Annotated in this window: 34 protein-coding genes and 1 pseudogene (2 of these 35 cut by a window edge); 24 read left to right on the top strand and 11 right to left on the bottom strand. The window is 45.5% G+C overall.

Annotated features, from left to right (window positions below):
* Together rimO and A3EU_RS0115620 are read right to left on the bottom strand one after the other, a co-directional pair.
* On the bottom strand, positions 1-871 hold the 5' portion of the coding sequence (rimO, locus tag A3EU_RS0115625; RefSeq protein WP_026211419.1) for a 30S ribosomal protein S12 methylthiotransferase RimO. Its footprint begins 443 nt before the window's first position; 871 of the gene's 1314 nt are visible here — the first part of the coding sequence; the start codon lies at positions 869-871; the stop codon falls past the left edge of the window.
* Positions 872-908: 37 nt separating this feature from the next.
* Positions 909-1448, bottom strand: a complete 540-nt coding sequence (locus tag A3EU_RS0115620) for a 3'-5' exonuclease (protein ID WP_020537125.1) — start codon at positions 1446-1448, stop codon at positions 909-911.
* A 319-nt stretch (positions 1449-1767) separates the two neighbouring features.
* Here A3EU_RS0115620 and A3EU_RS0115615 point away from each other — a divergent pair, with 319 nt between their 5' ends.
* Together A3EU_RS0115615 and A3EU_RS0115610 are read left to right on the top strand one after the other, a co-directional pair.
* Entirely contained in the window at positions 1768-2457 is a 690-nt protein-coding gene (locus tag A3EU_RS0115615; protein WP_020537124.1) for a hypothetical protein, read from the top strand.
* Between the two features lie 330 nt (positions 2458-2787).
* Positions 2788-3906: a DUF4407 domain-containing protein gene (locus A3EU_RS0115610; protein ID WP_020537123.1), complete on the top strand. Its 1119-nt coding sequence runs from the start codon at positions 2788-2790 to the stop codon at positions 3904-3906.
* Between the two features lie 120 nt (positions 3907-4026).
* Here the strand turns inward: A3EU_RS0115610 and ypfJ are convergent, their stop codons facing one another.
* Positions 4027-4908 (bottom strand): KPN_02809 family neutral zinc metallopeptidase, encoded by an 882-nt coding sequence (gene ypfJ, locus A3EU_RS0115605; protein WP_020537122.1) that lies wholly within the window; start codon positions 4906-4908, stop codon positions 4027-4029.
* A gap of 393 nt (positions 4909-5301) precedes the next feature.
* On the opposite strand from ypfJ, the gene ilvD reads away from it, so the two are divergent.
* The 3 genes from ilvD to ilvN all read left to right on the top strand — a co-directional run bounded on the left by ilvD (position 5302) and on the right by ilvN (position 9686).
* Positions 5302-7002 carry a dihydroxy-acid dehydratase gene (gene ilvD, locus A3EU_RS0115600; protein WP_020537121.1) on the top strand — a complete coding sequence of 567 codons (1701 nt, stop codon included), beginning with the start codon at positions 5302-5304 and terminating at the stop codon, positions 7000-7002.
* A 231-nt stretch (positions 7003-7233) separates the two neighbouring features.
* On the top strand, positions 7234-8994 hold the full coding sequence (gene ilvB / locus A3EU_RS0115595) for a biosynthetic-type acetolactate synthase large subunit (protein ID WP_020537120.1): 1761 nt from the start codon (positions 7234-7236) through the stop codon (positions 8992-8994).
* 149 nt (positions 8995-9143) lie between these two features.
* Positions 9144-9686, top strand: coding sequence for an acetolactate synthase small subunit (gene ilvN / locus A3EU_RS0115590; protein WP_020537119.1), 543 nt, complete (start codon positions 9144-9146; stop codon positions 9684-9686).
* Position 9687: 1 nt separating this feature from the next.
* Here the strand turns inward: ilvN and A3EU_RS0115585 are convergent, their stop codons facing one another.
* Positions 9688-10695 carry a helix-turn-helix domain-containing protein gene (locus A3EU_RS0115585; protein WP_245569361.1) on the bottom strand — a complete coding sequence of 336 codons (1008 nt, stop codon included), beginning with the start codon at positions 10693-10695 and terminating at the stop codon, positions 9688-9690.
* A gap of 81 nt (positions 10696-10776) precedes the next feature.
* Here A3EU_RS0115585 and A3EU_RS0115580 point away from each other — a divergent pair, with 81 nt between their 5' ends.
* Positions 10777-11592 carry an SDR family NAD(P)-dependent oxidoreductase gene (locus A3EU_RS0115580; RefSeq protein ID WP_026211417.1) on the top strand — a complete coding sequence of 272 codons (816 nt, stop codon included), beginning with the start codon at positions 10777-10779 and terminating at the stop codon, positions 11590-11592.
* Positions 11593-11596: 4 nt separating this feature from the next.
* Here A3EU_RS0115580 and A3EU_RS0115575 read toward each other — a convergent pair whose 3' ends face one another.
* On the bottom strand, positions 11597-12484 hold the full coding sequence (locus A3EU_RS0115575; RefSeq protein WP_020537116.1) for a hypothetical protein: 888 nt from the start codon (positions 12482-12484) through the stop codon (positions 11597-11599).
* A gap of 348 nt (positions 12485-12832) precedes the next feature.
* On the opposite strand from A3EU_RS0115575, the gene A3EU_RS32930 reads away from it, so the two are divergent.
* From A3EU_RS32930 to A3EU_RS0115555, 4 genes are all read left to right on the top strand, one after another.
* Entirely contained in the window at positions 12833-14458 is a 1626-nt protein-coding gene (locus A3EU_RS32930) for a DUF6089 family protein (RefSeq protein ID WP_169433361.1), read from the top strand.
* 169 nt (positions 14459-14627) lie between these two features.
* Positions 14628-18509 (top strand): PKD domain-containing protein, encoded by a 3882-nt coding sequence (locus A3EU_RS0115565; RefSeq protein WP_020537114.1) that lies wholly within the window; start codon positions 14628-14630, stop codon positions 18507-18509.
* Between the two features lie 128 nt (positions 18510-18637).
* Positions 18638-19360: a T9SS type A sorting domain-containing protein gene (locus tag A3EU_RS0115560; RefSeq protein ID WP_020537113.1), complete on the top strand. Its 723-nt coding sequence runs from the start codon at positions 18638-18640 to the stop codon at positions 19358-19360.
* A gap of 198 nt (positions 19361-19558) precedes the next feature.
* On the top strand, positions 19559-20062 hold the full coding sequence (locus A3EU_RS0115555) for a hypothetical protein (protein ID WP_020537112.1): 504 nt from the start codon (positions 19559-19561) through the stop codon (positions 20060-20062).
* 234 nt (positions 20063-20296) lie between these two features.
* Here A3EU_RS0115555 and A3EU_RS0115550 read toward each other — a convergent pair whose 3' ends face one another.
* The 3 genes and pseudogenes from A3EU_RS0115550 to ilvC form a co-directional block, all read right to left on the bottom strand.
* Positions 20297-21025 carry a head GIN domain-containing protein gene (locus A3EU_RS0115550; protein WP_020537111.1) on the bottom strand — a complete coding sequence of 243 codons (729 nt, stop codon included), beginning with the start codon at positions 21023-21025 and terminating at the stop codon, positions 20297-20299.
* Between the two features lie 305 nt (positions 21026-21330).
* Positions 21331-22602, bottom strand: coding sequence for a threonine ammonia-lyase (ilvA, locus tag A3EU_RS0115545; protein ID WP_020537110.1), 1272 nt, complete (start codon positions 22600-22602; stop codon positions 21331-21333).
* A gap of 463 nt (positions 22603-23065) precedes the next feature.
* Positions 23066-24049, bottom strand: a pseudogene (gene ilvC / locus A3EU_RS0115540) (ketol-acid reductoisomerase); the annotation flags it as partial.
* 17 nt (positions 24050-24066) lie between these two features.
* Between ilvC and A3EU_RS35540 the strand changes: the two are divergent.
* Positions 24067-24141 (top strand): hypothetical protein, encoded by a 75-nt coding sequence (locus A3EU_RS35540; RefSeq protein ID WP_425412696.1) that lies wholly within the window; start codon positions 24067-24069, stop codon positions 24139-24141.
* A 294-nt stretch (positions 24142-24435) separates the two neighbouring features.
* Here the strand turns inward: A3EU_RS35540 and A3EU_RS0115535 are convergent, their stop codons facing one another.
* Positions 24436-30864, bottom strand: coding sequence for a T9SS type A sorting domain-containing protein (locus A3EU_RS0115535; protein ID WP_020537108.1), 6429 nt, complete (start codon positions 30862-30864; stop codon positions 24436-24438).
* A gap of 561 nt (positions 30865-31425) precedes the next feature.
* On the opposite strand from A3EU_RS0115535, the gene A3EU_RS32925 reads away from it, so the two are divergent.
* The 3 genes from A3EU_RS32925 to A3EU_RS0115520 all read left to right on the top strand — a co-directional run bounded on the left by A3EU_RS32925 (position 31426) and on the right by A3EU_RS0115520 (position 36075).
* The gene (locus A3EU_RS32925) at positions 31426-34065 is read left to right on the top strand and encodes a choice-of-anchor L domain-containing protein (RefSeq protein ID WP_020537107.1); all 2640 of its coding nucleotides are present in this window, start codon (positions 31426-31428) and stop codon (positions 34063-34065) included.
* A gap of 48 nt (positions 34066-34113) precedes the next feature.
* Entirely contained in the window at positions 34114-35028 is a 915-nt protein-coding gene (locus A3EU_RS0115525) for a hypothetical protein (protein ID WP_020537106.1), read from the top strand.
* Positions 35029-35109: 81 nt separating this feature from the next.
* Positions 35110-36075: a toxin-antitoxin system YwqK family antitoxin gene (locus tag A3EU_RS0115520; protein WP_020537105.1), complete on the top strand. Its 966-nt coding sequence runs from the start codon at positions 35110-35112 to the stop codon at positions 36073-36075.
* A 28-nt stretch (positions 36076-36103) separates the two neighbouring features.
* On the opposite strand, the gene A3EU_RS0115515 is transcribed toward A3EU_RS0115520, so the two are convergent.
* A complete protein-coding gene (locus A3EU_RS0115515) occupies positions 36104-37081 on the bottom strand; it encodes a helix-turn-helix transcriptional regulator (protein ID WP_020537104.1) in 978 nt (325 codons plus the stop codon).
* Positions 37082-37263: 182 nt separating this feature from the next.
* Between A3EU_RS0115515 and A3EU_RS0115505 the strand changes: the two genes are divergently transcribed.
* From A3EU_RS0115505 to A3EU_RS0115460, 10 genes are all read left to right on the top strand, one after another.
* Positions 37264-40419, top strand: coding sequence for a SusC/RagA family TonB-linked outer membrane protein (locus A3EU_RS0115505; protein ID WP_245569360.1), 3156 nt, complete (start codon positions 37264-37266; stop codon positions 40417-40419).
* 15 nt (positions 40420-40434) lie between these two features.
* Positions 40435-41859, top strand: a complete 1425-nt coding sequence (locus A3EU_RS0115500) for a RagB/SusD family nutrient uptake outer membrane protein (RefSeq protein ID WP_020537101.1) — start codon at positions 40435-40437, stop codon at positions 41857-41859.
* Positions 41860-42044: 185 nt separating this feature from the next.
* On the top strand, positions 42045-45152 hold the full coding sequence (locus A3EU_RS0115495) for a LamG-like jellyroll fold domain-containing protein (protein WP_169433360.1): 3108 nt from the start codon (positions 42045-42047) through the stop codon (positions 45150-45152).
* 152 nt (positions 45153-45304) lie between these two features.
* On the top strand, positions 45305-49396 hold the full coding sequence (locus A3EU_RS32920; RefSeq protein ID WP_083937437.1) for a LamG-like jellyroll fold domain-containing protein: 4092 nt from the start codon (positions 45305-45307) through the stop codon (positions 49394-49396).
* A 315-nt stretch (positions 49397-49711) separates the two neighbouring features.
* On the top strand, positions 49712-50764 hold the full coding sequence (locus A3EU_RS0115485; protein ID WP_020537099.1) for a glycoside hydrolase family 130 protein: 1053 nt from the start codon (positions 49712-49714) through the stop codon (positions 50762-50764).
* A gap of 149 nt (positions 50765-50913) precedes the next feature.
* Positions 50914-51783 carry a carbohydrate ABC transporter permease gene (locus A3EU_RS0115480; protein WP_020537098.1) on the top strand — a complete coding sequence of 290 codons (870 nt, stop codon included), beginning with the start codon at positions 50914-50916 and terminating at the stop codon, positions 51781-51783.
* A 10-nt stretch (positions 51784-51793) separates the two neighbouring features.
* Complete coding sequence (locus tag A3EU_RS0115475; protein WP_020537097.1) at positions 51794-52609, top strand: carbohydrate ABC transporter permease; 816 nt, start codon at positions 51794-51796, stop codon at positions 52607-52609.
* Positions 52610-52625: 16 nt separating this feature from the next.
* Positions 52626-54056 (top strand): glycoside hydrolase family 130 protein, encoded by a 1431-nt coding sequence (locus A3EU_RS0115470; RefSeq protein WP_020537096.1) that lies wholly within the window; start codon positions 52626-52628, stop codon positions 54054-54056.
* Positions 54057-55373 (top strand): hypothetical protein, encoded by a 1317-nt coding sequence (locus tag A3EU_RS33935; protein ID WP_020537095.1) that lies wholly within the window; start codon positions 54057-54059, stop codon positions 55371-55373.
* Positions 55374-55517: 144 nt separating this feature from the next.
* On the top strand, positions 55518-56627 hold the full coding sequence (locus A3EU_RS0115460) for an ABC transporter ATP-binding protein (protein ID WP_020537094.1): 1110 nt from the start codon (positions 55518-55520) through the stop codon (positions 56625-56627).
* 146 nt (positions 56628-56773) lie between these two features.
* Here the strand turns inward: A3EU_RS0115460 and A3EU_RS0115455 are convergent, their stop codons facing one another.
* A protein-coding gene (locus A3EU_RS0115455) for an extracellular solute-binding protein (protein ID WP_169433359.1) crosses the window boundary here: on the bottom strand, positions 56774-57671 show its 3' portion. Its footprint extends 428 nt past the window's final position; only the last 898 of its 1326 coding nucleotides appear in the window; the start codon falls outside the window, past its right edge — the gene reads right to left on this strand; the stop codon is at positions 56774-56776.

The raw sequence follows: 57671 nt of genomic DNA, 5'->3' as shown, positions 1-57671 counted from the left end.
CGGGGACCCTTTGGCGAGCTTCGGCGATCAGTTCGCGGGTTTCTGCTTGCGTGATCTGGCGGCGCATACGCTCCAAGACCGTATCGCTAGCGTGTTGAAGAGGAATGTCCAGGTAGTTGCATACCTGTGGTAATTCCGCCATAGCGGTAAAAATATCCAGCGGAAACTTGCTAGGGTAGGCGTAGTGAAGGCGAATCCATTCAATGCCTTCTACAGCAGCTAGTGCGTGCAAAAGCTGGGGAAGCTGGCGTTCTTTGTAAATATCAAGGCCGTAATAGGTAAGCTCTTGCGCAATGAGCATCAGTTCCTTGACGCCCATGCGAGCGAGGTTCTCTGCTTCTTTTACGAGGGCTTCTATAGTCTTACTCACGTGTTTGCCCCGCATCAGCGGAATGGCGCAAAAAGAGCAAGTTCGGTTACATCCTTCACTGATCTTGAGGTAGGCAAAGTGCTGAGGCGTGGTAAGCACCCGCTCGCCGATGAGTTCGTGCTTATAATCAGCATTCAGTTTGGCCAGAAGGCCAGGAAGCTCAAGGGTACCGAAGTAGGCATCCACTTCCGGGATTTCTTTTTCGAGGTCGTCTTTGTAGCGTTGCGATAAGCAGCCTGTTACATACAGTTTGTCAATACCTCCTTGCTTTTTAACATCAGCATATTGAAGGATAGTGTTGACAGATTCTTCTTTGGCCAAGTCAATAAAGCCACAGGTATTGACAATAATGACATTGGCATCTTCCTCATTGCTATCATGAACTACCTCGTAGTCATTGGCTTGCAATTGGGTGATCAAATCCTCAGAATCCACTAGGTTTTTAGAACACCCGAGGGTGATCACATTTACCTTATCTTGTCGTAACGTTCTTGTCTTCATCAGGCAGCCTCGATTTAAGGCTGCAAAGATAAGTCGATTATAACAGCTGTCGCAATATCTTGGCAATATTCCGCGCATCATCAATGCCTCGGTGATGAGTGCCCTCCAATGGAATTTCTAATTGTTTCAATGCTGTATCCATACCAACCGGATGAGAAAGGTGATGGCGCAAAGCAAAAAGTGCTTTCACATTAAGGTGCTGGGCACTTAACGGGAAGGGTACTTTTTCTCTTAAGCATTGCCGTTTCAACTGATTCATATCATAAGCACCGTAACTTGCCCAAGGGTGGCGGTTGGCTTGGTATTTATCTTTTAAATACTGGGAAGCATCCGAAAAGGAAGGAGCATCGGCGACCATGTCCGGAGTGATGGTAGTAAGCTCCGTGCAAAAATCACTGACAGTGGAAGTAGTTGGTTTGACTAAGATCCCTTCGTTTGCAAGGATATTGCCACTTGCTACTTCTAGAACGGCCACACCGTATTCAATGACATCATGGTGTACGCCTTTGGGCGTTTTGCCAGACCAACAAGTGGCCTCCAGGTCGATAATGATGATTTTGGTAAAATCGAGTGCCATGTTTTTTCTTTTAAAAAAAGTGATTGGTATAGAACCACATGAGATAGGATAAAGTTTCGAGAGATGTATTGAACGAATACCTATTAGAGGTGTATAGGGTTTAAGGTATAGAAATAATACTCAAAATAAAACGTTAGTTCATCATATTAGGGAGTTCGCAAAAAATAATCTACACACTTTCCTACAAATTTTCCTTTATCCATCATCAGATTTTCCTTGCGTAGCCCGCTATGCTGCGAAAAACCCGATTTGTCTAAAGAAAAATTTACTACGTCCTTTGCGTAGGTTATTTATTTTCTCATCCCTTAAAACCAGCCTTATGCACCGCAGTATTTATCTCGCACTGTTTTTCATGCTTTCCATTTCCCTTCATGCACAATTTGGTTTATCTGGCCATTACCTTAGTGGTCAGGCTGAAAAGTGGGAGTATACGCCTTTGAGTACCAATGAAGAATCGATAGACCTACCAGGGACTGGCTGGCAAGCAGGATTGGATTACTGGTTTCGGTTGCCCAATGCTCGTATCGAATTTTTACCAATGATTGCCTACAGTACCCAAGAGCAAACAGTCGCAGGTGAATTCACTTCACTCGATACCCGTGCGCAGGCTTTCCATTTCTTCTTTAATACCAATATCTATTTTCTTGACTTGGAAGGGGATTGTGACTGTCCTACCTTTTCTAAGCAAGGGCCAGGTTTTCAAAAAGGCGTTTTTCTACAGCTATCCCCTGGCTACAGTGTTTTTGATTTTAGTGTCAACAATGATGCAATAGGGGAGGAGTACACCGCTGATGACGCTGGTTTTAGTATCGGTTTAGCGCTGGGGATTGATCTTGGTATCGCAGATTTGTTAACCATAACACCTATGGTTGGAGCACGTTACTATCCATCCTTGACTTGGTCAACCTTGGGGCAAGAAGCTGGCTTGGGGCTTCCTGAAAAAGTGGAATCAGAAAGCAGTTTATTGCAATACCATGCAGGTATCCGTTTAGGCTTTCGCTTTGATTAGTAGATTTTTAACTCATTTTATCTTAATTCCATCCAGCTTAATCTAATTTTCTTACTCAAATCCCCCATACAGCCTTTATTTGGAGAAAGTTCTACGACTATTTACGTTAACCGTATTCTTAATCACTAGTGCCTCGGAAATTAAGTTACTGATAGTTAAGTTGAAGTTATTTTGTCGCTAATTAAGGTGGAGGTTCCTGCGCATAGCCTAAGCAAAGTAAGGGGTTCTCCAACGAAGAGTAGCGGCAAAAGAACGAAACTTGGACTGTCAAGAGTTTAGTTTCCGAGGCACTACAGTTGCACGCTTGTGCTTCTCCAAAATGCCCGGCTTATGAACGATTTGAAGCAGTTCTTCCTGTTTTGTGCAGGTATTGATCAGCAAATACTAAAGCAGTGCCCCTCAGATGAAAACAAATATCTGGGGATTGGTGCTACCGTTTTCTTTACAGGTGTATTGGCCTTCTTTTCTTCGGCTTATGCCTTGTTTACCGTTTTTGATAGTTGGCTGGCAGCGGTGCTTTTTGGTACCGTATGGGGCTTGATGATTTTCAATCTCGACCGTTATATTGTTTCCAGTATGAAAAGCAAGCGAGGTTTTTTTGGCAACCTGGGAATGGCCTTGCCACGCTTGGCGCTGGCGATACTTCTGGCACTTGTAATTTCCAAGCCGCTGGAGTTGAAGATTTTTGAAAAGGAGATCAACTCCGAGGTGTTGATCATGGAGCAGGAGAAATACAAAGAGCAGGAAGACCGTATACAAGAACGTTATGCCCCACAGATAGCAGTTTACGAAGCAGATGTCTTACGCCTTCAGGCAGAAATAGATGCGAAGACCAGCGCTCGTGACGCAAAAGCTTTGGCTGCCTTACAGGAAGCTGATGGTAGTGGTGGGTCAGAAATACGGAACATGGGTCCTATTTATCGGGCAAAAAAAGCTGATGCAGATCAGGCACAGCAAGAATTGGATCAAACCCTGGCGCTTAATCAACCTCTAATTGTAGAAAAAACGACTGCGATTACCACTTTGCAAACGCAAGTAGCAACGGATATTTCAACCCTTGAGCGTGGCGCCTTTGGTGGCTTGGCAGCCCGTACCGAAGCTTTGGCACGCTTGGCCCAGCAGAGTGAAGCGATCCATTGGGCCAGCTTATTCGTGATGTTGTTATTTGTTGCCGTGGAAACGGCCCCTATCTTGGTGAAGTTGATTTCTCCACGTAGCCCTTATGACTATCTCTTGGCCGAACACGAGCAGCAGTTTGAATTGGCTGCCAAGGAAAGCATGGATGTCCGAAAAAGTGAGGTGCTGAACCGGGTAAGAGAAAAAACAGAGGTGGGTCTCCATCAAACGAAATCCGATATCAAATTGCGGAAAGCAGAAATTGATGCGGAAATCCAACAGCAATTGGATCGATTGCGTAATGGTGGTTGGAAATACGAATCAAACTCATAAATCTTCCAAGGCAAATTCCCATTTAGGGCAAATTCATGAATTTGCCCTAAATGGGAATTTGCCCTAAAAAAGACCATCGCCCCGAATAGCCTTACCAGGGCCTAAGCGAAAACCCTTGAATTACAGCGGATTCGCTGCAAAAGTATCCCCTTGGCCTAAGTCTCCGGTTTTCAATCCTTTAGCAAACCAACGCTGACGTTGTTCTGTTGTGCCGTGGGTGAAAGATTCTGGAACAACATAGCCTTGAGACTGCATTTGAATGTTATCATCTCCTACGGCTCCTGCCGCACGAATAGCTTCTTCGATATCTCCTTCTTCAAGGAAATTGCGCTTCTTTTGGCCGTGATGGGCCCAAACACCAGCGAAGAAATCAGCCATTAACTCCAAGCGTACAGATTTGTCATTGTATTCCGCTTTAGAAACATTTCCACGCAAGCGATCTACTTGTTGGGTTATACCTAATAAATACTGCACATGATGTCCTACTTCGTGTGCGAGTACATAAGCCATGGCAAAATCGCCAGGAGCTTTAAAGCGATTCTTAAGCGTATTATAGAAACTCAGGTCAATATAGAGTTTTTGATCTCCCGGGCAGTAGAAGGGGCCGGTACCTGCGTTTGCACGCCCACAACCAGAAACGGTCTCTCCCGTGAATAGCACCAGTGTTGGTTTTTGGTAGGGTTTACCAAAATGCTTGGGAAAGAGGTCAGTCCAAACATCTTCTGTATCCGCAAGTACAGTAGAGACGAAATCAGCCAACTCATCTTCGGCGGCATTGCCTGTGGTTACAGGGCCATTAGTGTTTTCTGTAGGAGCGGAAGCCATGCCACCACCATTGAATATTTGTAATAAGTCTGCTGGGTTTTTACCCATGATAAGTGCAAAGATGACGATCAGAATAGTACCTATTCCAAAACTTCCACCCACTTTACGACCCGTAGAACTGCCACCTCCGCGACGGTCTTCTACGTTCGTACTTTTTTTTCTGCCTTGCCAACGCATAGTATGATTTTTTAAGTGATGATTGACTAATCGGTTTTTTAGACTTGCAACGCGTGATTCGGTCACGACAATTTGTGATAGCTAAAATTAAGACATACAGCCGATTGGCCGCCCTAAAGGTAGGAAAACCATTGTTTGCCAGCACTTATTTTTATTTCTAATTAGGCTTTGAGCCGTAAGTAAAGTCTATTTTGTTTTCTGATTTTCAGTGAGTTGTGTGGTGTTTTGGCCCTATGCTAGATCGTAGCAGTTGGCTTTATTCATTCTTTTAAGGAAGATAGAGGTTATAATTTTGATAGGTAAGCGTGTGTTAGGGATTTTATCATGTTGGAGGTGTTTCTTCTAAACAAAAAACCTCAAGACGCGCCAGGATATATAAAAGTCAGGAACTAGATGAAAGGATTGAATAAATACAGCCGGGTGATTACCCAGGATCCTACCCAGCCTGCTGCTCAGGCGATGTTGCATGGTATTGGTTTAACGAAAGAAGACCTAACCAAAGCTCAGATAGGGATTGTGAGTACGGGATGGGAAGGCAACACCTGTAATATGCACCTGAATGATTTGGCCAAGGTGGTAAAGGCGGGCGTAAATAAAGCAGATTTGATTGGTCTGATTTTTCATACTATCGGTGTATCTGATGGTATGAGTATGGGGACTGATGGCATGCGTTATAGTTTACCTAGTAGGGATCTTATTGCGGATAGTATTGAAACAGTTGTAGGTGCTCAATGGTATGATGGAGTGGCAGCAGTAGTAGGTTGCGACAAAAATATGCCTGGTGCTATGATTGCCTTGGCTCGCCTCAATCGCCCTGCTATTTTAATTTATGGAGGTACTATCAGTCCTGGTTGTTACGCGGGCAAGAAGTTGGATATTGTTTCTGCTTTTGAAGCATTGGGCCATCGAATCGCCGGAGAGATGGATGATGATACCTATCAAGGGGTTATTCAAAATGCTTGTCCGGGCGCCGGAGCATGTGGCGGAATGTATACGGCCAATACCATGGCTTCAGCTATTGAAGCGATGGGCATGAGCTTGCCCTACAATTCCAGCTATCCAGCAAATACAGACGATAAAGAAGGAGATTGCCTACGTGTAGGTAAGGCACTGCGCCATCTACTCGAACAAGATATCAAGCCTCTGGATATATTAACCAAGAAGGCGTTTGAAAATGCGATTACGGTCATTACGGTACTAGGCGGCTCTACAAATGCGGTGTTACACTTGGTCGCGATGGCAAAGGCAGCGAATGTAGACCTTACCATTGATGATTTTCAGCGCATAGCTGATAAAACACCCTATCTGGCGGATTTGAAGCCTAGCGGGAAATACGTGATGGAAGACTTGTCGATAGTAGGTGGTGTGCCTGGTGTGATGAAAATGCTACTAGAAGCTGGTTATTTGCATGGCGATTGTATGACGGTAACGGGTAAAACGATTGCTGAGAATCTAGCAGAATTACCTGGTTTGAAAGAAGGGCAAGATGTTATCTACCCGATAGACCAGCCCATTAAAGAAAGTGGCCACCTCCGGATCTTATACGGCAATTTGGCCGAAGGAGGAGCTGTTGCTAAAATTACAGGCAAAGAAGGAACCTTGTTTAATGGCCCTGCGCGGGTTTTTGATGGGGAAGCTGCTACCAATGCTGCCATTACCAATAAAGAAATAAAAGCAGGAGAGGTTATTGTTATTCGCTATTGTGGTCCCAAAGGTGGTCCTGGCATGCCCGAGATGCTTAAACCCACGAGTGCTATTATGGGAGAAGGCTTGGGCAAAGAAGTGGCACTCATTACCGATGGCCGTTTTTCTGGGGGTACGCATGGTTTCGTTGTCGGTCATATCACTCCTGAGGCACAGGTAGGTGGGGTGATTGGATTATTAAAGAATGGCGATATGATAACCATTGATGCGGTAGCTAATTCACTGACAGTAGATTTGACGAAAGAAGAAATTGCCGCCCGTAAGCAAGCCTGGAGCCCACGGCCATTGGCGGCAACATCTGGTGCTTTGCGCAAATATGCTCAACTGGTGAGCAGTGCAAGTGAAGGTTGTGTAACCGATGAATATGTGCCTGGTAACGGCCATACTTAGGAACAGAGATTAATAATAATTCGAGTGCGTTAAAAGATGGTATATACTGCTGAAAAGGTTCTTTGTCCTTCAGGCCGAATAGGCCGTATCTGCCATAAATGACAGGGAACCAGGTATATAGACCGCTAATTTGTAGCACACTCGAATAATTTAGCAAGAAACAGTGTAGGACCTTGTGTCGACTGTCCATGTAATAAGGGCGCTGACGACACCATCCAAAAAATAAAGTGTATGAAACAGGAAACGGAAACCGTTGGCGAAGCACCGACTCTAGTCCGGGAAAGAATGACTGGGGCAGAGGCAATTCTTCGTTGTTTGCTAGCAGAAGGTGTAAATACTATTTTTGGCTACCCAGGTGGAGCTATTATGCCCGTTTATGATGCGCTGTATCATTATGAAGACCGACTTACCCACGTTTTGCCGCGCCATGAGCAAGGAGCTATCCATGCTGCCGAAGGCTATGCACGAGTGACGCGCAAGACGGGCGTGTGTATGGCAACTTCCGGCCCTGGTGCACTAAACTTATTTACCGGATTGGGTGATGCTTTATTGGATTCTACCCCGCTGGTTTGTATCACTGGTCAGGTGGCTAGTCATTTGTTAGGAACAGATGCTTTTCAGGAAACGGATGTAGTTAATAGCACTATTCCGCTGACAAAGTGGAATTATCAGATTACAAAAGCAGAAGAGATTCCTTACGTTTTTGCCAAAGCATTTTATATCGCCAATTCGGGGAAGCCTGGCCCTGTCGTAATCGATATTACTAAGGATGCACAGTTGAGCGAAATGGATTTTTCGTACCAGCGACAGCCACGGATTCGTTCCTATAATCCTTTACCTGCACTGCGAGAAGAACAAGTCAATGCCGCGGCAAAAGCTATTAACGAGGCAAAAAAGCCACTGATTCTGGCAGGCCACGGTATCCAGATTGCTGGTGCGCAAGAGGTTTTTCAGGAGTTTGTTGAAAAAACGGGTATCCCCTTGGCTTGTACAATTCATGGCCTGTCGAGTATTTCCTCAGAACACCCCTTGCATATGGGTATGTTAGGGATGCACGGGAATTACGGGCCAAACATGAAGCAAAATGAATGTGATGTATTGATCGCCATAGGAATGCGTTTCGATGATCGCGTGACGGGCCGTCTAAGTGGGTACGCAAGGCAAGCTAAAGTTATTCATATTGAAATTGATCCTTCGGAAATAGACAAGAATGTCCCAGCTGATTATCCTGTGCTGGGAGACGCCAAACAGGTTTTAGAGGCGCTTTTACCCATCGTCGAAGAGAAGCGGTACCCTGAATGGTTGGCTGGCTTTCATAAGTGTGCCGAGATCGAACAAGAAAAGGTTATCAACGGTGCGATGCAGCCGACCGAGGATGGAAAAATAAAAATGGGTATGGCTGTTAAGGCCGTAAGTGACCAAACGGATGGGCTGGCCGTTGTAGCTACGGATGTTGGGCAGCACCAAATGATTGCTGCACGCTATTACTCCTTCCGGAGTACCAATCAGTGGGTTTCTTCTGGCGGTGCCGGAACAATGGGTTTTGGGCTTCCTGCAGCCTTTGGCGCTAAGTTTGCCCAACCCGAGCGGGAAGTCGTTGCGTTCATTGGTGATGGTGGTTTCCAAATGACGATCCAGGAACTCGGCCTTTGTGCTCAGTGGAATACGGGGGTAAAGATTGTCTTACTGGACAATAACTATCTAGGAATGGTACGCCAATGGCAGCAGTTGTTTTTTGACCGGCGCTATTCTTCGGTAGAGTTGCAAAATCCGGATTTTATCAAAATTGCTGAAGGTTTTGGCGTATCGGGTAAATCAATTAGCGATCCAGCAGAATTGGATAGCGCTATTGCCGAAATGTTGGCCTACGACGGGCCTTACCTATTGCACGTTAATGTGGCAAAAGAAGAAAATGTTTTCCCTATGGTACCCTCCGGTGCCGCTGTGGACGAAATTGTATTAACACCGGAGGAATTAGTGAAAAACGACTAAGTAATTGGGCTAAAATTAAAGGCCATTCTTTGTCCTGAGAAACACAAATTTACTGAACGTTACTTCCATGTTTTCAGTCACTTATCAGTGGATTTGTGTTTCCAAAGAATGGCAATCTGTTTTTTCACGCCTCCTAAGTAAGTTATATCATGGCTAAGCAAGATTATACCATAACCGTTTTTTCAGAGCATACTACGGGAATGCTTTCTCGGGTAGTTTCCATTTTCACTCGCAGGCACATCAATGTTGAAAGCCTCACCACCAGCCAATCTTCTATTGAAGGGATTCATCGTTTTACGATAGTCGTAGAGGTAGAAGAGGACATGGTAAGAAAGTTAGTTGCCCAGCTAGACAAGCAAATCGATATTATTAAAGCTTTTTATTACGAACCTGATGAGATCGTTTATCAAGAGGTTGCGCTATATAAGGTGCCATTTTCCATGTTTTCAGAGGGAACCGTAGTTGAACGCTTGGTGCGTTCACACAATGCTCGAATTCTGGTCATTGAACCCGAGTATGTGGTCATCGAAAAAACCGGTCATCAACAAGAAACAGAAGATTTGCTGAATGAACTCAAGGAAGTGGGGGATATTTATGGCTTTGTTCGCTCCGGACGGGTAGCTATCGTGAAACCGATGGAACGATTGAACCGATATTTAGAGTCGCTAGAGTCCGCTGTTGAGCGCCTCTAGGTTAGTGAACCAGGTTTTTGAGTTGTTGGCGGTATTCTCGTGGGCTTACTCCCGTAATTTGCTTAAACTGCTTGTTGAAATGCGAGAGGTTGTTAAAACCGCTTTCAAAGGAAATGGCCGCAATGCTGAGGTGGTCATTTTGTAGAAGGCGAGAAGCATAAGTGATGCGGAATTCATTGACCATCTGTGTGAAAGTACGGTTGGTCAGCTTCTTAAAATACCTACAATACGCAGGCACGGTCATGTTAATCAGTGATGCGACTTCTTCAAGAGGGATAACTCTCTGGAAGTGGGTTTCTACATGTGCATAAATAACCTCCATTCTATCCTGATCCTGTGGGTTTACTTCCACTGCGAATCCGTTGGCATTCAAGGATTGGTAGGCGTCTGTTGTAGCCATTTGCTGTAGTACACTAAGCAAGCTAACCAGGCGCTCAAAGGCTGGCATGTCGCTCATGGCCAATAATTGATTACCTATATCATGTTTTACCTCGTCGAGGAAGATGATCCCCGTTTTCCCTCGATCAAATAAGCCTTTAATGGCTTGCATTTCGGGAATTGACAAGAATTGTTTCCCCCAAAAGTCGTCGGTCATCTGTATCACCAATTCATTGCCTTCCGGTGCATAACTGAGATGAGGTAAATTGGGGCCTAGAAAAATTAATTCACCGTTTTCATATCGCCCAATGTGATCGCCTATATGTCTTTTGCCATCACCTGCTGAAATGTATACGATTTCAAACTCCGGATGAAAATGCCATTGCGGTTTATCGTTGCAGGATTTATCGACGAATTTTTCTAGATAGAAGGAGTTGCCAAAAACGGGGTCAATCTTTTCAAAACTTGCTTTTAGAGGGCCAGCCATAATTTTAACTTGTTGTACGAAAAATAGCAAAGTAGTAGTTTGCAAGATAATGCTAATGGTGCAAAATTGATGATTATTGTACTTAAGGGGCAGTTTTTCTGTTAGAATAGCAGGTGTTTTTTCGTTGCCTGAAGGTGCCATCATGAGCAAAAGAAATATTCGATAACCTTATTTATTGTAATTTGTGGTTCTTTATGGAGAATTGTCAGAGAACCTTATCTATTAATGACACGAATTGCTAAACGATGTATGTTGGTGACGGGAGCTTCTTCCGGAATAGGTTATGCCACCGCTAGCTTTTTTGTAAACCAAGGTTGGGTTGTTTATGGTCTTTCTCGCAGTGGGAAGGTTCCTGCTGGTGTTAAGCCTTTGGTTGCTGATGTTACGAATGGGCTGCTTGTTCAGGAGGTGCTAGCGGCTGTGTTTGCCACTACAGGCCGTCTTGACGTCGTGGTAAATGCAGCTGGCATTGGTGGAGCAAGTAGTGTTGAGAATATTCCATTTGTAGAAGCAAAAAAAATATTCGACACCAATGTGTATGGAACGCTAGCGGTGATGCAGGCCAGTTTACCCTACTTGCGTCAAGGCCAACATACTACGTTTATTGCAATAAGCTCGATTGCCGGTGTGGTAGGTGTTCCTTTTCATGGTATATATAGTGCCAGTAAATTTGCGGTGGAAGGCCTGATAGAGTCTTTACGTTTAGAACTACACGGGACAGGGGTTACTGCCGTAAGTGTGTGTCCAGGGGATACCGCTACGCCGATTATTGGCAACCAATATCGAGCAAAACCTACAGACCTACCCGAGGTTTACCAAACTAATTACGAGAAAGCGGAACGTGCCATGCGGGAGAGCGTGGATGAGGGAATTGCTCCGTTACGGATAGTGGAAACAATAGATCGAATAATAAAGAAGTCCTCTCCAAATCCACGATATTATGTTGGAGGGTTTATTCAACAGCTAGCACCAATGGCTAAACGACTACTACCCAGGAAATGGTTTGAAACAATCATGAAAGCTTACTATGGTGTAAGCTGATGAATTAAGGTTTTGAACCTGAAGCACGAACATTGACAATCTTCCGTAGTAAATCAAACCAGAAGGGAGCTCCTAGAGAAACAGCTAGCGCTGTAACGATGTAGCCTAAGATTTTGGCCAGCCAATCGTAAATCCCATAATTGCTAAAATCGGTTTCTGCCCAGCCCAACCCTAGTGGAGACTTTATACTGTTTATTTCATTGTCAACAAAAGAACGAAGGTTTTCGAGTGATTCCTCAAAATCGGGGTCAGCTTCCCGAATGAGGGTGTTCTCGTCATTTTGTGCAAAATTTTCTGCCAATGTTACTACTTGCTGAAGCGTTTGAGGGTCACTCTCCAGTCGGCTATAGATAGAAAAGGTATCTGCGTTGAAAACAAGTGCAATTAGAATGCCTACCCAGATTAGAATTTTTTGGGTATAGCGTTTGTACCATCCTGAAGCACGATCCATGACATCGTTGTACCATTTTTGGATATTGCCCTTGAATTTGTCCAGATTATTATCGGCATCCCGCAATAGCTGATTAAGTACTTTCTTGAGGTCTTCATCTGGCAAAGCGTCAATCCTTTCTTTTAAATTTTCTACGCCATCTTCTTTGAGAATAATGTCAAAAAGAATACTCTGAAACGTGGCCGAATCCATATAAGAAGGAGGGCCCTGGGTATTGTTACTATACTGTTGGGATAAATGCTTATAGAGCGAATTGTTCTTGAAGTCTTTCAATAAGACTTCCCCTTTATCTGAACTAGCCAGCATATTATGGAGGGCCTTGGTGAGGTTCCTTCCTCGCAAATGAAAAAAGGAGGCCAATAACTCCATGATGGTAGTTGCCAAAAGACTAAGTAGCAACAAGACAAAAACAATTCCAATAACAACGGTTAGAATAGCCATACTAATTGGTGAATGAGTGGAGTATACAAGGATATTTTAAATAAAAACGTAATACCAATCGCCAAGATAAAATAATTAAGCATTCTTTAAAAGGGGCTTCCTGTTTTATGCGATAGCAGAGAAGATTACTATATATGTAAAATATAAAAATAGGTTGTAGCTTTTAGACATTCTTGAAAACTTGCTTAATTTTGTTTTAGCCATGTGATTCTCTTTCCCAGTTGTAGAATAATTCTTTCCGTTGCAAAAGTTAAGATGTGCGTCTTATCGAATAAGACCATGACTTGTTTGTATTCTTGCCAAAGCAAAAAGGGGGAACAAAAAATTCAACAAAACCGAATGTACATTATGAAATCATTTTACTTATTACTAACTATAATATTGGTTAGTATTTCTTCATTAAGCTACGCCCAGGAAGAAAAATGGGATGGCGGATTTTTTATTGGAGCTGCCAATTATGCAGGCGACTTAATCGAACCTAATCTAGTAGATTTGTCGAATACCAATGCAGCATTTGGCTTTATGCTTAAGCGTAATATTAGCCAATCTTTTGGGGTTCGTTTAGGACTAACTACCGGAAAACTTACAGGCAGTGACCTTGATTATCCTGATAATGAATCGCTCTTTGATCGAGGATTTACTTTCGATAACCGTTTGACGGAACTCTCTTTACTAGCTCAATGGGAGCCACTTGCTGGTAATCGTTACAAGGGCGGTAATTTTCGCAAGATTCTCTCTCCTTACTTATTTGCAGGCCCAGGACTTGCTTTTAGCAACCCAGAAACGGACTATAGTAATAATATGACAGCGAGGGGGGTTCAGGAAGATATAGATTCAGAAGAAAAAACCTTGCTTGTTTTAGTGGGAGGCGTTGGTTTACGTTATGATATCACCCGTAAGTGGAACCTAGGCCTGGAAGTTGGTCTTCGTCCGGCGATGAGCGATCGTATCGATGGCGTAAGCGCTAGCGGTAATGCTGATAAGGACGATTGGTACACTTTTGGTGGCCTGACTTTGACCACTCGCTTTGGCGCTAAGGATACCGATGGTGATGGTATTGCTGATGATAGTGATGATTGTCCTACAATAGCGGGTATTACGGCTACTTCTGGTTGCCCTGATGCTGATTTAGATGGTATTCCTGATAATAAAGATGCCTGTCCTAATGATGCAGGTGATGCCAAATTCAACGGCTGTCCTGACTCTGATGATGATGGTGTTGCCGACAACCAGGATAACTGTCCTAATACTCCCGGTATTCGCCGCTTCCGTGGTTGCCCTGATACCGATGGAGATGGTATTGCTGATCCTGTAGATATTTGTCCTACGATTGCTGGTGTTGCAGCATTAGACGGTTGTCCTGATGCTGATAGCGACGGAATTACCGATGCCGACGATGCTTGTCCACAATTGGCCGGTACAGCATCCGCCAATGGTTGTCCTGATGCTGATAATGACGGGATTATTGACCCTAACGACAAGTGTCCAGAGGTTGCAGGTCCTTCCGAGTTTGGAGGTTGCCCAGACCGTGATGGAGACGGTATCGGTGATGCCGATGATGCGTGTCCAACCAACGCCGGTCCTATAGAAAATGACGGTTGCCCAGTGATCAATGCAGATGACCAGGCAGCACTTGATTTAGCTATGGAAAATATCCGTTTCCGTACAGGTAGTAACCAGTTGTTATCTCAGTCGAACGCTACACTGGATGAGATCGCGGAAATTATTACACGTTACCCAAATTATAACCTCAAAATCAGTGGTTATTCTGATAATGTAGGTAACGATGCTGCTAACCAGAGCTTGTCTGAGCGTCGGGCTTTAGCTTGTTTCCAGTACTTGCTGGTAAAAGGAATTAGCAGAGACAGAATGTCTTATGCTGGTTATGGTGAAACCAATCCTATTGAAACCAATGATACTGTAGCTGGCCGTGCTAGAAACCGCCGGGTAGAGTTTGATTTGGAGATACGATAGTTTGCTTGGTGATTTTTTGCTAAAAGGGAGCTTTCCGTTAAGGGAGGCTCCCTTTTAGCATTTTTTAGAGCGTTAACTGTGTCTGTAACTGATAAGTTCATTAACTTAACAAGCAATAGCAAATACATAACAAAGTATTGTGTTTCATTCCTGGTTAAAAACAGAACCATTGCGCCTTAAATTTCAGCTTTCCTGTTGCTTGCCCTTTATCATTGGGCTGGGTTTATTTTTTACATCCTTCTCCTTAAATGCTACCCATATTGTTGGTGGAGAGTTGGGGTATACTTGTTTGGGGGACAACCAATACGAGATACGACTTACCATTTATCGAGATTGTGAGAACGGTAACCCAGATGCTTATTTCGATGACCCAGCCTCGATTGGTGTCTTTGATATCAATAATGTCCTACTCCAGGATATTCGAGTGCCCCTGATGGGAGATGATACGCTTTCTCCTGTGTTGACGGATGAATGTCTGGTGATTCCTCCTGATGTATGTGTACATACGACGACCTATCGTACTGTGGTGGAATTGTTGCCACGCCCTGGGGGCTACCAGTTAGCTTACCAGCGTTGTTGCAGAAATATGACGATTCAAAACATTGTAGATCCGCTGGGGACAGGGGCTACTTATGGTGTGATAATAACGGAGCGGGCGTTGCAAGAATGCAACAGTAGTGCAGAATTTTTGCAGTGGCCGCCACTTTATATATGCGCTAATGAACCCATAATTTTTGACCAATCAGCCATTGATATTGATGGTGATAGTATAGTGTACCGACTTTGTACGCCGCTAGAAGGAGCCACCCCTAATATTCCTCAACCTCAGCCTCCTAACCCTCCTCCTTACGCAGAAATTGTTTGGAATGACCCTCCTTATAATGTTGACAATATGCTTAATGGCATTCCTGGTAGCGATCCACTACAGATCAATAGTGTTACTGGTTTACTGACGGGCACACCTACTACCCAGGGCCAGTTTGTGGTAGGGATTTGTGCTGAAGAATACCGTGATGGTGAGTTGATTTCTACTTCTCGTAGAGATTTTCAGTACAATGTTGGCATATGTGGGGTAACTACGTCTGCTTTTTTTGCACCAGAAATTCAATGTGATGGTCTAGAAGTAGACGTACTGAATGAGAGTGTTGGTACCAGCAGTTTCCTGTGGGTCTTTGGTGATTTTGACAACCCGTTAGGTACTTCAATGGAACCGAATACAACTTTTGTTTTTCCAGATACAGGGCTTTATACGATCAGCCTTATTGCTGCTCCAGGAGAACCATGTGTTGATACTTTTTCTCAACAAATACACCTATTACCGCTTACGCTACAGCCTGCTTTCAGTATTGATACCTTGAGTTGTGGTGACAGTTTAGTATTACAACTCAATGATCTTTCTGTTGATGAATTATCAGAAATACAATCCTGGGCCTGGTTCCTGAATGGTAAGTTCTTTAGTGCCGAGCAGTCGCCTGAATTGGTGATTACGGAGCCGGGAGATTATACAATCGAACTTCGACTTACGGCTGAGAATGGTTGTAATAATGGAATTCTTACAGCTCTTGCAGATGTGAGTTTTATATTGGAAACCTTGCCCGATACTGATTTCTTGATTTGCCCAGGAGAGAGCGTTTTTCTTAATGCTGCTTTTCTACCACAGTATGAATATTTGTGGAGCCCGCCTGGAAGTTTAAGTGACCCAACGGCACCCAATCCCGAGGCGAGTCCATTGGTGACAACAACCTACGAACTAGTACTGACCGATCCTCAGAGTGGTTGTGTTGCTGATCGAAGTGTCGATGTTATTGTTAGTGAGCCATTAGAGGTGAGTATCAGTTCTGATCAAACACCTTGTGCTTCGGAGATTACCCTCACGGGGAGTAGCAATAATGGTATTCGTTATTTGTGGTCGCCTTTTGCTGATTTTAGCAGTCAGGTGGTTGAGGCCGAGGAGTATATTGTAAGTCCTTTTGGCACACAAACCTACTATCTACAAGTTTTCAATGAAGCGGATTGTGTGGCGTTGGATTCTATCACGGTGACCAGTTTGGCCGTCAACCTGGCAGTGATTACCCCTGATACGGCGGTCTGTTTAGGCGAAAGCCTAGCATTGCAAGTAACTAATCTGGATTTGGCCGATAACCTTGTTTATAACTGGGAACCCGCTGATGAGGTTACTTCAGGAGCAGATAGTGCGATGCCAACGGTAAGCCCCAATACTGCGGGAGATCAATGGTATACCTTTACCGCTACGAACCAGCATGGATGTGATATCGTCGATAGTATTCAAGTGACCGTCGTAGATTTGATGGAGTTTGGAGCAGGTGTCACTACTGATCAGTGTAGTGGATTTACGGTTGCTTTTTCGGCGGAAGATCCAGCAGCTGGTATTTACCAGTGGCATTTTGGTGATCCCAGCGTGCCGGATGCTACGGCTAGTGGTAGCCCCGTTGTTTATACCTATCCCAGTGCAGGCACTTATGATGTAATGGTAACTATTCCGGCCTTCCTGGCTTGCCCAGACACGCTTTTACTTGAAGTCGTTGTTGCCGAAGAAGGGCTCATTAACCCAGACTTTGATTGGGAATTCCTCAATTGTGGAGATAGTGCAACCGTGTTGGTAACGGATATGACGACCGCTGAAAATACGACTGTCACCAGTTGGGAATGGCTGATTGATGGAATCTTTTCGGGTAACGATCCGACCCTCGAAATTGAACTAGACAGTACACAAACAATCCCCGTAAGCTTATTGACAACTGCTGAAAATGGTTGCCAGGATACGATTACAGAAGATCTCATTATTTCATTAATCACTTTAAACCTGGAAGAATTAAGCCTTTGTCCTGGAGAATCGGTAGGCCTTAACCCACTGGGGAGTGAAGCCTATGAGTACCAGTGGTCGCCGAGTGCAAGCCTTAATGACAATACGATTGCTAATCCACAGGCAAGTCCGGAGTTTACGACTACTTATAGCGTTACGGTTACTGATCCAAATTCTATTTGCAACAGGGTAGGAGAGGTGCTGGTGAATGTAGCGCCACCTATTGCATATGTAAGTTCACCAGATACGACTACCTGTGCGGACAGCTGGCAATTATTTGTAGAGAGTGATCAAGCGGAAGCCTACCTCTGGGCTGCTGATCCTGATTTTCAAACGATTTTAGGAAATACAGAAATACAGGAAGTAACGCCTGGCCCAGGATCAACCTTCTATTTTTCTTTAACAGATGAGCAGGGCTGTACCGTTATTGATTCTGTGATTATTGATGGTCAAGGAGTAATGCTTGAGGCGTTTCCTGGCGCAACAATTTGTAGGGGAGATACGGTGACCTTAACGGCTGAATCCTTAGGCCCTTATGCCATTACTGATTACTCTTGGTCTCCACCGGATGCCGTGCTGGCAGGGCAGGGAACGGATGAAGTATTAGTGAACCCCCTAACTACGACGATGTTTACAGTGTCTGCGACCAACGAATTTGGGTGTATGGGAGAGGCCAGTAGTATGGTCAATGTTTTTCAATTGCAGCCCCCACTTTCCGTTACGCCAACAATAGATACCTTGCGCCCTGGCGAGTCGGTAACCTTGATGGCAACAGACGATCCAAGCTATAATTACTTTTGGTCGCCTACCGGTAGCCTTAGTGCCGGAGATATTCCCAATCCTGTTGCGAACCCGGAAGAAACAACAACTTACGAGCTCATTATTACAGACGCTAATGGCTGTACAAATCAAGTAGAAGTACTGCTGGTTGTCTTTAATTCCCCGTGTACAGCCCCTTATATTTTTGTTCCCAATGGATTTACGCCCAATGGCGATAATCTGAATGACATCTTATATGTGGAAGGTAATGTCATTGATGAGTTTTACTTTGTGGTTTACAACCGCTGGGGGGAAGAGGTTTTTGCCTCTCGTTCGCAAAACGATGGCTGGGATGGCACTTATCAGGGCAAGGAATTGGCCCCGGATGTTTATGGGTATTATCTCGAAGTAAGCTGTTTTGGCGGTGAGCGATACACCACAAAGGGAAATGTGACACTGTTGCGATAGTAAGGAGTAAATCTATTGTAATACGTTGTATTTTGTTTGATAATAAGTCAAATAGTTGTAAGTTTAGCTATCCTATTAAAACGTAAGAATTGTATTATAATTCACTCTTCACTTATTAAATATTTACAATGAAGAATCTTTACGTTTTAGCACTTACATTATTCACTTGTGGAGCATTATCTGCTCAATCAACTGGTATTACTGGTTGTAATGATCCCAATGGTGGCATCCAGGTTATTTTTGATGAAGCTTTGGGTTGCAATGTTGGAGCACTTGCTGGTATGTCGGCAGTAGGTTTTCACTCGGGTATGAATGGCTTTATGAGCGTAGTTGACTGGAATGCTTCGGGTGCTGCGCAAGGGATCAATGACGGTTCTGATGACTTTGTGGTTTATATTGCAGATGTAGATGCCTACTATGGTCAAGCTTCAGGAACGGTTACTCAGATTGATTGTGTTTTCAATCAGGGGCCAAGTGATCCAGATAACCCTTGGAACGCTGAAGGAAAAAGAAACGACAATGGAAATTGTGCGGACTTTACCCTGATGCTATCAGAGATTACTGAAACTTGTGCAATTACAGCCTCTACCAGAAACTTGTTATTGGAGTTAGATTTCCAGGTTTTAGGTAATCCTTTTACAGACAAGGCCGTTGTGAATTTTGCTAATGACAATGGCGACACTTACACCGTTCAGTTGAATGATGCGATGGGACGTACGCTTCGTACCTATGCTGGGGTTAATACCAATCAGTTTACATTAGAGCGTAACAACCTAAGCAGTGGTTTTTATTTCCTGACTTTTGTTAATGAAGCTGGGAAATTTGCTACTCTTAAATTGTTTGCACTATAGTATTGTCTAAAAGGAATATTTTGAGACTTGATTGAAAGTCTAGCGAATATCTCCAAGAGAATGGCTTTGGCTGCACTTATTCCCTTTAGGGGTAATGTAGCTAAAGCCATTTGCCGTTTTTTCACTTACTTTGTCGGTCCGCTTTTGGGCATTAGTTTCAGCGGTTGTGTCAAATAACCTCTGAGTAAGTTTTTTTGTATGAAATACCTTCTTTTTTTTCTAGGGCTGGGCCTTTTATTTGTCGCTTGCCAACAGGATAATACGAACAGTACCTCTACTCCTGATGAAGTAGATTTAAAGACTGCATTACGTGGAACGTGGCAAACCTTTCAGATCAATGTTGCTGTGAATACTGCTGATGGGAAAGATACTTTCCGGACGGAATCCCTCACGCAGGAAGTTTGGGAGCAAGGATATGGAATGGAGCCGCCTATTTACTACTTTCAAGCCGACCAAAAATTCCGATTGGTTCACCGTAGTGTGAAAGGAGAAATTATCGACCAACGTCGCGGAATGTGGAATACCTTTGGTGATACCTTGGTCTTGATAGAACCGGAAAATACGGTTCAGTATATAGTAAGAATTGGAGAAGGTAGAGCAACCTTCCGTAATTTTCGCGATTGGGATGGTGATGGAGCTGAAGACGATGAATATCAGGGTTTACAACGCCAAATTAGTATCAGTACTGACGAGGGAGAGTAGTTGGTGTGAGTTCAATAACAGGAGTCACCCCTGGTTTTGATTATTGTCAAAATCCGGGATGACTAATCAGAAAACTTATAACTTAAAATGAAACCCCATGATTTCTATTAGTGAAATCATGGGGTTTTGTACAAATAGTCAGATAAATCACTCTTTTTAGATGCTTAATGACTAGTTCTAAGTTAAAGTCAGGCTGGATTTTGGCCTTATCCAAAGTTCGGGATGACGTATGTTTTATCTGCCACTTATTGATTGCAAATCGCCTGACCCTGAGACCCTTGATTGTACATTAGGGCTGCCTTTGTAGTAGACATCACCGGAACCAGATACGCGTACATTAAGGTTTTTGGTAGCGTGGACTTTTGCACCACCGGAGCCGGAAATCCGTACTTCACAGTTGCCACTTACCAATTCTTTAGCATCAATATCACCGGAGCCTGAGATCGAAATGTTCAAATTCTCTGTGCTCCCGTCTAGCTCAATGTCCCCGGAACCACTAATGGCGGCCTCAATGCTATTGGCTGTTGTTTTAAAGCGTAAATCACCAGATCCAGAGATGCCTACTTCGACGGCATCATTTCCGGTAAAGGTGTTTTCTGTATAGATATCACCGGAGCCAGAAAGTTTAACATAGGTCATTCTAGGTACCGTGATGTAAATTTTGATGGGGGCATGGTCATCAATGTTTTCTTCTGTCTTTATTTTCCAAATGCTGCCATCAACATTTGTTTCGATCAAGTCAATAATATTTTGTTGAGCCGAAATTCTTACGGACTGAGTACTGCCTTGAGTCAGGTATACATCGGCATTGATGCTGAGACGGATGCCAGAAAACTGATCGAGCTGTAAGTCTTTTTCGACACGAGGGCCGGAACCATCAACGCCACCATTCCACCACTTCTGGGCTTGGGTATTTGGCAAGAAAAATAATACAAACAAGGGAAGCATTAGGAGGTATTTCATACGGTGTATTTTTATGAAGCTATCTAAAGTATTCTGCTGTAAGTGAGCGTAAAGGCTTGAGGCTACGGGACTCAAAATAGCTGAAGTCCAGAAGCCTCAATGCTTTGCGCGTAAGTAAGCGAGAATACTTTAGATAGCTTCTATTTGAATAGAATCATCCTAAAGACTTTACCGATGATAAAAGGTTGCAGGGATGTGAGAGTTCTACTATAGTGATGCAGGGGAGAGCTTGCACCAAAAGACTGGTTAACTGGTTAATATGATTTTTGATCTTTATCTTATAATATCAAGGCCGCCGGAAAGTATCAAATCAACAACTCAAAAAGCATTTTACTATCGTTTAACGATTGATAGTCAATTTGATATTTATCCATCCGCTGGACTAATTTTTCGTAATCCCCTCGTTCTTTTACCTGAAGACCAACCAATGCTGGGCCGGTACCGCGATTGTGCTTTTTGGTATACTCAAAGTGAGTGATATCGTCGTTAGCACCCAATACTTGAGTGAGAAAATCCTTGAGCGCGCCTGCGCGTTGTGGAAACCTGATAACGAAGTAATGTTTGAGCCCTTCGTAGAGCAAGGCTCTTTCTTTGATCTCCTCGGTACGGGTAATGTCGTTATTACCTCCACTGATGATACAAACAACATTTTTACCCTTGATTTTATGTGCATACTGATCGAGTGCGGTCAGCGTCAGTGCGCCAGCGGGTTCTACCACAAGGCCCTCTTCATTGTAGAGCTGCAAAATCATACTACAAACCTTACCCTCGTCTACCAGTACGAGGTCATCGAGAACCGCTTGGGCGATCCGGAAAGTGTTTTCTCCAACTTGACGGACAGCCGCACCATCCACAAAACTATCAATTTGTTCCAGGTTGACGACCTTGCCTGCTTTGAGGCTTTCGTACATTGCAGGAGCCCCCGCAGGCTCTACGCCAATAATTTTGGTCCTGGGGCTGATCTGTTTGACGTAACTGCCAATACCTGCAGATAATCCACCTCCTCCCACTGGAACAAAAATATAGTCAATTGGCCCGTTGGCGCTATCCAAAATTTCTACGCCCACAGTACCTTGCCCGGCAATGGTGCCAGGGTCGTTGAAGGGATGAACAACCCCCCTGCCTTCTACTTCTGCACACTGCATAGCTTCTGCGTAAGCATCATCATAGGTGTCGCCCGTGAGTACCACTTCGACAAAGCTTTTGCCAAAAAGTTTTACTTTATTTACCTTCTGTTTAGGGGTTACGATGGGCATGAATATTTTGCCATGAACCTGCATTTTCTGACAAGCAAAGGCAACACCCTGCGCATGATTACCGGCACTGGCACAGACCACACCGTTTTTCAGTTGCTCCTCCGTCATGGTGGCCATATTATTGTAGGCCCCCCTGATTTTGTAGGAACGCACGACTTGCAAATCTTCTCTTTTCAAGAGGAGGTTACACTCGAAAAGTTCCGAAAAGCGGTAGTTGGGGAGCATTGGCGTAATGTCGGCAATGCCTTTCAGGCGAACTTTGGCTTGATAGATTTGCTCAACACTGATTAGCGGCGAAGTGGGGGTAATGGGCTTAGCCATTGTTGGATGTTTCGAGTACTTAGTAATCAGACCAACTGGTCTGTTGAGAAGAAAGGGGAACTTGTTTTCCGTTACCTTTTAAGAGCATGTTTGGGACTTGTTCCTGCTGCGAATTAAGACTTTACGAACCTGACTTCGCTGCGAAATACTCATTTAGCCCGCTAAACTCGAATTTTGCAGCTTCGCCAGAACCGTAATTCCTTGATTCTCGCTACGAAACCGTCCAAAACAAGCTCTAAAAAAAAACTTACACTCCGTAGGGAGTCACGGAGCGTAAGTTCTGGAAAATATCGCGGATTGATTAATAATCGCTTGTAAAAGCGCTTTTAGTATTGGTCAAAAATTAAGTTCCCTCTTTCAATTTCGGTTTTTAGCTTGAATAAACTCATCCCGACTTTTAGTACGGGATCGTTTATATCTTCACTAAAAACCGAAAGTCGGGAATTAATTATTCGACCGTTACTTAGTCAACCGCTTGCTCTTTAGCAGAAGGCTGATTTTCCGGGCGTAAACTACGCACGGTACGCCCTGCTTTCCACATTTCGCTATTGTGTAACTCTGAAAGCTCTGCATCCAATTTAACACGATAGTCAGACTGGCTATTAGAATCAATAGAGCGTTGAGCTTCGTTGCCGGAAGCTACACTGTCGTATAGATCGTTGAAGACAGGCAGTACTGCGTCACGGAATTTGTTTTTCCAATCTAGTGCACCACGCTGTGCGGTAGTAGAACAGTTGGCGTACATCCAGTCCATACCATTTTCTGCTACCAGCGGCATCAGACTTTGGGTAAGTTCTTCTACGGTTTCGTTGAAGGCTTCACTTGGAGAGTGACCTCGTTCCCGAAGTACAGAATACTGTGCTTCAAAGATACCCTGAATAGCGCCCATGAGACTTCCACGTTCGCCGGTAAGGTCGCTGTATACTTCCTTTTTGAAGGTGGTTTCAAATAAGTAACCCGAGCCAATGCCGATCCCCAAGGCAATAACGCGTTCTTTAGCTCTGCCGGTAGCATCCTGGTGGATAGCGTAGGAAGAGTTTAGGCCACGGCCTTCTACAAACATTCGGCGTAGGCTGGTTCCGCTACCTTTGGGAGCAACAAGGATAACGTCAACATCAGCTGGAGGAACAATGCCTGTACGGTCAAGGTAGGTAATACCAAAACCATGAGAGAAATACAAAGCTTTACCTGGGGTAAGATGCTTTTTGATAGTCTCCCACATCGTTATTTGAGCTGCATCAGAAAGCAAGTACTGAATAACGGTACCTTTTGCAGCAGCTTCCTCAATAGAGAAAAGTGTTTCGCCAGGTACGAAACCGTCAGCAATCGCTTTGTCCCATGATTTTGAAGGTTGACGCTGTCCAACGATAACATTGAAGCCATTGTCTCTCAGGTTAAGCGCCTGGCCTGGGCCTTGCACGCCGTATCCAATGATAGCAATGGTTTCGTCTTTTAATACTTCTTGTGCTTTTGCTAGTGGGAATTCTTCCCGAGTGGCGACATTCTCTTCGGTGCCACCAAAATTCAATTTTGCCATGATATGCGGATTTTTCTAAGTTACTTGATCAAGAGGGTGGCCTAAGCCTTTTACCCAATGGAAGCCAAAAATGGGCATTATTCTTTGCTCAGTACATTTTTAGAGGGCCTTCATTTAACCAAAACTACGATGGCTTTGAGCGTGTTTTTTTATTTAAATTATTGTTAATCAATTGTTTAGATTGGTGGGAGTTACGTAGAATACAGTTCGTTAAATAAAAAAATCCCGCATTCTATCACTAGGATAAAATGCGGGATTAGAAGTTTGCAGAAAGCAATTACTGCACAATCAAATGTTTATTCTTTGATAAAACGAGTAACGATTACTTGCTCGCCATCATACCAGCGCAAGAGGTACATACCTGCTTGTAGTTGGCTAATGTTTAGGCTGCGTTGATTAGTTCCCACAATTGGGTCAAGTGCTTGCTGGAACAACAGCATACCATTGAGGTCATAACAGCTTACCATCTGCTCGTCTGTTAGCAACGATGCTGGTACATTTACCTGGAGGTTGATCTGATCGCTGGCAGGGTTAGGATAGAGGTTAATTACCACTCGATCAACGTTTGGTAAACTAGCGTTGGTGTTTCCACCAGGAACTAAATTCTCTAACTCAATCCGCGTTACTGTAACGAAGTTGTCGGAGAGATCGAAACAATCATCCGTCAATGCTTCATCAGCGCTGTCGCCAATACTTGCGATAATATTACCAGTATAAGATAATCCCCATACCCGGCAAACACCGGCAGGAACGCCTTCGAAATCAATCATATCACTTTCAGATACTCCGAGGATCACGTTGCTCTCGTCGGTGATCACATAAGCATAAGGCGTCATTTCTATCCCTGTATTCACGAAAGTGACAACATCGGCCTGACCATCGTTAACGATCAGTTCTACGTCTATACTTCCTTCGTCAGTGCTAACCGTACCACCTTCTGGCGTTTGACGGATTAGCGTAATGTAGTTGTTAGAAATTGCCCAACAGTCAGTGGATAGTGCCGAAGTGGTGATATCTGCCATAAAGGTCGGATCAAATTCACCGGTGTACACAACACCATAGACGCGACAAATGCCCGGTGCTGAAGGATCAAAATCAATGATGTTGCTTTCGATATCTCCAAACAGGATATTGTTCTCATCGTCTGTGATGATGTAGCGGTAGTCGGGATCATCGGTATCGTTGTCAAGGATTACGATATCGGCCATTCCATCCTGAGGACAAACGTAGATAATGTCTTCACCACTCATGGTGCTTACATTTCCAGCATCCAGACTTTCTGTGCGTTCTACCGTGATGAAGTTTTCAGAAAGCTCAAAGCAGCTGCTTGCTAATTGAGCAACGGAAGCATCATCACCAGGTTCTACCAAGAGGTTGCCTGTGTAGGATACCGCCCATATACGGTAAAACCCAGGAGCAAAGTTATCGAGATTGACAATGCCATCTGTTGGTTCACTAACCTGAAGAACCATATTCATATCATCCGTTACGAGGTAGGCATAACCTACGTTGGCAGTACTGGTCGTAAATACTTGTGCACCAGGCATGAAGTTGCTATGGCAAAGGCGAAGGCTGTCTGCGCCACCTTCGAAGCTGATCATTCCTCCATCTGGATTGTCGATAAAGATATCAACGAAGCTGTTAGAAAGATCGTTACAGCCAGTGCTGATCTCTACATCTGTGATAACATTTCCAATGCTTAGATTGAGATCACCAGTATAAGAGACGCCCCACATCCGTAAAGCATCTAAACCAGCAGCTTCTTCGAAGTCGATGGTGTTACCACTTAGCACTTGTAACACGATATTCCCCTGTGTCGTCAGTACGTAAGAATAGGTAGCTTCGGTAGAGCTTCCACTATTAACGAAGTTGGTAATGTCAGCCACGCCATCAGGGCATACGTAAACTACGCTGGCACCAGCGTCGGTATAAATCTCACCGCCATCAACATACGTTTTGTCTACAAAGATGAAGTTGTTGGTGAGGTCATAACAACCACTGGCCAACTGGTCTTCAAAGATGTGTGCACCTGGAAGAACACTTAAGGCCCCTGTATAAGAAAGACCATAGATGCTCCAGTCACCAGGAGCAGCATTTTCAAAATCAAAAGTAGGGTCATTAAGAACGCCTACCAAGATGCTGTCTTCGTCTACAACGAGGTAAGTGTAAGCAGCTGCACTAGCACCGAATACGGTAGCACTAAAAGGATCAGGGATACCGTCGCCAATACAAAGAACAACTTCTTCTTCGCCTTCTTCAGTGAAAATCAAGCCAGCAGCTGGTGCTATATTGAAGATCGTAATGTAGTTGTCAGAAAGGTCGAAACAAGCTGTTGCCAATTGTGCTTCACCAGCATCCAGACCTATTTCTGCCAATAAATCTCCTGTGAAGACAAAGCCCCACATACGGTATTCTCCTTCAGGGAGAGCTTCGAAATCAACAGTGTTATCGCTGATAATATCTACGATGATGTTATCTGCATCAGTAAGTACATAGGCAAAGTTGCCAGATCCTGTGCCTTGATTGTTGAAAGTAAGTATGTCAGACTCTCCATCACCAGGGCAGGTATAGCGATCACCTGTGCCAGTGGTTGTTGAAACCGTGCCGGCATTAAGCTCTCCGCGAACAACAGTCACGAAATCATCACTGAGGTCAAAACAGTCGTTCGACAGTGTTATAGTCGCTGCATTTTCACCAACTTCTGCAAGCAAGGTGCCGGTGTAGGCAACTCCCCATACCCGACAAGTACCACTTGGTGCACCTTCAAAGTCGGCTTCGTTGGTATTGGTGAGAATATCGAGAATGTTGTTGTTGTCATCAGTAATAAGGAAAGCGTAATCCGTATTGCTGGCACCGCTGGCGGCAAAAGCATACAGGTCACTGATACCGTCATCTGTACATAGGTAGAGGGTTGTTTCTCCTTCTGTTGTACTAACGGTACCTCCTTCAGGAGTTTCCCGAATGATTGTTACATAGTTGTCGGTAGGATCATAACAGCGATTACTCAACACACTGGTTTGGATATCACCACCCATTAGGGCGAGCTGGCCGCTAAAGGCTACCCCCCATACACGAATTTCTGCAGGTACTGCGATTTCATTGAAATCAAATGGAGCACTGCCGATATTATTGAGGAGGTTGTTATTTACATCTGTAATGACGTAAGTGTAATTGGCTGTAGTAGAGCCTGTGTTCACAAACGATAAGATATCTGCAATGTCGTCATTAGGGCAGATGTTAATAGTGGTGTTGCCATCCAACAGGCTTATCATTCCACCATCTACGCGTTCGCGGATAATGGTCACGAAGTTGCTTGATAGCTCATAGCAGGCATCGGTCAGTTGTACTTCCGTAGCATTTTCGCCTACTTCAGCAATGATTTCGCCGGTATAAGAAAGGCCCCATACGTGGCATTCGCCAGGTGCCGCCTGGTCGAGGTCAACACTGTTTCCTGCAAGTACTGCAAGGATGTTGTTTTGGCTGTCCGTTACAATGTAAGCATAGCTTTCGTCGGTAGCGGTAGAGGTATTGTTGAAAATGAAGAAGTCAGGTTCACCATCATCGCCACAGGCAAAGGTGTTGGTCGTGCCATCTTCCAGGCTTACTGAGCCACCATCAACAAAAGTCCGAATGACTACAACAAAGTTGTCAGAAAGGTCATAACAGTCACTTGCCAAGTCAGTCGTTGCTGCATTGTCGCCAATGGCAGCAGTAAGGTCACCGAGGTAAGCTAGTCCCCAAATACGACAGATACCCGCTGGAGCATCTTCGAAGTCGATCAGTGGGCTGGTGCTGGTATTTAAGATGATATTGTTTTCATCCGTAATTACATAGATGTAATTGGTGCCAGCAGGAGCAGTCGTCTGTATATCCAAAACATCAGCTACACCATCAGAAACACACACAAAGGCAGTTGTTTCTCCATCGGCCAAGCGTAATTCGCCACCATCAGGACCACGAAGATCCACAAGGAGGAAGTTGTCGCTAAGGTCAAAGCAATCGTCAGAAATTTGGGTTCCTGCTTCAATAGTTGTTCCATTTTGCAACAAGAAGTTACCACTAAAGGCTACTGCCCAAACCCTTACAAAATCACCGTTATAACCTTCAAAGTCGGTACTTGGACCAGCAAGTATTTCTAAAACGGTATTATCTGTATCCGTGACCAAAAAGGCCTGGTTGTCATCACCGCTATAATCAGTAAGGAAGTTTAAGATGTCAATGGTGCCATCATCAGGGCAAATAGCTGCAACGGTGCTACCATCTTCAAACGTAATGTCTCCAACACTCACGGAACGGTTGATAATGTCGATGCTGTTGTCACTAAGGTCAAAACATACATCAGCCAAGGTTGCTCCCGTGAAAGCGTCACCAACGGAAATACTCAAGTTATCGAGATAAGAAAGTCCATATACTTCGTAGGTACCGAGGGGTAGTAAACTTAAATCAATGCCACTACCTTCTATTATAGCAGCAATGAGGTCGGTTTCAGTATCCACAACAAGGTACACATAAGCTAGATTGGGGTCAGCATCGGTAGCTACAATAGTAAGGGTAGCACCACTGCCAGCCATACATTCAATGTATTCGGTAGAACCGTCTTCCAGGCTGATACTTCCTCCGTCGGGGCCGTTGCGGTTAATCACAACAAACCCTTCTGTAAGGTCGAAACACTCATCGGAGAGTGCTTGGCCACCAAGGAGGTTGTCACCAGCATTGATGGTCAGGTTGCCGCTGTAAGCAACACCCCAGATGCGGCAAATGCCTGGTTCTCCTCCTTCAAAGTCAATGGCACCAAAGGGGTCGGTGCCCAGGATAACGTTATTCTCGTCTGTAATGACATAGATGAAGTTATCATCACCAGCGTAAGTTGTTGTAAAGTTCAGTAAATCCGGGTTACCGTCACCTACACAGATGGTGGCTTCTAAACTGCCATCCTCTAGACTAACATTGCCGGCATCTTGTACCCGTTTGATGAGGGTAAGGGTGTTTGATGACAAGTCGAAACAGTTTGCACCTATATCGGTAGGATCAAATACCGAACCTACAGTTCCAGCTGAGCCGCCAATGAAGGAAACACCATAAAGTGTATACTCACCTGTGGGGAAACTTGCTAAGTTTAAGCTACCCGTCGTTACGCCAGAAGCGAGTGATATGATGAGGTCAATGGTATTACCAGCATCATTAACCACTAGGAAGGCATAGTCTGAGTTGGGGTCATTGCCAGTTACACTAAATTCGATAACTCCCGTAGGCTCCATCGTAGAACAACTAACAAAGCTATCTGTACCGTCTGAATAAGTGATGTCTCCTCCGATAGGGCCATCACGGTTTACGAGCACAAAACCATTAGAAAGGTCAAAGCATTCATCTGAAAGCAGGGTAGGAGCATCAATGTTGATACCTTCTTCTACGAGTAGGTTTCCGCTGTAAGCGAGACCCCAAACGCGGCAAATGCCAGCTCCTGCACCTTCAAAGTTGATACTTGCGTCATCAGAGACACCCAGTACAACGTTATCTTCGTTGGTGATCACATAAGTGAAATTGTCACCACCGGCATAAGTAGAGGTAAAGTTTAGGAAATCATCCACACCATCACCTACACAAATGGTCACCTCGTTGGTGCCATCTTCGAGTAGGAGGTCACCTGCATCTTGAACCCGCTTGATGAAGCTTAGGTTGTTGTCAGAAAGGTCGGCACATTCGTCGCTGAGTTGATCAGGGTTGAATGCTGATCCTGGAGCAGGAGTAAGCGTGCCCGTATAGGCAACACCAAAGATACGGTACGAGCCAGCGGGGATCGCTGCCAAATCAATCTCAGTGGCAGTTGTAACACTTTGTACTAAACCTGTTTCTCCATCTACAATAACAAAGGCAAAATCAGTGGCAGGATCATGAGTACTCACAAGGCTAACGGTACCGGTGGGTTCGAGTACACTACAAGAAACGAAGGCTTCCGAACCATCGGCATAAGTCAAAGCCCCGGCATCAGGGAAGAGGCGAGTCACCTCAACATAGTTCATAGAGAGTTCAAAGCACGCACTAGCCAAGTCTGAGGTAAGAATATTCTCACCTACTTGTCCGGTATAGTCACCAACGTAAGCTAATCCCCAAACGTGGCAAACACCAATGGCTGCATCGGTGAAGTCGACTGTTCCATCAGGGGAAGTACCCAGGATGTTGTCGTCTTCATCGGTAATAACGTAAAGGTAAGGAGTGAATTCACTGGAAGAAGTGAAATCTACAACATTAGCTACCCCGTCATTGATACAAAGGGTGATAGCTGTTTCGCCAGCAGCAGTCATAACGTTTCCTCCCATCGGTGTGAGGTTGGAAATCGAGATAAAGTTGCCGCTTAAGCGATAACAGAAGCTACCCAGCGTTGCTTCCAGGTAGTTGTCGCCTACTTCGCCAAGGAATTGGCCGATATAGGAAACAGAAAAAACACGCAAATTACCGTCGGGCAGATCTTCGAAGTTGATGAAACTACTTGTGCTGGCATAGACAATAATGTCGTCTTCATTTACAACAATATAAGCATAAGGAGTGGCCAGTGGGCTGGAGCGAAAACGAATCAAATCGTCTAAGCCGTCACCTTGGCAAAGCTCCAGCGTAGTGTTATCATCCACTCGGATGGTTCCTTCTACACAGCTGGAAAACGCCTGACTGTAAGCGCTCACGCTTGACAGTAGTAAAAAGAGTGCTAAAAATGTTTTCAGGATCTTCATATACCTTCTGATTTCAGATTTTTTCCCAAAGGGGGACAGATGATGAGGGACTGCACAAAAATAAGTTGAGCCTTCGATTTTTAAAAGTGCCAGTGAAGACTCAATTTACTTTTTTGTACAATACTCCCCGCAAAATATTAAGAATATGGATATATGAGAAATATTTCTCTCATGATTTTTGCAAAGGTCGGTTCTTTAGGGGGAAGGGCAAGCAATTCCTCCTAGAAAGTCCTAATTTCCTTTTTTCGTATACTTGTTTTGGGTAATGTATGTTGCATATTTTTAAGAAATATTTATGTGTAAAGCGCATTGTTTTTGTCAAGTCTTTTACCTGATTTCGTTAAATCCTGGTTTCCCTTTACCGTTGTTTGGGAATTACTCATATCTTTAAGTCCTCTGTAATAGAAGCAACTATCAATCGTTCTTAGTCGTGGCGACTTTGGTTTCCCTTATTTCTTTTTTTACATATGGAGTTCACTCTTATGAGCTTGTTCTGGATGGCCTCAATTTATAAGGCTACCCTTAATAAATGCAGGCAGAGCGGACGGGTAGTAACTATTAATGGAAAAGTATTCTTGGTGGTGGGGCGTATTGATGTTGGTCTGTACACAAGTGCAGGCCCAGGAAGGAATCGTTACCCATAACGATTTTACAGCTCAAACGCTCGTCAAGGATATCTTCGCCAGTGGCGCTTGTGATAACATCGACCTTATAAGTACGATTGGCCACACCAATGGACTAGGATATTTTGAGAATGGCCTTGATGTAATCGGCCTTGACCGGGGGATTATCCTTTCTACTGGTCCTACCAATAACGCAGCTGGCCCCAATAATGAAACCGATAAAAGTGGAGACTTACCCGGAGACGGTAATGATGCTGACTTGTCAGGGCTTTCGACCGGGTTGGTCAGGGATGCGGTAGGTATTGAGTTTGACTTTGTGCCCCTGGATTCTATCGTTCGGTTTCGTTACGTTTTTGCTTCTGAGGAATACTGCGAATTTGTGGGCAGCAACTACAACGATGTTTTCGGCTTTTTTATCAGTGGCCCCGGAATTGACGGCGAATTTTCGGCTAATGCTGAAAATGTGGCACTGATTCCCGGTACTAATGATTTCGTATCCATCAATTCGGTCAACTTCAATCAGAACGAAGGTTTTTATATTCACAATGAACGGCCGGAAGATCAGTCAGAGTGCGGGCTCTCTAATATTGCTACACCTCATTTGGCGCAAATTCAATACGATGGTTTTACCACTGTTCTTACAGCTGAACTGAAGCTTCGTCCCTGCGAAAGCTATCATATCCGATTGGTGGTAGGAGATGTCGCTGATCCCTTTTTCGATTCTGCCGTTTTTCTGGAAGCGGGTAGCTTCAATTTGGGTGGCGAAATAGCAGTAACCGCTATCGGTGAAACAGCTGGCCCAGGACAGATTTTTGAAGGTTGTGAAGATGCTGCCTTTCGGTTTAGCCGCAGCGCAGATAGTCCTCTTGATCGCCCCTTGATGATCGATTATCAAATAAGCCCGGCTTCTACGGCGACTCCCGGCCTTGATTACGAATCCTTTTCCGGTTCTATTACCATCCCGGAAGGCGATCTCTATGCCGATTTGCCTGTAAACAGTTTGCCTGACATGGAGATGGAGGATGAAGAATTGATTCGCTTGGTTTTAGATATTCCTTGCGCATGTTATGCAGACTCTGCGGACTTGGTTATTGTGCCTGCGCCCGAGCTTTCGCTAATACTGCCGGATGCTTATACTTGTCCGGGAGAGGCAACGATCATGACTGCTACACCCAGTGGAGGCGTAGCACCCTACGAATATCAATGGATGGGTGGTGGTAATACCAATACGCAGCAAGTACCCGGCGTAGATGGCGCAACCCATTCGGTAAGCATTACTGATGCCTGCCACCAAGAAACGAGTAGTACCGCCAGCGTGTTTTTAACTACTCCGCCGAGTGCGTTCCTTTCTGGCGAAGCACAGATATGTGAAGGTGACACGGCGTGGTTACCGCTACAGTTGGAAGGTGTCGCTCCATATAATATAGGTTATCAATACAATGGCGAAGAGGTCTGGCAATTGCTGGAAGCTGCGAGTGCTTTGCCGCTTACGCTGCCGGGAGTCTACCAGTTAATAGGTGTCCAAGATGCGGCCTGTTGGGGAACAGCTGAAGGATTTGCTGAGGTGGAAGTCTGGAATTTGGATGCAGCAGCGACGGTGGTGCCGGTAAATTGTGCCAATGGTAGCGATGGTGCCATCCAGTTGGAAATGACTGCTGGTACTGCGCCTTTTGATTTCCATTGGTTTCATGATGAAAGTGCAACGGACCAGTTGACCAACCTATCGGTAGCTGTTTACGAATTAGAAGTGACAGATGCCCGTGGGTGTAGCCGTTTATTTAGCTATGAAGTTACGGCGCCGCCAACCTTACTTGCGCCAGAGGTAGATTGCGAACAACTCTTTGCGGGTTATTTAGACGCTTATGCCGCAGGAGGAGTGGCCCCTTATGAATACCAGCTTGACGACGGTGTGTGGCAAAGCGACGACACCTGGCTAAATGGTCTATGGCCGGGAGAAAACCATACTTTGACCATCAAGGATGCCAACGGTTGTGAACTCGAAACCGAATGGATCATGCCCGCCGTTTATCCTGACGGTATGGCCAGCCTCGATAACCCGATCAAGCTGCCATTGGGGATCACTGCGCCAGTAGTGTGGGAGCTTTACGTTCCCGAAAACCTGCTTGCCAGCATTGATTGGCAACCTGCCGAGCAACTGTCTTGCACCGATTGTCTCGATCCAGAGATAACCGCCCGCCAGTCGGGCATTGTGGAACTCTACTTGAAAGATGTTTTTGGCTGTGAGCAACAACTTCAAGCCGAACTCATCGTCGAAGACCGCGTGGATGTTTTCTTACCGAATGTTTTTTCCCCAAATGGCGACGATTACAACGATCAATGGTTCCTCTTTGGTAACCCTCTTCAAGTCGAACGTATCGAAGAATTACTGATCTTCGACCGCTGGGGCAACATGGTTTTCCAGGCTATAGATTGGCCCATCAACAGCGAGCGCCACGGCTGGGACGGTACCTTCCGTGGGCAAGCCCTTGATCCTGGGGTGTACGCCTACAGCATTCGCTTCCGCCTCGTCAATGGGGAGCGCAGAACTTTGGGTGGAGATGTTTTGTTGTTGCGGTAGGATTTTGTCAAGTATTCAAAACCAATAACCAATAACAGTACTTTGGAAATGAAGATTAATTTCAAATTGGGGTTATACCTCCCAGTAATGTTACTTGCGTTTAGTCAACTATTGAATGCACAAGGAAACACAGAATCAGACACCATCCCTTTTGAATTAACCAGCCATAATAATCTATCGATCAAAGCGGTGTTGAATGAAAAGGATACCGTCGATTTAATGTTTCACACCGCCGCAGGTTCCGTAACGCTAACAAGCGAAGCAATAAGTACGATTACGAGTATCAATTGGGACAGTGAAGAAGAGGTCAGCAGCTGGGGAGGGGATGCTACTGCAAGGTATAGCGCAAGCAACACTTTAGCAATCAGGAGTTTGAAGTGGGATAGTATCGCCATCTGGGAAACAAAAGAATCAGGGCCAGGAACAGGCGGTAAATTTGGGCCTAATTTATTTGACGGTAATGTGATTGAAATTGATTTTGAACAGCGTGTTATTATTCTCCACGATACCCTTCCGGAGAAAGCAGTAGCGTTTAATAAAGTCCCTGTTTTTTATGAAGACGGGTTTATGTTTATCCAAGGAACCAGCACAATTGGTGGAAAGGATTACCCCAACCGGTTTCTCATCCATTCAGGCTATGGTGGGGCGATTTTATATGATGATAAATTTACTGCAGAGAGCAATATCGGCGCACATGTAGAAATTTTAGAGGAAAAAGAATTGAAAGACTCTTACGGTAACGTACTGAAAATCAAAAAAGGTAAGTTACCTAAATTTATAATCGGAGAAGTCCCTTTTGAAGATATCCCCGTAGGCTTTTTTGAAGGCACAATAGGCCGACAACAAATGAGTGTAATGGGAGGAGATTTGCTAAAGCGATTTAATCTAATTATTGATGCCAAGCGGGAATACCTATACATTATGCCTAATTCTTTGATGGAGCAGGCTTATTCGAAGAGGTGAAGGTAAGTAGATGCATCTCACCTTAAAATAGAATGATCCATTGGGGAAGATTTCTTTTATTTTTAAAATTAGTATTTGATTATGAAAAAAATAGTTCTCTCTTTAATATTGACTTTTCCACTATTGGGTTATTCTCAGGTTGAGATGAAATACCCACATTGTGATTGTGTAGATTACATAGATGAAATCACACCATTTCTTAATGGTTCTTATGAGAGGAAATGTAGTGGTGAACTAGTAGAAAAGGGGCAATTCTCAGATGGAATGAAAATAGGTGTTTGGGAGTCCTTTTCTGTAAATGGACAAAAAATCAGAGAATTTAACTATGATGATTTAGGAGCCTTGAACGGAAAAGTGAAGTCCTACTATGCTAACGGCACAATGAAGTTAGAAGGGGAGTTTGTAGCTAATAAAAAAAGCGGTACATGGACATATTATAATAGTAGAGGGAAACTGCAAAAACAAGGAATGTATGAAGATGGAAAAGCTGTTGGGGTTTGGAGGATATATGATAAAAAAGGGAAGAAAGAGGAGATCATTTTTGACTTTTTGGAAAACAAATATCGTCAGGATAACCCTAGTTTGAGATATTTCGAGAATGAAGAGATTATTCAAAATGATAATAAAGGTGAGTGGTATATCCTATACTATCCAGAATTAGGAGAAAGTGTAGGTTATGAACCAATCGAGCACCTTGGCTTGGCAATTGATTTATATGTGAATAATCTAGAACTTCCCCTTGAATTTTGGGACACATATGTGAGCTACAACTACGAATCAACATTGATATTTGAGGATGGTGTTTTATCAACTGTTGAGGTCAAAGAGATAGGAAATCATTTAGATGAAACTACTACCCTGCCATTTATTATCATCACTAATGAGAAAGATAAAGTACGCCAAATAGAGCATAGTGATTTTTCAAAAAAAATGCTTGAATTTAAGATAAAAGAGGCATTATACATTACTGGCCCATTAAAGCCTAATGCCTCGACAGTAGTGTTATATACTCCATTTGTGGTGAATGATATTAAAAATAGAAGGTAAACCGCTGCTTTTTCCAAAACCACATTTCTTAATAATGCTTCAACCGCGTAGCATACTCCGTAGGATTGACATGGGCCAAATTATTGGAATCTTTGGGCATAAACTGCCAGGGCGTCGACTGTTTGGTCCAATCGAAGGCGCTTTTTTCGAGGTAGCGTTTGCGATAGACGATGGGGGTGCAGTCGCGGTATTTTTTGAAGAGGCGATTGAAATTAGCCAAATTATTGAAACCCGATTTTGCACTGATCTGACTCACCGTGTCGTCGGTGTCGAGCAGCAGTTTACAGGCGTGCCCAATGCGTAGGTCAATCAAGAATTGGGAAAAACTACGAAAAGCAAATTTGCGAAAAAAGTGACTGAAAGCCGAGGGGCTCATGTTTAACTTACTAGATACTTCCTCCAATCGTAGGGAGGGGTCTTTAAAATGTTTCAAGATGTAACTATAGGCCAGTTGAATCCGATTGGTACTGTTTCGCAATGCCTGAGGAGAGAAGCCTTCGCTGGCTAGTGAGGTAGCCTCTTTGGCGTGGGAGAGAAGATCTAAAAGCTGTAGAAAGTTGATAATGTTGGTGAAGCCCTGATCTTCCGTTAAGCCAATCATCAAGCGCATGGCCTCCTTTAGGCACTGCCCATGAAATTTGATTCCGCGGCGGGAATCCGTCAATAGGTTTCTGATAGGTAAAAAGCGATCTTTCTGAAAGAGGTGACTACCAAATAAATCCATCGCAAACTGGATGGTAATGACGCGGTAAGGAGGCCCCTTTTCCTGAAGCAGTTGATCTCCATCCCACTTGTGGTAAAGATAAGGTCCTAAAAGGACCAGATCAAAGTCCTGGTAACGTTCGGTAGAGTCGCCAACGATGCGCGTGCCAGACATGCCCATCACCAGGTTCAATTCATACTCCGGGTGATTGTGGATCGGGTAATCAAAGCCATTATTAGTAGAATCCAGGACCACTAATACATCCTGGTTTTTCAAGGGGGTTATTTCCCTGTGTATATCCATATTTAAAAACTTAAGTGCTTGTTAGTAGTCGTTTTCCTACGATGGTTTTAAGTATTCTTTTTATACGAAATAAAGTATTGTTATCATGAATTCTTAAAAGTACCGTTTTTTTGCGTAATAGTATCATCTTAGCTTCCTGTAAATATTGATCTTTAGGAATGTTAATCATAAAGGATTATTCTATGAACGTAAGTATAGGAGCTAAAGGACACCACATGAGTACCCGCCTACCTTCCATTTGTTGGGTGTTGCCCCTGTGGTTTTTACTGGGGATGACCTCTCTGCAAGCGCAGTCATTTGTGGTGAAAGGAAGCGTGGTAGAAGGCACTGGTCAGGAGCCACTAATTGGTGCCAATGTCGTCGAAAAAGGAACCACCAATGGAGTGACGACGGATTTGGATGGCCGGTTTTCATTGGAGGTAAAAGCTGCCGATGCTACCTTGGTCATTAGTTACTTAGGGTATGACAATCAGGAAGTACCTATTGCTGGTCGTTCTGAAATAGAAATAGTGCTTGGCGAGAATACCAAGCTGTTGGAGGAAGTGGTCGTGACGGGCTACCGAAGAGAAATACGCAGTGACGTTTCTTCGGCGATCAGCTCCATAAAATCCAAAGATATTGAGCGGCTGGTCGTCGTGGGCATTGATCAGGCATTGCAAGGTCAGGCGCCAGGTATTGTGGTGACGCAGGTCACCGGTGCGCCGGGTGATGATATTGCAGTTCGGATAAGGGGAGCGGGCTCACTGGGCAACAATAACCCGCTCTATGTAGTAGATGGTGTGCCGACGACCAGCAATATCAATATGTTTTCCCCCAGTGATATAGCTTCCATTGAAGTACTGAAAGATGGAGCAGCGGCTGCTATTTATGGTTCACGTGCCGCTAATGGGGTAGTACTGATTACCACTAAAAGAGGGCAGCCGGGGCAAACGGTCTTCAACTTTGAGGCCTATACGGGTATTCAACAACCCGTCAGGCTACCGGAATTGCTGAATGCAGAAGAATTTTTAACCATCCGTAATGAGGGGATTACCAATGCCAATGAGCTTCGTAACCCCGCGAATATTTTGCCTACCTATGACCCAGCGATCTTAGATACTTTAGCCGATACCGATTGGCTTGGTCTCGTTTTTGCACCGGCACCGATGCAGCGTTACTCCCTCTCGGCGATGGGCGGCGGTGAACAAAGTCGCTTTTTTATCTCCGGAGAATACCTCACCCAGGACGGGATCTACCAGGGGCAGGGGTTTGATAAATACCAGCTCCGGATTAATGGAGATATCGGCAATGACCGTTTTCGCATCGGTAGTAATCTTTCCTTTTCAGCTACGGATCGCCAGGTGATCAATTCCTCTGGGGATGGTTTTGGCCCCGGTAATGAACCCAGTGGCATTCGCTACACCCTGATTGCTTCCCCGCTATTTCCCGTCTACCATCCCGATGGTACGCTGGTCAAGACGTCTACAGAATTGTCTGACCCGACGCTTTTTGGTGACGGAAATGCCAATCCGCTGGCGTTCAACCAAAATACCGATTGGACCATCAATCGCTACCGGATGTTTGGTTCGGTATTCGCAGAACTTACCCTGCTTGATGGATTGCAATTGAGAACAACACTGGGCGGTGACTTGCTCTTTGAGCGCAGCAAATTGTTCAAAGAGCGTTTGTCTCCGGCGATCTACGACCCCACGTCTTTAAACGAAGGCAGGGTATTCGCTCAAACCCTGGTGTGGAACAACTCGCTAAATTTTCAGCGTGATTTCGGCGATCATCGAATCTCTACCCTCGTGGGCATGGAGGCGATCCAGAATCACACGGATTATTTGGGAGCATCCGCCAATAATTTCCGGCGCAACGATCCGCTCTTCCGCTATATCGATGCCAGTGTGCCAGAAGAGATCAGCAATGTTGGTGCTTCTGGAATTGCGACGGAGTGGGCTCTGTTGTCTTATTTTGGTCAGTTTACGTATTCCTACAAACGGCGCTACGTGGTCAGTACAGCTATTCGCCGCGATGGCTCTTCTCGTTTTGGGAAAAACAATCGCTGGGGGACTTTCCCCTCCGTTTCGGCAGCGTGGAATATTTCAAATGAACCATGGTTTGCTAACCAAGACTTTGTTTCCAGTCTGAAATTACGAGCCAGCTGGGGGCGCTTAGGTAATCAAGAAATCGGGGTGTACCCCTTCAGCTCCTTGGTGAGTGTAGGCGATCGTGTTTACGTTTTTGGTAACAACAACAGCGTTGCCACGGGAGCCAATATCTTAGAAATTGGCAATAGCAATATTCGTTGGGAAACCAGCACACAGACCAATTTCGGGATGGATGTTGCCTTTAGCGATGATCGTTTGTCTATTACGGCTGATGTGTTCCGCAAAACCACCGAAGACATCCTCGTGCGGGTACCTATTCCCCAAACGGGTGGTGCCACGCGTCCTCCTTTTGTCAATGCCGCCAGTGTTCAAAATGAAGGACTTGAGCTGGGCTTGATTTACAAAAATAGAATTGGCAAAGTAGGTTATACCATCGGTGCCAATTTCACAACGCTTCGTAATCAAGTGACTTCGATAGCCGACAGTGAGCCCATCCTAGGAGGCTTTGGCTTGTCGGATGGATCGTTGACGCGTACGGAACCTGGTCATCCGGTAGGTTCCTTTTATCTCTGGGAGATGGTGGGCTTGTTTCAGTCGGATGAAGAGATCGCCGCTAGTCCGTTTCAGAGCCAGTTTACCCGGCCTGGCGACGTCAAGTTTGCTGACCTCAACGGAGATAATGTCATTGATGATAAAGATCGTAAACATGTTGGCAATCCATTTCCTGACTTCACCTATGGCTTAAACCTGGGGCTCAATTGGGGAGGATTCGATTTCTCGATGCTATTGCAAGGCGTGCAAGGCAACGATGTCTATTTCCTTTACGGCAATTTTGCTTACGAAACGCAATTACGAGGATTCAACTCCTACCGCGATATTCTTGACCGGTGGACCCCCACCAATACCGATACCGATATCCCCCGCGTAAGTGTTGATGACCGCAACGGCAACCGCCGTCCTTCTACCCGCTTTCTGGAAGATGGCTCCTATTTGCGGATACGTAATATTTCCCTGGGCTATGATTTTGCCCAACTGATTAACAATGAGCAGGTCAGCACCATGCGCGTTTACTGCACTGTTCAGAATGCCCTGACGCTCACCAATTATCCAGGATTAGACCCCGAAATACAGGCCAATGCCAACGATACCCAGGGCTTAGGCATCTCCTCGGACCTGGCGGTGGGAATTGACTGGGGAACAGTACCCGCACCACGGACCATCATTGCAGGCGTTCAACTTAAGTTTTAAAAAGAACCGGAAACGATGAAAATACTACGCTATCTTTTACCCTTGCTAATGCTCACTTCGTGTGAAGGCANCTTAGACAAAGATCCGATTGCGACTTATGATGCAGGCAGTTTTTTCCAAACAGGCGATGACGCGCTGCAAGCCCTTAATGCGGCTTATGGGCCTTTGTTATTCAACAATGACAATGGTAATTTTTATTGGGCTTTCGCCGAAATAACCTCCGACGAAGCTATCACTGGAGGTGATGGTTCCCGCCCTGGTTTGGTGGAACTGGAAGCCTTTACTTATACCCCTCGGACGGAAGAGTTTAACACTTTTTGGAAAGTACAGTACGAGGGGATTGCCCAGTGTAACCTCGTGCTGGATAACATCGAAAATGTGGAGGTGGAAGAAACGCTGCGCGCGCAATACACGGGAGAAGCACTTTTCTTACGTGCCTATTACCACTTTTTACTGACCCAGGTATTTGGCGAAGTTCCGCTGATCACGGAACTATTGCCCCCCGATGAGCTGCGCCAACCCGCTAGTTCGCGGGAGGAGATTTTTGCGCAAATTATTGCAGATTGCGAGCGGGCCGCTCCTTTACTACCCGTTGTAGCCGCTGCCGGTAGCGAAGGTCGTGCCACACGTGGAGCAGCATTAGCCCTGGCGAGTAAGACCAATTTGTACGCCAAAAACTGGGCGGAGGTACTCAGTTATGTGAGCCGTATCAAAGACTTGGGGGTCTATGCACTGGTCGAAGATTATGCTGATAACTATGGCAAATTTACCCAAAACAACAGCGAATCGGTTTGGGAAATACAACACGCTAACCTAGAGTTGGGATTGGGCAATTTCCTCAATCAATGGTGGGCGTCACGCAAAATTGATGGCTATGGCTTCGCTGAAGTTACGCCATCGTTTGTAGCCGCCTTTGAAGAAGGAGATCCCCGCTTGCCAATCACGGTGGCGATGCGTGGCGATGAATACTTCGGACGTACCTACACCAACTCTTTCTCCTCTACGAAGTACAGTGTGCGAAAATATATCCAATCCGATTCGGTCGTGACGCAAAAAGCGGATGGCGATATCAACTACACGGCTATTCGCTATGCGGAAGTCTTATTGTGGGAAGCGGAAGCACTGATTGAATTGAACCAGACCACCGCAGCACTGGCGCCGCTGGAGGAAGTTCGTGCCCGCGCACGCGCCCAATCCATCGAACCCGCCACGATGCTACCCGTGATCACTACTACGGATCAGGCCGCATTGCGGGAGCTAGTGAGGCACGAACGACAAGTAGAACTGGGTTTTGAAATGCACCGGTTTTTCGATCTCGTGCGCTGGGGTGTCGCCGCTGATTCCTTGGCTGGCTTTGAAGTAGGAAAGCATGAGGTATTCCCGATTCCACAAACAGAGATTGACCTCAACCCCATGCTGAAGCAGAATGCTAACTATTGATTTAGTACCCTGAGATTTCAAGCCTCACGTAAATTTAAGAACAGCACGAAAATAAATTCTATTTCAGTTTTCGAACAGCTGGCTAAGCGATTCACTTTAAGTGTGTCAGCCATTCGAAAAGCCTAAAGCAATAGAAATTTACTTTCTGCGCAATAATTGGTCTTATGTTGATTTTGGTGCAAAAGATGATGAAACGAATACTATGGTTAGTGTGTTTGCTACCGCTGGCCTTGGCCGGGCAGTCAGGGCAGATAGCCATTCCTCGAATTGAAGCAATGCCTAACCAGCCAGCGCCCTACAACCTGCTGGACTGGAAAACCGTGGCCTTGGAGTACGATGAAATGGTCTATGATACGGAGCTGACAGGCCAGTATTTGCCGCTCTGTACGGTTCAGCCAAGTGGTGTGAATTATCCGCTGAGTCCTGCTTTTAGGTTGGATACCTACGTAGGTACCTTTTCTTCGACGAGTAATGAAGCGATCAATGTATTGCCATCACTGGTAGGAGCGACACTGGTGGGGCAGAACAAGCAAAATCAGTTTGGCCGCAATTGGGTGCGGATGAGCCAGGATTTTTACAACAAAGCCAACGGCGAAAATATCTACCTCAATGCACCTTCTACCAGTAGTGGTAATGACTGGTGGTACGATATGATGCCCAATGTATACTTTTATCAGCTTTACGATTTGTACCCCGAGATGGGAGGGGAGGCCGACCTTCAGTTCATCACTATTGCCGATAAAATGCTGGAAGCGATCAAGGCCATGGGCGGTGGCGCTACCCCTTGGGCGGTTCCTTACCTCAATTATCGGGCGTGGAGTTTTACGGAAATGACGCCAAATGCTCAGGGCGTTCCCGAGCCGGAAGCTGCTGGTGCCTTTGCCTGGTTGCTTTATCAGGCCTGGAATGTAACCGGCAACGAAGCTTATTTGCAAGGCGCGGAATGGGCCTTGGACTTTCTGGACGATTGGTCGTCTAATCCTTCCTACGAGTTGCAATTGCCTTACGGCACGCTCACTGCTGCCCGAATGAACGCAGAATTAGGCACGAACTACGACATAGAGAAGATGCTCAATTGGTCATTTGACCGTGGCTCCTTGCGGGGTTGGGGTACGATCGTCGGAGATTGGAATGGTTTCGATGTGTCCGGTTTGGTGGGGGAGGCCAACGATAATGGCAATGATTACGCTTTTCAGCTGAATGGTGTGCAACAGGCAGCAGCCTTGGTTCCAGCAGTACGTTACGATAAGCGTTTCGCGCGTGCCATTGGCAAGTGGGCGTTGAATTTAGCGAATGCTACCCGCCTTTTTTATCCTGGATTTTTACCGAGTTTCCTTCAGGATGCTTCGGAGTGGTCCATGGCCAACGATCCTCAGCAGGTGATTGGTTACGAGGCTTTACGCGAAAACTGGAATGGGCAATCTCCTTTTTCTACCGGTGATGCTTTAGGTGGCAATTGGGCGGCAACGAATCTTTCGCTGTACAGTACGGGTTCCATCGGTTATCTCGGAGCAATCATTGAACCCACAGAAGTACAGCGCATCCTGCAGTTGGATTTATTGAAAACGGATTTCTTCGCCGGCGCAGCTTATCCGACCTATCTATATTATAACCCTTACGGGCAAACGGAGACGATTACCCTGGCCTTGGAAGATGACCCCGTTGATGTTTATGATGCCCTGACCGAGACTTTTTTGGCACAAAATGTAAGTGGCGACTTTAGCGTCTCCCTTTTGGCAGATGCTGCTCGGATGCTGGTGATTTGTCCTGCTGGAGGCGATATTACTTACGATGAAAATAAAATGCTCATTAACGGTGTAGTGGTGGATTACCAGCAGACTGCGCAGGCTTATACTGCGGCTCCTCGCTTCAGAGGTTTAGCTGCAGAAGATTCGCCTATGGCTGTTGTTACTTCCACGACCGTCTACGCTACGGTGCAAGATATTGATAGTGATGCGCTGAGTTACACTTGGTCAGCTACAGCAGGCACTTTCATGGATAATGGTGCGAGTATTGTTTACACCGCGCCTGCAAACGAAGGAGTGGTGGACATTCAGTGCATTGTTTCAGATGAAGCCGGTAACCTGGATACGGCCATGTTGGTTTTGCCCATTGTTCCGGAAATCAATCTAGCGCCGGAGATTATTGCCATAGAAAAAAGTGCGCCATTTACGCTTCCACAAGGTATGGTCACCTTTACTTGTGTGGCGTTGGATGAAGCTCCGCAAAGTTTAAGTTACAGCTGGTCAGCTAGTGCAAGTAACATAAGTGGGAACGGAGCTACGGTCAGTTGGGATGCCCCTGCAGGAGAAGGTATTATAGAAATTGAAGTTGTCGTCACCGACGATGAGGGGCAAAGCAATACGGCTACTACGGAAATACTGGTACGCAACTTCGTCTCTACGGGAGGAGAAATCATTGCTCATTATCCCTTTACGGGGAATACACTTGATGTAAGTGGTAACGAACTACACGGTCAGAACAATGGAGGACTCCTGACCACCGACTTGCTGGGAGCTAGCAATAACGCTTATTATTTCAACGGAGGCAGCCAGCATATTGCGGTGGAAAACATGCCGATTTTGAACGTTCAGGAAGCCATTACGGTAAGCGGGTGGTTGGAAATGAATGCTTTGTTGGAGCGCGAGGCGTTTGTTGTTTCCCACGGAAGTTGGCAAAATCGCTGGAAAATTTCGATCACCCCACAGCAACAATTGCGTTGGACGGTGAATACCCTCACTGGAACGCGAGATTTAGACATCCAGGAACCTCTAGCAGTAGACGAATTCTATCATTTTGCCGCTACTTACGATGGCGAATACCTCGCCCTATATCTCAACGGAACATTAGCCGCTTACCGAGCCACTAATGGACTGATACGTACGACGACCTTCCCGCTCTTGATTGGTCAGATGCTGCCAGACCAACCAGAATACAATTTTAAAGGGGTGATTGATGAGGTGAAAATTCTCGATTATGCCCTTACGCCAGCGGAAGTGAATACGCTTTACCAAGGCGGCGTAACTCCCAGTACCGAACCCCTCATATTGACGGAAGAGAAACTCCTGACTTATCCCAATCCAGTAGAAAACTCCCTTTATCTGCATTGGGCCACAGCCAGGAATCAACAAGGACACATTGAAGTCTTCGATGTATTAGGTCGAAGCGTATACCGCCAAAAAACGACAAGTGATACCGAACAGATAGAGGTTAGAGACTGGCCGGAAGGTCATTACCACCTGATTTGGAGTAGCCCATTGGGCCGCTCTGTGAGTACCGTAATCAAGATTTAAGAACCATTGTATTGCGCAAAAAACAAATTGAGCCTTCTTTATAAGTTCTTCAAAAAGCAGGCACGCTTAAATTGAACCGTTTAGCCTGTTTTTTGAAGAACGTCGGCTCAATTTATTTTTGTGCTGTTCCTTAACTTTAATACCATTTTAAGATGATGAAACATTTATACCATTTAATAATGGGTGTTGTCTTTTTGCTCAGCACCACAAGTGTGTTTGCACAGACGCCAATTGCTCACTACGATTTCTCAGGAAGTGCCAAGGATATTACGACCAATGCCAACCATGCAGTCGTTAATGGGGCGCAACTGACCCAGGATCGCCTTGGTTTTGCCAATAGCGCCTTCTTGTTTGATGGAGAACAAAGTAGCGTTATTGCACCAAACAATAGTGCCTTAAATACCCCTCAAACGACCCTCAGCTTCTGGGTGAACGTTACTGCCTTGCCAGATCAAGGTGAGGAGTTTCTGTTATCTTTTGGCGGTTGGCAGCAACGTTGGAAAGTTTCCCTTCCCACCCACGGAAAGTTGATCTGGACCACCAACAACACCTCCGGTATTTCTGACATGGATGCTGGTGACGGTAACGAGCTGGTACCGGGCGAATGGACGCACGTGGCGATGGTCCACAACGGTACGGAAGACAAAATCTACCTCAACGGGGTAGGTGTCGCTACCAAGGCCGTAGCGGGAGATATGAATACCACTTCCAACGTTTTGGGAATCGGATATAACCCTATCGATAACGCCAATTATTTTAACGGTGCTCTGGATGAGGTGATGATCTTTGGTACAGGACTTTCTGATGCCGAGATTACTGCTTTGTACAATACACAAAATACAGTACCTGTCATTGGAAACAGTGTAGTCGCCAGCTATTCTTTTTCTAAGGCAGGTTTTGAGGATGCCTATGGAAATCATGCCACGCTGCAAGACGCTACGATTGCTACCGACCGCTTTGGTTATGGCAAGAGTGCGCTGGCTTTCAATGGTACGAGTACGGAAGTAACGGCACCCAATTCCGCCGTGTTGAATTCCCCCACGACGTCTATCGCTTTTTGGATCAAACTCAACAGTTTGCCCGTAAGTGGCGAGTACTTCCTGATGTCCAATGGCGGCTGGCAAGAGCGTTGGAAAATTTCCTTACCTGGCCACGGAAAACCGGTCTTTACTACCAATAATTCTTCTGGTATTTCCGACATGGACAGCGGTGATGGTAATGAACTCGTCGTTGGAGAATGGACGCACGTAATGATGGTACACGACGGTACCAAAGATAAAATCTATCTCAATGGTGCATTAGTAGCAGACAAGGATGTTGCTGGTGACCTCAATGCAACAACACAACCGTTAGGCATCGGTTACAATCCCATCGACGGAGGTAACTGGACCGACGGAGTGATTGACGAGGTAACCATTTTAAATTACGCACTGACTGATGGAGAGGTTGCTACCCTTTACGGTGAGCAATCTACTTTCCCGGGTACAGTAACGCCAGAAGTCGCCTTGTACAGCCTGAATGGTGATGGTCAGGACGATAGCCAATTTGGCAATGATGCCGAACTTCTTTCAGGAGCCAGTGAAGTTGCTAACCGCCACGGCTGGGGCGCAAATGCGCTGGAGGGAGCTGCTGTTGCGCCTAATTCGGTAGCCTTGCAATCAGACGCAACTACGGTCGCTTTTTGGGTAAAACCCAATAGCTTCCCTGTTTCTGGAGAAGCCTATCTATTGTCTAATGGTGGTTGGCAAGAACGGTGGAAGATTTCTATGCCGAGTCATGGCAAACCCGTCTGGACAACCCATACAGCAACCTGTTGTAATGACCTCGATTCCGATACGCCACTGACCTTGGATACCTGGACGCACCTCGCCATGGTACACGATGCCACGACCGGCAAAGACCTGATTTATCTCAACGGCAGTTTAGCCAATGAGCGGGACGCAGCGGGTGCACTCGCTAAGACGAAACATCCTCTCGGTATCGGCTATGACCCCATCGATGGAGGTAGCTTCTTTGATGGCGCTATCGACGATTTGCGTATTTATAACGAAGCCCTTGATGCAGCGGCTATTGCTGCCCTCTACGCGGCGCAAAACACAGCACCTGCGGACAGTGACTTGGTTGCCCACTACGCTTTCAGCGGCAACGGTAAAGATGAGACGGCTTACAATAATGATGCTTCCATGCCCGTACTCACGACAGATCGTTTTGGTCGCACCAATCAAGCTGCGGCTTTCGATGGTACCACAGAAGTGACGGCGGCAAATTCTGCTCAGCAGAATTCGCCATTGGCCAGTATCAGTTTCTGGATAAACCTCAATTCCTTGCCTGCTAGCGGAGAAGTATTCTTACTGTCTAATGGCGGTTGGCAGGAACGGTGGAAGATTTCTATGCCTAATCACGGTAAGCCCGTTTTTACCACCAATAATACCAGTGGTATTTCGGACATGGATAGCGGAGACGGCAATGAGCTGCCCGTTGGAGAATGGACGCACGTGGTAATGGTACATGATGGTAGCAAAGACATCATCTATTTCAACGGAGCCCAGGTTGCAGAGAAAAATGTGGCCGGTGATCTTAACAGTACCAGCTACCCACTGGGTATGGGTTACAACCCTATTGATGGAGGAAATTGGTTGGATGGAAGCCTCGATGATGTACAATTGTACAGCATAGCACTTGACGGACCAGCTGTTGCAGCACTCTATGCCGAGCAGTCTACACCTCCAGTGGTTACGGATACCGAAGCTCCTAATGCTCCTCTTAATCTCACCGCTGATGTGGTTTTCAATAATGTTGATCTGGCGTGGTTGCCTGCTACCGATAACGAAGCAGTGACGGCCTATAACGTTTATATTGATGACGTTCTCGCCACAACGACGGAACAAACGGGTGCTTATTTTCCTCTTTTGACCCCGCTCACGACCTTCACCTTTGCGGTAACGGCCATCGATGCGGCAGGAAATGAGTCTTTGCCTAGTAGCTTGTTGGTTACCACTGGTGTAGATGAGACACCTGATATTACCCCGCCTACACCACCTATGAACCTGATGGGGTCTCCGAGCTTTAGCTCTGTGCTTCTCAGTTGGGAAGCAGCTACTGATGATACTCAGGTAGCGGGCTATTATGTTTGGGTAGATGCGATACCTTACGATACACTAAGTGCTGGTAACCTCTCTATTTTGGTGACGGGCTTAGCTTCTTCGGAGTTGTATTCTTTTGAAGTAGCAGCATTCGACTTGGCCGGGAACGTTTCAGAACTCGCTGAATTGACGTTGAGCACTACGGAACCATTAGAAACGGCAGAGCCTGGCTTGGTGGCTCACTATCCTTTTGATGGCAATGCCAACGATGCAACGCCTTACGAAAACCACGGGGTAATTGGAGGAAATCCAATTTTTGAAAATGCGACGCACCCTCACGGTGGCGGAATGAATATCAAGTTTGACGGAATGCAGGATTCGGTATTGGCTCCTAATGCGGTGCAACTGCTTTCTGATTACACTTCGGTAGCCTTCTGGATTCGGGTAGATGAAATTAATACAGCCGAAGCAGAATCCTATATCATGGATTTTGGACATTGGAGCGAACGCTGGAAAATCTCTTTGCCACAGCATACCAAGATTGTATGGACCACAAATAGCAACACGATTCAGTTTCCGGAATTGATTTCCGATATGGACAGCGGTGACGGTAATGAACTGGTACCTACCTTCTGGTGGTACGTAACGATGGTACACGATGGCGAAAACGATCTGGTCTACGTCAACGGTATTCAAGCCAATAGCAAGCCAGCTCCTGGTAAACTAAATGTTACGGCCTTTAATCTCGGCATGGGAAATAACCCTATAGAAGGCGGTCAGTACTTTAATGGAGCTTTGGACAACGTGAAGATTTACAATCGGGCCTTAACCGCCGATGAAATTGCCACACTTTACGAAACCGGATCTATTGTTGTAGGAACCAATGAACCCAACTTGATTGGCACTTACATTGAAAGTGTTTACCCCAATCCAGTTTCGGATATACTGAATGTACGCCACGGCTTGCCAGGCAATCAGCCTCTCTTGTTGCGTACTTTTGATGCAGCTGGTCGCCAGTTGGATGTACTACGCTTGACACCAGGTGAAGTTGCCAATGGTCAATTTGACTTATCGGTGGCTAATTATCCTGCGGGTATTTATTCGCTCAACTTTGTGTTGGGAGGTAAGAACCTGGGTACTGTGATGTTCAACAAGCAGTAAGCGGGACTTTTTAGCAAAAGTTCGTAGAAAGATACGGACTGCTTCGCGCCCTTAGGGTAGCGTGTAGAGGGATAAAGAAGTATAAGGCTCCAGCATCAATGAGAAAAACGATGTTGGATAATTAAAGATCGGTTTCTACTTACGTAGAAAAATCCCTCTACCCTCTACCTCAAGTGGCGATTTTATCGCCACGCATACCTTTCGACTTTCGGTATTTTTTCGAAAGTCCAGGGAAGTTTGAGGATCAATAAAAGATTTGTGGAAGGTTAGCCATCACTGCTAACCTTCCTTTTTTCCAAATTCGTAATCAGTGTTATGGCAGATATGGTTAAGCGGTTTGCAGGGAACCCTATTTTAACGACAAAAGACATCGCCCCGAGCCAACCTGGTTGGGTGGTGGAGTGTGTCCTCAATCCAGGCGTTTTTCGTTTTGCTGGGAAAACCTGGTTACTCCTTAGGGTGGCAGAACGCCCTGTACAAGAAGAAGGGATTATCTCTTTTCCCGTACTTAAAGAAGATGGTACAGTTGAGGTACTTGCCTTCAAAAAAGGCGAAGTTGACCTTTCTGATCCTCGAATGATTGGGCACAACGGTAAAAAATACCTGTCTACGATCTCTCACCTTCGGTTGGTGTGTAGCGAAGACGGTAAGTCATTTGTTGAACCGGAAGATTTTCCTACCCAGCTTTTTGGGAAAGGTAAACTCGAAACCTACGGCATTGAAGACTGCCGGGTAAGCTTGCTGGAAGGCGAGTATTACCTCACTTATACCCAAGTTTCGGAGTGTGGCGTAGGCGTAGGCCTGATGCGAACGCGAGATTGGCGCAATATTAAGAGAGAAAGCATGATTTTGCCGCCCCACAATAAAGATTGTGCTCTTTTTGAAGAGAAAGTAGGAGGGAAGTACTTTTGTTTTCACCGCCCATCGGGGCATGGCCCAGGAGGAAATTTTATCTGGATCGCTTCTTCTCCAGACTTGTTGCATTGGGGAGACCATCAATGTATTTTACATACCCGAGAAGATTGGTGGGACAGCGCCAGAGTGGGAGCAGGAGCCGCACCCATCAAGACAGACGAAGGTTGGTTGATGATCTATCATGGCGCAAATGAGAAACACCGTTATTGCCTGGGAGCTGCCCTGCTCGATTTAGAGGATCCCTCCAAGGTTTTGGCTCGTTCTCATCACCCGCTGATGGAGCCCGATGCTGTTTATGAACAGACGGGCTTTTTTGGCAATGTTATCTTTACCAATGGTCATCTTATTGATGGCGACAAAGTGACGATGTACTATGGCGCTTCGGATGAAGTTATCTGTGGTGCTACGTTATCGGTCCAGGATATTCTTACCGAAATTTTAACGACTGTTTAAACAGCACAAAAATAAATTGAGCCTTCGTTTTCAAATAGGTAGCTAAACGTTTCCTTTTTCCAAAGGGATGCCTCTATGGCAAAAGTGTGTTAGCTGTTTGAAAAACCTCAGAGAAGGCTCAATTTGTTTTTTGCGCAATATGACGACTAATGATGCAAAACCGTACGAAAAGTCGATTGTTACCCTACCTCATTGTATCTCCCTACTTGTTGCATCTGGTGCTGTTTGTCCTGTTTCCAGTAGGGTTTTCCATCGTGCTTACTTTCCATAAATGGAACATTATAGCGCCGATGGAATTTGTCGGGATGGATAATTTTTCCCGCCTTATCCAGGATCGATTATTCTGGAAGGCCATCTTGAATACGTTGAAGTTTCTCCTTATTCATATCCCTTTACAAGTGCTTATCGCTTTGGGGTTGGCTTACGTGTTGAACGAGAAATTATTTATGCGTGGCTTTTTTCGGGCTTCCTTCTTCTTGCCTGTTGTCGTTTCCGGGGTGGTAGTGACCATCTTGTGGCAACAACTCCTGGGGGTGGAGACCGGATTGCTGAACCGGATGTTGACGGATTTGGGTTTTGCTCGGGTAGGCTGGCTTACCAATCCTAAGATCGCTATGATCTCTATTGCGATTATGGCGACGTGGAAAAATGTGGGACTGTACGTTATTCTTTTTTTGGTGGGCTTGCAGGCTGTTCCGCAAAGCTACTATGAGGCCGCTAAGGTAGAAGGAGCGAGTTCCTGGCAACAGTTTCGGTACATCACCTTGCCAGCAATCAATCCTACGCTTTTTATGGTGGCTATCTTGTCGACCATAGGGGGATTCAGTCTCTTTATCGAACCCTATATCATGACAGACGGAGGGCCACTCAACAGCACTTTATCAGCGATGCTTTACATCTACAAACAGGCCTTTGGCTATTATCACATGGGGTATTCCGCTACGTTGGGACTGTTTTTTGCAGTCCTGATCATGCTGGTGGTTGCTGTTCAAAAATACACCATTGAAGCTGACGAATAATTATTCTACTATGAAGCTAACCCGCATTTTATTGTACTGTGTTTTGGTCATCGCCGCCCTGGCTTTTATCTATCCTTTTTATTGGATGCTGCTGGCTTCTTTTACCCCAGAAGCTAATATCACCAAGTTGGGGATTCTACCACATGGTTTTACCCTGGACAACTATGTGGCACTATTTGACAAAATCCCTATATGGCGATCCTTCTTCAATAGCAGCCTGGTGGCACTCACCGCCACAGCGGGCGTATTGACCTTTGGGTCGATGACGGGATATGCTTTATCCAAACTTCACTTTCGTGGGCGCGAGGCGCTTTTTTACATCATCATCTTTACGATGACGCTCCCGTTTCAGATTACTTTGATCCCCAATTATATCCTGATGGTAGAATTTGGGTGGGTAGACACGCTGGCCGCACTCATCGTACCTGCACTCAATGGTGCGTTTGCTATTCTTCTTTTTCGGCAGGCTTTCAAAGCCATACCTGATGATCTCATCTACGCCGCTAGGGTAGACGGGTGTGGTGAGCTGCGCATTATCTTCCAGGTGCTATGGCCCAATATTTTGCCTACGTTGATTACTGTCGGAATTCTCACTTTTATGAATTCGTGGAATGACGTTTTATGGCCATTGATTGTCATCCGGGAAGAAGATTTAATGACGATGCCTCAATTGGTTACCCTCTTTGCGGTGGGTGGGCGAGCCGAGGCACAGTTAGGCGTTAAGCTGGCCGCTGCGTTTTTACTGGCCTTGCCGATTATTATTGCCTACGCGATTTTCCAGAAACATTTTATTCAGAGTATGGCCTCTTCGGGGCTGAAAGGGTAATTATCCATAATTAACTATGAAAGCAATCCAAAGAACAAGTATTCGATTATACGCTAATCCTCAACGGGTGCTGGCTCGTTACCTAAATGTTGGGAACGCAGTGCGTATTGCGCCAGTGGCAGACTATATACGGCAGTTGTCTGCTGCTGCTGTTGCGGAACAATTAGAAACATTAAACCAGGAGTTTGACCAGCGGCACGCTGATCTGACCTCCGTTTTTCGGGAAAATTACGGGCGTTTGCTCCAATATGTTCCCGCTTTAGAGAACGCAGATAAGCAAACCCTGCTAGGTGCTTATTTTACAAACGAATACAGTATAGAAGCAGCTGCACTGTTTAACCCTTCCATTGTCGATCACCCTGATCAGAATGGTGTACCTGATGGTGCGATTCGGTTCTTGATGAGCTTGAGGGCTGCTGGCGAAGGGCATATTTCGTCTATCACCTTTGCTACCGGATTNATTGATGCACAAGGGAATATCGTACTTGACGAACGTTCCGGGCACCTGGATAGTGGAGAGATTGCTACCGGTTTGGTACGCGAGAAATCCTTTGTAATAAGAAGATTAAACCTGTCCGAGTCTCTCCAAAAGCTTTTAGAGGAAACGTTACCCGCGTCTTTTAACTTTGAAGAAGCAAATCAAATCATTGGTGATTTAAAAGAGCTAACGCTTCCGCAGCGGCAGGAAATACAGCAGGCACTAGGTCTCGTATTCGACTTAAATTACGAAGTGGATTTTGAGGAACATATTCCTTTGATAAATAGGGTTCTTTTTCCACATTCTCACGCAGAAACCAATGGGATTGAGGATGCTCGGTTCGTAACTTTTACACACGAGGGCAAGACCACTTACCTGGGAACTTATACGGCTTACAATGGCCGGGAAATTCGGCCACAACTGATTGAAACGACCGATTTCCGTCATTATAAAATTGGTCCTTTTTATGGTGCTGCTGCTTCCGATAAGGGAATGGCACTCTTTCCCGAAAAAATTGCGGGCCGTTATGCCATGATTGGCCGACAAGGAGGCCGTAGTTTGTCGATCATGTACTCCGATGATCTCTATTTTTGGGATCATGCGCTTCCACTGCAAGCTCCCGAGCGGGGCTGGGAGATGTTGCAAATTGGCAATTGTGGAAGCCCCGTGAAGACCGAAGCTGGCTGGCTGTTGCTCACCCACGGCGTGGGCCCCATGCGTAAATATGTACTCAGTTGTTCACTCCTCGATCTCGAACACCCTGAGAAAGTATTAGCCAGTTTGGATTTGCCGCTTTTGTCACCGAATACCGAAGAAAGAGAGGGCTACGTGCCCAATGTGCTGTACACCTGTGGTATGTTGACCCACGCTGGTCGTTTAATTATTCCTTACGCCATGTCCGACAATGCGATCAGTTTTGCAACAGTAGCGGAGGGTGATCTTATTGCTGAATTACTAAAGAACAACTAGATGCGCATTACTAAGTATTTTCTCCAATTGTTATTGCTCATAAGCTGCTGTTTTACCTGTGCTCCTTCTCCTTCTGAGACGGTAGAGCAAGCAACAAAATCCGCTGAAAGCAAGCAAAGTCTAATCAATACCAGTCACCTCGATCATTTATTTACTACCATCAAGGTAAAAGGAAAAGACGTAGGGGCCATCTGGATTTACAGCGAAGCGCCGGATTACCACTTGGTGACCGACGAAGACGAGGGCTTCACTTGTGTGGATGATGTGGTGCGGAGCCTGGTTTTTTATTGCCGCTATTACGCGCAAGCGCCTTCAGCGAAAGTACTTGAAAGAATTGAAGCTCTGACGGAGTTTGTGTTGCAATTGCGAGCAGAAAATGGGTATTTCTATAACTTCGTTTTTCCTGATGGAACGATCAATACGACGCACCAAAATAGTGTTTCTACCCCCAACTGGTGGTCATGGAGAGCCTTTTGGGCATTAACGGAACTGCAAGTCGTAGATGCTGTTGAGCTAAAGGATTTACAAGACCGTAGCCTCACCGTTATTAATGAAATGATTCCGCTGATTAGCACCTTGTGCCCGCAACTTGAGGAGATGTACAGCTTGGAGGGGCTATCGCTTCCCAGCTGTTTGTCGGAAATGGGGACGGACCAAGTTGCTGTTATTCTGCATGGACTCAATAACCATTATCGACAGTCTCCTTCCGAGGAATTAGGACAGCTGATTCGTAAAATGGGGAATCTAATGCTGAGTGCACAGGCAGGCGACGAAGAGCAAGCTCCTCATGGTGCTTTTTTGAGTTGGCAAAATCACTGGCACGCTTGGGGCAATACCCAGGCTTATGCCCTCCTTACTGCTGGAGAACTCCTGGAGGAAGCAAGTTTTGTAGAAGCCGGTCTGCTCGAAGTCCGCGTTTTTCAGCCCTACTTTTTAGCACAAGACGGACTGCATGCTTTTGAGGTACAACAAAAAGACGCAAGACTGGAAATGAGTAATATTCAGCAATTTCCACAAATAGCCTACAATATTCGCCCGATGGTTTATGCTGCACTAAAGGCTTACGAACTAACCGGTGAGGAAGTTTATGCCCTGCAAGCGGCGGAGTTGGCAGCCTGGTTGCTCGGCGACAATCCTACAGAAATGAATATTTACGACGCTGCTAGCGGCCGCACTTTTGACGGGATCAATAGCGCTGATCAGGTGAATCAAAATTCGGGAGCAGAATCTACCATCGAAGCTTTATTGACTTTACTTGCGGTAGAGCAGGTGCCAGTAGCGCAAGCGGCGCTACTAGCTGCTGCGAAACTAGAATAGGAACTTTGTTCTTGACTTTATAGCCACGGAGGCGCGGAGATACGGAGATTTGTATTAGGAAATCCAATGAAAAACCCTCTGTAGCTTTGCGTGAGACCCACTATTTAGGGTACTCCTTCTAATCACTCTTAAATACTCTTTTCAATGGCGGCAATAAAATTTGACAAGGTTACTAAACAATACGGCAAGGTACAGGCCATCAAGGAGGTGACCTTAGAGGTGAAAGACCGTGAGTTCATGGTCTTGGTCGGGCCGTCAGGCTGTGGAAAATCCACCTTGTTGAGGATGATTGCTGGCTTAGAAGAGATCAGTACCGGCGAGCTTTACATCGGAGACCAGCTAGTTAATGAGTTGCCCCCCAAGGATCGGGACATCGCTATCGTCTTTCAGAATTATGCGCTCTATCCCCACATGACGGCTTACGGAAATATGGCTTTCGGTTTGAAAATTCGGGGCACGAGTAAAGAGGTTATTGAGGAAAAAGTCATGAACGCCGCCGCCATCCTGGGTATCGAAGACCTGTTGGATAGAAAACCCAAGGCGATGNCGGGAGGGCAACGGCAGCGTATCGCTATCGGACGAGCGATTGTGCGCGAACCAAGAGTGTTCCTTTTTGATGAACCCCTCAGTAATCTGGATGCTAAATTACGGGGGCAGATGCGATTAGAAATTGCTCGTTTGCACAAAAAACTACAGACCACGGTGGTATATGTTACCCACGACCAAGTGGAAGCAATGACTTTGGGTGACCGTATAGCAGTCATTAATCAGGGTATTATCCAGCAGGTGGATACGCCCGATAATCTCTACCAATTTCCCAAGAATCGTTTCGTAGCAGGATTCATTGGCACTCCGCCGATGAATTTTTTGGAAGGAAAAATAATGGAAGAGGAAGGAGGTGTCGTATTTCGTACGGATACGGGGGAGCTAAGCGTATTGGTTAAAAACCGTGCTGAAATTGCCACATTACTTCACCAGAAGGTGACGTTGGGAATTCGCCCGGAGCATATCTATGCCAGCGCTGCCAAAGCAGGCCCAGAGGCCATTTCTTTCCGAGCCTATATTCCAATCGTTGAACGTTTGGGGCATGAATGCTATGCCTTCTTAGCGATTGGTGATCAGCAGATTTCCGCCCGCCTACTCAGTGAGGAGGTGAGCAACGATTTACCAACAACAATGGAGCTTTACATTGAACGGGACAAGGTCCATTTCTTCTCCGCTGAGACGGGGGAATCGCTTGAATCTTCGCACTAAGAACGTAGCTTGGGGGCTTTGGTGTAGCCATTCCTTCGGAGCAGCCCGAGCGTGAGATTGGACACCTTACCTTATACTAAGTACCTAGTACCGTGAGGGTTGCCACGAAAAGATTACCCTTGGTGTCACGAGAGGGCAACCTCACGTTAAGACTGCTCCGCACGCAGCAGCACGTTCACCGCTTCTTCCGCATCAGCGATGGCTTGTTCTGGCGTTTTGATCTGGTAAAGGACGCAAGCTTCGTACTCTTGGGAGATGATGTCAAACACCTCCGTCAGATAAGGACTGTAATCTCCTCCAACAACATATTCTACCTGGTTGGCAAAAGCTTGCATTTTGGGAAATTCTGCAAAGTGTGCTACGAAGGTCGGTAGCTGACTCAGGTTTTGTCGGCGAGGGAGCTGGTTGGTCATTTTTAGAAATTGCAAATCTGCTTCTTCCGTCACCATGCTTTTGATGAACTCCCAAGCGGCCTGCGGGTTTTGGCAAGTGCTGAAAATCACAAAGCTCTTGGGGTCGCAATACGTATAGACAGGCCCTTCGTGGGTATCTGGTACCGGCATTGGTGCAAAGTTATACGTGAAGTTATCCTTCTTGAATCGTTCCAGGTATTGAATTTCCCAAGGGCCTGTCCATTTGCTAGCATATTGTTCGGCCACGAAAAGATCCTGACCAGCGGATTCGGATTGTTTAGAAAAGTAGTTTTCCTTATAGAGCGTTTGTAAAAACCGGAATGCTTCTATGGCGTATTCGTTGTTGAAGTTGGCTTTGCCGTCTTTGATGAGTGGTGCGCCTCTAGAAGCTGCCAGATATAGCGGATAAAAGTTGAATAACCGTTGGTACCACGCCAACTTAACGGAGGTATTACCAAACCATTGGTCTACGTAGCCGTCGTTGTTCTCATCACTTTGGAAATTTTTCGCGGCTTGCAAAAAATCGGAATAACTTGCCGGGAATTGTTCATACCCTAATTCGCTGAGCAACCGCTCATTGTAAATCGTCATGATTGGGTTGATCTTCCACGGCAGTTGATAGATGTGTCCG

Origin of the sequence: Lewinella cohaerens DSM 23179, from assembly GCF_000379805.1 — a bacterium.
Taxonomy (GTDB): Bacteria; Bacteroidota; Bacteroidia; order Chitinophagales; family Saprospiraceae; genus Lewinella; species Lewinella cohaerens.
The sequence above is the reverse complement of the archived record's forward strand: the minus strand, read 5'-3'. Positions and strand labels throughout refer to the sequence as shown.

Bases quoted from the DNA above. Each gene is read 5' to 3' on its own strand.
- A3EU_RS0115480 (WP_020537098.1), top strand. From the start codon at position 50,914: ATGATGCAAAACCGTACGAAAAGTCGATTGTTACCCTACCTCATTGTA.
- A3EU_RS32925 (WP_020537107.1), top strand. From the start codon at position 31,426: ATGGAAAAGTATTCTTGGTGGTGGGGCGTATTGATGTTGGTCTGTACA.
- ilvN (WP_020537119.1), top strand. From the start codon at position 9,144: ATGGCTAAGCAAGATTATACCATAACCGTTTTTTCAGAGCATACTACG.
- A3EU_RS0115560 (WP_020537113.1), top strand. From the start codon at position 18,638: ATGAAGAATCTTTACGTTTTAGCACTTACATTATTCACTTGTGGAGCA.
- A3EU_RS0115520 (WP_020537105.1), top strand. From the start codon at position 35,110: ATGAAAAAAATAGTTCTCTCTTTAATATTGACTTTTCCACTATTGGGT.
- ilvA (WP_020537110.1), bottom strand. From the start codon at position 22,602: ATGGCTAAGCCCATTACCCCCACTTCGCCGCTAATCAGTGTTGAGCAA.
- A3EU_RS0115495 (WP_169433360.1), top strand. From the start codon at position 42,045: ATGATGAAACGAATACTATGGTTAGTGTGTTTGCTACCGCTGGCCTTG.
- A3EU_RS32930 (WP_169433361.1), top strand. From the start codon at position 12,833: ATGAAATCATTTTACTTATTACTAACTATAATATTGGTTAGTATTTCT.
- A3EU_RS0115620 (WP_020537125.1), bottom strand. From the start codon at position 1,448: ATGGCACTCGATTTTACCAAAATCATCATTATCGACCTGGAGGCCACT.
- A3EU_RS0115575 (WP_020537116.1), bottom strand. From the start codon at position 12,484: ATGGCTATTCTAACCGTTGTTATTGGAATTGTTTTTGTCTTGTTGCTA.
- A3EU_RS0115535 (WP_020537108.1), bottom strand. From the start codon at position 30,864: ATGAAGATCCTGAAAACATTTTTAGCACTCTTTTTACTACTGTCAAGC.
- A3EU_RS0115555 (WP_020537112.1), top strand. From the start codon at position 19,559: ATGAAATACCTTCTTTTTTTTCTAGGGCTGGGCCTTTTATTTGTCGCT.
- A3EU_RS0115615 (WP_020537124.1), top strand. From the start codon at position 1,768: ATGCACCGCAGTATTTATCTCGCACTGTTTTTCATGCTTTCCATTTCC.
- ilvB (WP_020537120.1), top strand. From the start codon at position 7,234: ATGAAACAGGAAACGGAAACCGTTGGCGAAGCACCGACTCTAGTCCGG.
- A3EU_RS0115580 (WP_026211417.1), top strand. From the start codon at position 10,777: ATGACACGAATTGCTAAACGATGTATGTTGGTGACGGGAGCTTCTTCC.
- A3EU_RS0115515 (WP_020537104.1), bottom strand. From the start codon at position 37,081: ATGGATATACACAGGGAAATAACCCCCTTGAAAAACCAGGATGTATTA.
- A3EU_RS33935 (WP_020537095.1), top strand. From the start codon at position 54,057: ATGCGCATTACTAAGTATTTTCTCCAATTGTTATTGCTCATAAGCTGC.
- A3EU_RS0115525 (WP_020537106.1), top strand. From the start codon at position 34,114: ATGAAGATTAATTTCAAATTGGGGTTATACCTCCCAGTAATGTTACTT.
- A3EU_RS0115550 (WP_020537111.1), bottom strand. From the start codon at position 21,025: ATGAAATACCTCCTAATGCTTCCCTTGTTTGTATTATTTTTCTTGCCA.
- A3EU_RS0115505 (WP_245569360.1), top strand. From the start codon at position 37,264: ATGAACGTAAGTATAGGAGCTAAAGGACACCACATGAGTACCCGCCTA.
- ypfJ (WP_020537122.1), bottom strand. From the start codon at position 4,908: ATGCGTTGGCAAGGCAGAAAAAAAAGTACGAACGTAGAAGACCGTCGC.
- A3EU_RS0115485 (WP_020537099.1), top strand. From the start codon at position 49,712: ATGGCAGATATGGTTAAGCGGTTTGCAGGGAACCCTATTTTAACGACA.
- ilvD (WP_020537121.1), top strand. From the start codon at position 5,302: ATGAAAGGATTGAATAAATACAGCCGGGTGATTACCCAGGATCCTACC.
- A3EU_RS0115475 (WP_020537097.1), top strand. From the start codon at position 51,794: ATGAAGCTAACCCGCATTTTATTGTACTGTGTTTTGGTCATCGCCGCC.
- A3EU_RS0115610 (WP_020537123.1), top strand. From the start codon at position 2,788: ATGAACGATTTGAAGCAGTTCTTCCTGTTTTGTGCAGGTATTGATCAG.
- A3EU_RS32920 (WP_083937437.1), top strand. From the start codon at position 45,305: ATGATGAAACATTTATACCATTTAATAATGGGTGTTGTCTTTTTGCTC.
- A3EU_RS0115585 (WP_245569361.1), bottom strand. From the start codon at position 10,695: ATGATGGCACCTTCAGGCAACGAAAAAACACCTGCTATTCTAACAGAA.